The sequence below is a fragment of the uncultured Dialister sp. genome (assembly GCA_900314595.1).
GTDB lineage: Bacteria > Bacillota > Negativicutes > Veillonellales > Dialisteraceae > Dialister.
The window spans coordinates 1-45,223 of sequence record OMVW01000011.1; the positions used below are offsets into that span (position 1 = coordinate 1).

The 45,223-nt window shown below is 48.5% G+C and carries 34 protein-coding genes; 33 read left to right on the forward strand and 1 reads right to left on the reverse strand.

From position 1 onward, the window contains the following. The first annotated feature begins 409 nt into the window (after positions 1-409). The 22 genes from QZN42_RS04850 (at position 410) to secF (ending at position 27,778) form a co-directional block, all read left to right on the forward strand. A complete protein-coding gene (locus tag QZN42_RS04850; protein ID WP_296954788.1) occupies positions 410-1,621 on the forward strand; it encodes an efflux RND transporter periplasmic adaptor subunit in 1,212 nt (403 codons plus the stop codon). Positions 1,622-1,630: 9 nt separating this feature from the next. Continuing rightward, positions 1,631-4,813 (forward strand): efflux RND transporter permease subunit, encoded by a 3,183-nt coding sequence (locus QZN42_RS04855; protein WP_296954790.1) that lies wholly within the window; start codon positions 1,631-1,633, stop codon positions 4,811-4,813. Positions 4,814-5,467: 654 nt separating this feature from the next. Further along, on the forward strand, positions 5,468-6,490 hold the full coding sequence (gene trpD / locus QZN42_RS04860; protein ID WP_296954792.1) for an anthranilate phosphoribosyltransferase: 1,023 nt from the start codon (positions 5,468-5,470) through the stop codon (positions 6,488-6,490). A gap of 9 nt (positions 6,491-6,499) precedes the next feature. Beyond that, positions 6,500-7,285 (forward strand): indole-3-glycerol phosphate synthase TrpC, encoded by a 786-nt coding sequence (gene trpC, locus QZN42_RS04865; RefSeq protein ID WP_296954794.1) that lies wholly within the window; start codon positions 6,500-6,502, stop codon positions 7,283-7,285. 16 nt (positions 7,286-7,301) lie between these two features. Then, the gene (trpB, locus tag QZN42_RS04870; RefSeq protein WP_296954796.1) at positions 7,302-8,483 is read left to right on the forward strand and encodes a tryptophan synthase subunit beta; all 1,182 of its coding nucleotides are present in this window, start codon (positions 7,302-7,304) and stop codon (positions 8,481-8,483) included. Positions 8,484-8,496: 13 nt separating this feature from the next. After that, positions 8,497-9,270, forward strand: coding sequence for a tryptophan synthase subunit alpha (trpA, locus tag QZN42_RS04875; RefSeq protein WP_296954799.1), 774 nt, complete (start codon positions 8,497-8,499; stop codon positions 9,268-9,270). Positions 9,271-9,452: 182 nt separating this feature from the next. Next, complete coding sequence (locus QZN42_RS04880) at positions 9,453-12,875, forward strand: DNA polymerase III subunit alpha (RefSeq protein WP_296954800.1); 3,423 nt, start codon at positions 9,453-9,455, stop codon at positions 12,873-12,875. A 271-nt stretch (positions 12,876-13,146) separates the two neighbouring features. Further along, on the forward strand, positions 13,147-13,938 hold the full coding sequence (locus tag QZN42_RS04885) for an electron transfer flavoprotein subunit beta/FixA family protein (RefSeq protein WP_296954802.1): 792 nt from the start codon (positions 13,147-13,149) through the stop codon (positions 13,936-13,938). A gap of 12 nt (positions 13,939-13,950) precedes the next feature. Then, positions 13,951-14,964 (forward strand): electron transfer flavoprotein subunit alpha/FixB family protein, encoded by a 1,014-nt coding sequence (locus QZN42_RS04890; protein ID WP_296954804.1) that lies wholly within the window; start codon positions 13,951-13,953, stop codon positions 14,962-14,964. 90 nt (positions 14,965-15,054) lie between these two features. After that, a complete protein-coding gene (locus tag QZN42_RS04895; protein WP_296954806.1) occupies positions 15,055-15,933 on the forward strand; it encodes an aminotransferase class IV in 879 nt (292 codons plus the stop codon). A 258-nt stretch (positions 15,934-16,191) separates the two neighbouring features. After that, positions 16,192-17,418, forward strand: coding sequence for a sodium/glutamate symporter (locus tag QZN42_RS04900; RefSeq protein ID WP_296954808.1), 1,227 nt, complete (start codon positions 16,192-16,194; stop codon positions 17,416-17,418). A 947-nt stretch (positions 17,419-18,365) separates the two neighbouring features. Then, on the forward strand, positions 18,366-18,863 hold the full coding sequence (gene ruvC, locus QZN42_RS04905; RefSeq protein WP_296954845.1) for a crossover junction endodeoxyribonuclease RuvC: 498 nt from the start codon (positions 18,366-18,368) through the stop codon (positions 18,861-18,863). Then, positions 18,860-19,462: a Holliday junction branch migration protein RuvA gene (gene ruvA, locus QZN42_RS04910; protein ID WP_296954810.1), complete on the forward strand. Its 603-nt coding sequence runs from the start codon at positions 18,860-18,862 to the stop codon at positions 19,460-19,462. Before ruvC ends, ruvA begins: the two co-directional genes overlap by 4 nt. Before the next feature lie 9 nt (positions 19,463-19,471). Beyond that, the gene (gene ruvB, locus QZN42_RS04915; RefSeq protein ID WP_296954811.1) at positions 19,472-20,572 is read left to right on the forward strand and encodes a Holliday junction branch migration DNA helicase RuvB; all 1,101 of its coding nucleotides are present in this window, start codon (positions 19,472-19,474) and stop codon (positions 20,570-20,572) included. Continuing rightward, complete coding sequence (locus tag QZN42_RS04920; protein ID WP_296954813.1) at positions 20,553-20,771, forward strand: DUF2905 domain-containing protein; 219 nt, start codon at positions 20,553-20,555, stop codon at positions 20,769-20,771. The genes ruvB and QZN42_RS04920 overlap by 20 nt, the downstream gene beginning before the upstream one ends. A gap of 4 nt (positions 20,772-20,775) precedes the next feature. Continuing rightward, on the forward strand, positions 20,776-22,149 hold the full coding sequence (locus QZN42_RS04925; protein WP_296954815.1) for a SpoIID/LytB domain-containing protein: 1,374 nt from the start codon (positions 20,776-20,778) through the stop codon (positions 22,147-22,149). 134 nt (positions 22,150-22,283) lie between these two features. Further along, the gene (gene queA, locus QZN42_RS04930) at positions 22,284-23,303 is read left to right on the forward strand and encodes a tRNA preQ1(34) S-adenosylmethionine ribosyltransferase-isomerase QueA (RefSeq protein ID WP_296954817.1); all 1,020 of its coding nucleotides are present in this window, start codon (positions 22,284-22,286) and stop codon (positions 23,301-23,303) included. A 9-nt stretch (positions 23,304-23,312) separates the two neighbouring features. Then, positions 23,313-24,422 carry a tRNA guanosine(34) transglycosylase Tgt gene (gene tgt / locus QZN42_RS04935; RefSeq protein ID WP_296954819.1) on the forward strand — a complete coding sequence of 370 codons (1,110 nt, stop codon included), beginning with the start codon at positions 23,313-23,315 and terminating at the stop codon, positions 24,420-24,422. Between the two features lie 57 nt (positions 24,423-24,479). After that, positions 24,480-24,986, forward strand: coding sequence for a preprotein translocase subunit YajC (yajC, locus tag QZN42_RS04940; protein ID WP_296954820.1), 507 nt, complete (start codon positions 24,480-24,482; stop codon positions 24,984-24,986). After that, positions 24,983-25,600 carry a 5-formyltetrahydrofolate cyclo-ligase gene (locus tag QZN42_RS04945; protein ID WP_296954822.1) on the forward strand — a complete coding sequence of 206 codons (618 nt, stop codon included), beginning with the start codon at positions 24,983-24,985 and terminating at the stop codon, positions 25,598-25,600. Before yajC ends, QZN42_RS04945 begins: the two co-directional genes overlap by 4 nt. After that, the gene (secD, locus tag QZN42_RS04950) at positions 25,581-26,831 is read left to right on the forward strand and encodes a protein translocase subunit SecD (protein WP_296954823.1); all 1,251 of its coding nucleotides are present in this window, start codon (positions 25,581-25,583) and stop codon (positions 26,829-26,831) included. Before QZN42_RS04945 ends, secD begins: the two co-directional genes overlap by 20 nt. Beyond that, positions 26,831-27,778, forward strand: a complete 948-nt coding sequence (gene secF / locus QZN42_RS04955) for a protein translocase subunit SecF (RefSeq protein ID WP_296954826.1) — start codon at positions 26,831-26,833, stop codon at positions 27,776-27,778. Before secD ends, secF begins: the two co-directional genes overlap by 1 nt. Before the next feature lie 64 nt (positions 27,779-27,842). Here secF and QZN42_RS04960 read toward each other — a convergent pair whose 3' ends face one another. Further along, on the reverse strand, positions 27,843-28,802 hold the full coding sequence (locus QZN42_RS04960) for a LysR family transcriptional regulator (protein WP_296954827.1): 960 nt from the start codon (positions 28,800-28,802) through the stop codon (positions 27,843-27,845). A 458-nt stretch (positions 28,803-29,260) separates the two neighbouring features. On the opposite strand from QZN42_RS04960, the gene QZN42_RS04965 reads away from it, so the two are divergent. From QZN42_RS04965 to QZN42_RS05015, 11 genes are all read left to right on the forward strand, one after another. Beyond that, positions 29,261-30,790, forward strand: coding sequence for a succinate CoA transferase (locus QZN42_RS04965; RefSeq protein ID WP_296954829.1), 1,530 nt, complete (start codon positions 29,261-29,263; stop codon positions 30,788-30,790). Between the two features lie 38 nt (positions 30,791-30,828). Further along, positions 30,829-32,472 carry a methylmalonyl-CoA mutase gene (locus QZN42_RS04970; RefSeq protein WP_296954831.1) on the forward strand — a complete coding sequence of 548 codons (1,644 nt, stop codon included), beginning with the start codon at positions 30,829-30,831 and terminating at the stop codon, positions 32,470-32,472. A gap of 9 nt (positions 32,473-32,481) precedes the next feature. Further along, positions 32,482-33,858, forward strand: a complete 1,377-nt coding sequence (locus QZN42_RS04975) for an MmgE/PrpD family protein (protein ID WP_296954832.1) — start codon at positions 32,482-32,484, stop codon at positions 33,856-33,858. 192 nt (positions 33,859-34,050) lie between these two features. Further along, positions 34,051-35,391, forward strand: coding sequence for a tRNA (N(6)-L-threonylcarbamoyladenosine(37)-C(2))-methylthiotransferase MtaB (gene mtaB, locus QZN42_RS04980; RefSeq protein WP_296954834.1), 1,341 nt, complete (start codon positions 34,051-34,053; stop codon positions 35,389-35,391). Beyond that, the gene (locus QZN42_RS04985; protein ID WP_296954836.1) at positions 35,391-35,747 is read left to right on the forward strand and encodes a histidine triad nucleotide-binding protein; all 357 of its coding nucleotides are present in this window, start codon (positions 35,391-35,393) and stop codon (positions 35,745-35,747) included. Before mtaB ends, QZN42_RS04985 begins: the two co-directional genes overlap by 1 nt. Positions 35,748-35,904: 157 nt before the next feature. Then, the gene (gene rpsU / locus QZN42_RS04990) at positions 35,905-36,081 is read left to right on the forward strand and encodes a 30S ribosomal protein S21 (protein ID WP_008858603.1); all 177 of its coding nucleotides are present in this window, start codon (positions 35,905-35,907) and stop codon (positions 36,079-36,081) included. A 21-nt stretch (positions 36,082-36,102) separates the two neighbouring features. Continuing rightward, on the forward strand, positions 36,103-36,552 hold the full coding sequence (locus QZN42_RS04995; protein ID WP_296954838.1) for a GatB/YqeY domain-containing protein: 450 nt from the start codon (positions 36,103-36,105) through the stop codon (positions 36,550-36,552). Positions 36,553-36,721: 169 nt separating this feature from the next. Further along, positions 36,722-38,617, forward strand: a complete 1,896-nt coding sequence (locus tag QZN42_RS05000; RefSeq protein ID WP_296954840.1) for a glutamine synthetase — start codon at positions 36,722-36,724, stop codon at positions 38,615-38,617. Between the two features lie 211 nt (positions 38,618-38,828). Next, positions 38,829-40,718: a glutamine synthetase gene (locus tag QZN42_RS05005; RefSeq protein ID WP_296954841.1), complete on the forward strand. Its 1,890-nt coding sequence runs from the start codon at positions 38,829-38,831 to the stop codon at positions 40,716-40,718. Between the two features lie 255 nt (positions 40,719-40,973). Continuing rightward, positions 40,974-42,227 (forward strand): peptidase T, encoded by a 1,254-nt coding sequence (pepT, locus tag QZN42_RS05010; RefSeq protein ID WP_296954847.1) that lies wholly within the window; start codon positions 40,974-40,976, stop codon positions 42,225-42,227. Between the two features lie 241 nt (positions 42,228-42,468). After that, entirely contained in the window at positions 42,469-45,045 is a 2,577-nt protein-coding gene (locus QZN42_RS05015) for a tetratricopeptide repeat protein (RefSeq protein ID WP_296954843.1), read from the forward strand. Positions 45,046-45,223 lie beyond the last annotated feature (178 nt).

Below are 45,223 nucleotides of genomic sequence, written 5' to 3' on the forward strand. Positions count from 1 at the left end.
CTATCTGAGCTTAAGGAATAGATGTAACAATGTAGCGCCGTATACGAGGACCGTACGTACGGTGCAATGGGAGGGCTAATAACTCTACCCTATTGGGGAATTTGCACAGGCGGGGTAAAAAGATCTTTTTATAGAATTAGACCGTGCACTTCAGGATAGATTCCGTTTCGGTATTCATGCATTTGGACTCGCTGCAGGATGACTGGTAGGGTCTATTCTGAGATGCTGCATAGCCATTTGGGGATTTTTAACAGGTGAGTATGTTTTATTATGGTCGAAATAAAATAAATATTTACAAATTTACCAATAGTAAATATTTGAAACAGCTTGATTATATGATAAAATATGTACAAAATTTATTATTTTTTTCATAAAAACGTTTTCTGATAGTGGGAGAAAAGAAGGTCAGATGATGATAAAGCATAAAATGAAAAAATTGCTGATTTCTGCGGTCCTGCTTGGCTGTATGGGAGCGGCTGTCATTTCTACGGGCTGTGGCAGCACTGCCCAGCAGAGAAGCAGCGCTGTTTCTGTTAAAACTATGAAGGTGCTGCAGCAGGATACTATAGTGACCCATGATTATTCCGGGCAAGTGAAATCTATGGATGCTGTAATAATCAAGCCGAAGGTTTCCGGTTCTATTGTTGAGAAATATTTTAAAAGCGGGCAGTTTGTCCATGAAGGGGATCCGCTTTACAAGATTGATGACAGGCAGTATGATTCTGCCGTTCTTTCGGCACGGTCCAATGTAGACAAGGCAAGGATAAATCTGAATAATTCCATGATTGACCTGGGCCGTTATGAAAAACTTTTATCTTCCGGGGCTATTGCGGAGCAGACGGTGACTACCCAGCGGGCAACGGTGGCATCGAATCAGTCGAGCTACGATGATGCACAGGCTCTCCTTAAAAAGGCTCAGGAAAATCTGGATGATACGGTCATTCGTGCGCCTATTACCGGCAAGCTTTCAGTGGATGATGTGGCAGCCGGCACGTATGCAACAGCAGGAAATACGAGTCTTGTGTCCATCGGCTCCATCAATCCGATTTATGTTCAGTTTTCCATCAGTGAAAATGAATATCTTAATTTCCGCATGGCTATGGAGGATCAGAGAGTGGAAGGGGAAAGGCTCGCGCGCCCTACCCCACCAAAAGCGACACTTACTCTCAGCAATGGCAGGAAATATGATGAAATATCCACGAATTATATTGGAGATAGAGAACTTTCAGAAAGTACAGGTACCCTTACGTTGAAAGCAGTTTTCCAGAATGAACATGGCGTGCTGCTGCCTGGTATGTTTGCGAGAGTCACTGTAGAAGGATCTCCCAGAAAAGATGCTCTCCTTGTTCCCCAGCGGGCCGTGCAGCAGGTATTGGATAAATCCTTTGTTATTGTAGTTGGGGACGATAACAAGTCTGTCTCAAAGCTTGTTACTCTTGGTGACCAGGTAGGAAGCTACTATATCGTGGAGAGCGGACTGACGAAAGATGACAATGTGGTGGTGGAAGGACTGACAAATCTGAAAGAAGGCCAGTCTTTGAACGTTACTGAAACTACGGCGGAAGAGCTTGGCCTGTCACTCACTGCCACGGATTCTGCCGTCTCCGTGACCACGAAGTAAGGAGGGCCTATGTCTAAATTCTTTATACGGCGGCCTATCTTTGCCATCGTTATTTCCATCATCATCGTGATCTTGGGCACTTTATCACTGATATCACTCCCCATTGCCCAGTATCCCCAGATTTCGCCGCCCACCATCAGTTTGTCCGCGTCTTATACCGGGGCCAATGCGACCATTGTAAACCAGACAGTGGCTCAGGTCATTGAAGAAAAATTGAACGGCGTGGAGCATATGGACTACATGTCCTCTACGTCCAGTAATAATGGGGGCTACAGCCTTTCCATCGTTTTTGACTTGGACAGCGATGGCGATCAGGACTCCATCAATGTGCAGAATGTGGCAAATCTCGCCAAAAACAGCCTTCCTTCCGACGTGCAGACCACGGGACTCAATGTCCGCAAATCTTCGGGCGATATGGTGCTTATGGCCAATCTTTATTCGCCAAAGGGCACCTATGATCAGGCATTTCTGAAGAACTATGCAGATATCTATATCCTTGATAAACTTCAGCGCATCAGCGGTGTAGGCAATGTGAATACTTTCGGCGCCAGCTATGCCATGAGAGTCTGGGTGAACCCGGATAAACTGGCTGAAAGAAATCTGACGGTAGCTGATGTCATTTCTGCTATCAGAGAGCAGAACGTCTCTGCCCCCGCCGGCACGATTGGTGCCCAGCCGGCTCCAGAGCTGCAGGAAAAACAGTATGCTGCCAAGGTGGAAGGCCGCCTCACCACGCCTGCCCAGTTCGGAAATATCATCGTCAAATCCGAATCCAGCGGCAATTTCGTCTACCTGAAAGACGTGGCCAAGGTGGAAACGGGTACACAGAATGAAAGTTCCAACTCCAAGATTAATGGCCACAGCGGGATTGGTTTCGGAGTACAGCTGACCAACGATGCCAATGCCCTGGAAGCGGTGAGTCAGGTGAAAAAGGTTCTGGAAGAGGCAAAAGAGAATTTCCCGCCGGACCTGGACTACATCATCGTTATGGACAACACGAATTTCATCAATGCGTCCATTAATGAAGTGGTGGAGACCCTTGTAGAATCTTTGGTTCTCGTCGTCCTTGTGGTCTTCCTTTTCCTCCAGAAGTGGCGGACCACCCTTATCCCAGTGCTGGCTGTGCCGGTTTCCATTATCGGTACTTTTGCGACATTTATTATTCTTGATTTCACAATTAATACACTTACTCTTTTTGCCCTCGTCCTTGCTATCGGTATGGTCGTCGATGATGCGATTGTCGTCATCGAAAATGTGGAAGAGCATATGTCAAAAGATGGTCTTTCACCAAAAGAAGCGACGGAGAGGGCTATGGATGAAGTGCAGGGACCGGTCATCGCTACGACTGCCGTATTGGCATCGATTTTTATCCCTGTTGCCTTTATTGGCGGTGTCACCGGGGTGCTGTACAAACAGTTTGCCGTGACCATTACAGTTTCCGTAGTCATTTCTTCTTTTGTTGCTTTGACGCTGACGCCTGCCCTTTGCGGTGCGCTGCTGAAGAGTGATGATAAAGGCTTTGAGTCAGGTCCCATTGCGGCTTTCTTCCGCTGGTTCAACAGGACTTTTGAAATAGTCAGAGACAAGTATACCGGCAAAGTAGGCTGGATGATTCATCATCTGAAGCTGGCCGCTGTATTCCTCATTCTGGTGGTGGGCCTCATGGGGGTATTCTACAAGCTCATTCCATCCACTTTCGTACCCGATGAAGATCAGGGGATTTTCATCGCCAGCATTACCATGCCGGAAGGGACGTCTCTCAACCAGACCATCAAGACTGTGGATGAAGTAGCAGAGGAAACGAAAAAAATTCCCGGAGTTAAAGATATCATGACCCATGCGGGAGGCTCCAATTCCAATTCAGGAAATATGTATGTAGCCCTCGACAACTGGAGTGAGAGGACTACCTCGGACCTCAGTGTGGAATCGATTCTGGCTAAATTTTATGCTACTGTGGCGCCAAAACATCCGGAAGCCCGGGTGACTGCTTTCAATGCGCCTTCCCTTCCGGGCCTTGGTATGGAAGGCGGCTGGTCTATGCAGCTCCAGGACAATACGGGACTAACCGACACGGAACTGGGAGATGTGGCGGATAAAGTGGTGGCTGCCTGCAATCAGCGGCCTGAAATCACCGGTGCCCGCACCTCTTATGCGACAAATACACCGAGCGTGGAATTTACGGTAGACCGTGAGAAAGTCAAAAATCTGGGAATCAATCTTTCCGATGTATTTACAGCGCTCCAGGTCAATTTCGGCGGTTCCCAGGTCAATGATTTCAACCAGTTTGGCCGTGCCTATAAAGTCATGGTCCAGGCAGATACTAACTATCGTTCCCAGACGGATACGCTGAAATTCATTTCTGTTAAATCTTCATCCGGCAAAATGGTGCCTCTTGATACGATTCTCACCAGCTCCATGACTACCGGTCCTTCTTCTATTTCCCGCTTCAATGGTGTTCGCTCTGTAGCTATCAATGGCAGTGCCTCCACCGGATATTCTTCCGGCCAGGCTATGCAGGCGGCTGAAGAAGCGGCGAAATCAGTCATCCCTTCGGGCATGACCATTGAATGGTCCGGGCAGAGCCGTGAAGAAAGCTCTTCCTCCAGCTCTACCATGAAGGTCCTCATCATGGCTCTCGTCTTTGCATTCCTGTGCCTGGCAGCTCTTTATGAAAGCTGGTCCATGCCCTTTGCCGTACTTTTCACCGTACCTACGGGGATGTGCGGCGCCCTGGCTTCGGAATATGTGGTAAGAAAACTGGCCACTCTGATGGGCTCCGGCGCCAGCGGATTTATGAACAGCGTGTACATGCAGATCGGGATCATCATGATCATCGGTCTGGCAGCAAAGAATGCCATACTGATTGTTGAATTTGCAAAAGAAAGAGCGGATAAGGGCATTGATCCCATGGAAGCCGTTCTCACGGCATCGAAGCTCCGTCTTCGTCCGATTCTCATGACTGCTTTTACCACCATCATCGGCTGTATGCCTCTGGCTATTGCGACAGGGGCCGGAGCTGGCGCGCGCTGCGGAATGGGTGTCGCCGTAGTCGGCGGTATGACAGTAGCCACGGTCTGTGGTGTATTCCTGATTCCTGCTTTCTACCTCATTACGGAATATATGGCAAGATGGTTCCGGAAAGTCACCGGATTCAAAGGAATCAAATTCAAGTATCGTATGCTGAGGAGATAGTTTTGACAGTTGGCGATTAGTTATTAGTATTTCGTGACTCATAGTGCGCTTCGAAAGGGGCGCACTTTTTCTGTGGATACGAATTTCCTTACGCTTTAGCTCAGGATTTTTGGAAAGAAAATTTCTGCTTCGGCAGTAATAAGATAAAATCGCGATAATCATCGATTTTATCGAGAAAATATTACATACGAAGAGTAATCATATTTCCTGTTGTAAAGACTGATTTCCTCAAAAAGTGTATAAAAAGCGCTTGACAGGAAATAAAAGGCGTATTATGATAGTCACAACTTAAGAAACAAACCGTTGAAGCGGAGATAAAAATAATTGATGCACTCACAGGGAGTCGGGGTAATGAGAAGCCGGCAGGACGCAGATTATTAAATGGACCGCTGAGGGCGCGGTGAAAGGATTTCCAAGTAGCCTGCGACGTAGGGCATACGTCAGTTGCCGGAGATATGCTGGTATCTCGCAAAGAGCAGGGGTCAAACCCTGAAACAAGGTGGCACCGCGGAAATATCCGTCCTTGACAATTTTGTCAGGGACGTTTTTTAGTTCCCGGAAAGGAAAGCAAATGGATACGATCAGACGATGGCTGGGCATTAGATTCTGACAACATTTCGTTTTGTCTCAAAAATAAAAATGGAGGAACATAAAATGATTAAAGAAGCAATCCAGAAAATCGTAAGAAAAGGTGATCTCACCTATAAAGAAGCCTATGATGTAATGAATGAAATCATGAGCGGCAAAACGACTCCCACCCAGAACGCAGCTTTCCTGGCAGCCCTTTCCACCAAGAGCACCAAGGCGGAAACGATTGATGAAATTTCCGGCTGTGCCATTGCCATGAGGGAACATGCCACTCCGGTACCCCACCCGGGTCTGAAGGTCCTTGAAATCGTAGGCACCGGCGGCGACGGCTCCAACAGTTTCAATATTTCCACCACTTCTGCCTTTGTCATCGCGGCGGCAGGAGTCAAAGTGGCTAAACACGGCAACCGCGCTGCTTCCTCCAAATCCGGCACGGCAGACTGCCAGGAAGCCCTGGGGGCCAATATCCAGCAGGATCCGGCCAAAGCCCTGGACATGCTGGAGAAAGTCGGCATGTGCTTCCTCTTCGCCCAGAAATATCACTCCGCTATGAAATATGTGGGACCCATCAGAAAAGAACTGGGCTTCCGCACTGTATTCAATATTCTGGGACCCCTCACGAATCCTGCCAATCCGGACTACTTCCTCCTCGGTGTCTACGATGCTTACCTGGTAGAACCGATCGCGAAAGTTCTTGACAAGATGGGTGTCCATAATGCAGTGGTCGTCCACGGTATGGACTCGCTCGATGAAGTTTCTCCTTCCGACAAGACGCTGGTGTGCGAACTGAAAGACGGCTACTACAGAACTACCGAAATCGCACCGGAAGACTTTGGCCTCATCCGCGGGAAGAAAGAAGAACTCGTCGGCGGTACGCCTGAGGAAAATGCGGAAATCACCAAAGCCATTCTTTCCGGAAAGATTCAGGGCACAAAGAGGAATGCAGTCCTCCTGAATGCAGGACTTGCCCTCTATGCGGCAAAAGCCGTACCCACCATGAAGGCAGGCATTGAGAAAGCGGCAGAATTGATCGATACCGGAGCTGCTTATAAGAAGATGGAAGAATACGTCAAAGTTTCCAATGAATAAGAGGACATCATGATTCTGGATGATATTGCGGCAGAGACGAGAAAGCGCCTGGCCAGACTTAAAAATGAAGGCTACTACGGAAAGATTCATGAGGAAACAAAAAATTTCGTGCCTTCCAAAGAGCACCTTTTCTACAACAACCTGAAGAAACCGGGCCTCTCCTTCATCTGCGAACTGAAGAAAGCCTCTCCTTCCAAGGGGCTCATCAGCCCGGACTTCCCCTTCGAAGCCATAGCAAAAGAATATGAGGAGGCTGGGGCTTCCGCGATTTCCTGTCTTACCGAACCGAAGTGGTTCAGGGGAGACATCGAATACCTGAAACGGGTGGCAGGAGAAGTGAATATCCCGGTACTCCGGAAGGATTTCATCGTGGATGTCTGCCAGATCGAAGAAGCCGCTTTGGCCGGGGCTTCGGCCATTCTCCTCATTGCGGCAATTCTTAATGATGAAGAAATAAAAAGATTCATGAAACTGGCAGACAGCCTGGGTCTCGATGTACTTTGTGAAGCCCACGACGAGACCGAAATGAAAAGGCTCATCGCTGACGGCGCAAAAATCTGCGGAGTCAATAACCGGGACCTTCGGGATTTCACCATTCACATGGAAACTACCGAAAAACTGGCCAGACTGGTGCCGGAGGATACACTTCTCGTGTCTGAGAGCGGTATGACCGATAAAGCGGCAGTACACCGGATGAAAGAGGCCGGGGCAGATGCCGTACTCATCGGCGAAATGCTGATGAGGGCGGAAAATAGAAAAAATCTTCTGAATGAAATGATTCAGGAAAATTTATAAAAAGGATGGAAATCATATGAGAACAAGATTTGGCGAATATGGCGGACAGTATGTACCGGAAGTACTGATGAATGAAGTGAACCGGGTAGGGGAAGCCTTTGAAGCCTGCAAAAAAGACCGTGAATTCCAGGACGAACTCCATCGTCTTTTTGTACAATATACAGGTCGGCCTTCTATGCTCTATGAAGCCGAAAATATGGAAAAGGACCTGGGCGGACCAAGAATTTTTCTGAAACGAGAAGATTTGAACCATACCGGTGCCCACAAAATCAATAACTGCATCGGACAGGCTCTCCTCGCAAAGAAAATGGGCAAGACCAGAATCATTGCTGAAACCGGGGCCGGCCAGCATGGCGTAGCTGCGGCTACCATTGCAGCTCTCTTCGGTATGGAATGCGAAGTATTCATGGGTGAAATTGATACCCAGCGCCAGGCTTTGAACGTATATCGTATGAAACTTCTGGGTGCCAAGGTCAATGTGGTTAAGACCGGTTCCAGAGTTTTGAAAGACGCGGTCAATGCAGCCATGCAGGAATGGAGCCGCCGCTGCGATGATACTCATTATGTCATCGGATCTACCACAGGCCCGGCACCATTCCCGGAAATGGTCCGCTATTTCCAGAGCTGCATCGGCCGCGAAGCACGGGCTCAGGTCCTCGAACGGACAGGAAGACTCCCCACGAAAGTGTATGCCTGCGTAGGTGGCGGTTCCAATGCAGCCGGTACCTTCTATCCATTCGTGCAGGATGCGGGTGTTGAACTCATTGGCTGTGAAGCCGGCGGCAAGGGCATCGATACGCCATATCATGCGGCTACAGTCAATCGTGGGCGCCTCGGCGTATTTCATGGAATGAAATCCATTTTCTGTCAGGACGATGATGGAAATATTACTGAAGTGTATTCTATTTCCGCAGGCCTTGATTATCCGGGCGTATCCCCTGAACATGCCTACCTCAATGATATCGGCAGAGCCAGATACATCGCCATTACCGATGAAGAAGCGGTACAGGCGTTTGAATATCTGGCAAAAACGGAAGGCATCATCTGTGCCATCGAATCGGCTCATGCCGTTGCGGGCGTGCTGAAGGAAGCAAAGAACATGACAAAAGATGACGTTGTTGTGATTACCCTTTCCGGCCGCGGAGATAAAGACGTGGCTGCCATTGCCCGTTATCGCGGTGAAAACCTGACTGACTGAGGAGGAAATAGTTATGAGTCATATTAATGAAGCATTCAAAAATGGTAAAGCATTGATCGCGTTTCTGACAGTAGGTGTTCCTTCCCTGGAAGATACGGTAAAATATGTACTTGAAATGGAAAAGGCCGGAGTCAATCTCATCGAACTGGGGGTCCCGTTTTCTGATCCCATTGCTGATGGTCCTGTCATCATGGAAGCCGATGTGAAGGCACTGGCCAACCATGTACATCTTCCCCAGGTCATGGAAGTAGTAAAAGAAATCAGGAAACATTCTAATATTCCGCTCGTTCTTCTTACCTATTACAATCCTGTTTTCAGCTATCCGGCAGACAAATTCTTCCGTGATGCAGAAAAAATCGGTATCGATGGAATTATCGTACCGGATATGCCTCATGAAGAACAGATGGAAATCCGCCCTCTTGCTGATGAACATGGTGTAGACATCATCCAGATGGTAGCGCCCACTTCAGAGGCAAGAATCCGTGAAAATGTAAAGAATGCGACCGGCTTCGTCTATGTGGTTTCCTCCATGGGCGTCACCGGCATGCGCGGCGATATCAAGACCGATCTGAAAGATATCGTCAAAGTAGTAAGAGATACCACAGATACTCCCATTGCTATCGGCTTTGGCATCCATACCCCGGAGCAGGCTCACAATATGGCAGTTCTTGCAGATGGTGTCATAACCGGCAGCGGTGTGGTGGATATTATTAATAAAGAAGGCAGCAATGCTTCTGCTGACCTCACAGCTTATCTTACAGGGCTTCGTAAAGGAATGGATGAATAAAACCAGTGGCAAGTGAAGGTGGCGCGTGTCAAAATATGATGCGCGCTATTTTTATTGGGGAAACACAGGGTAACAGCTGATGTCGGATGGCTTTACAAACCCTTCTTCCGGTCTAAAACCTAAAGACCTGTCCGATATGGTACAATAGAAAATAATATTTCAAAGAAAGACGGGGAAATAGAATGGATCCTTTTGTTCATCTCCATGTGCATACGGAATATAGTCTTTTTGACGGCACCTGCCGGATTAAGGAGCTGGTGTCTCATGTGAAGGAAATGGGGCAGACTGCCATAGCCATTACGGATCACGGAGTCATGTACGGAGCAGTGTACCTGTACAAAGAATGCATGGCACAGGGTATTAAACCGATCATTGGCTGTGAAGTCTATGTGACCCGCGGCAGCCGGTTTGAGAAAGGGGCCGGAAAGGAAAAAGAAAAGCTGGCTCATCTGATTCTGCTGGCAGAAAATAATACAGGGTACCAGAATCTGATTAAAATATGCTCCAAGTCATGGACAGAAGGTTATTATTTCAAGCCTCGGGCAGATCATGAACTGCTTCAGAAATATCATGAAGGCCTTATTGCCATGTCTGCCTGCGTGGGGGGCGAGCTTCCGCAGGCCATCCTGAATCAGGATATGGTTGAGGCAAGGAAGGTCATTCAGTTTTATATTGATACCTTCGGGAAGGACAATTATTTCATCGAGCTTCAGAATCATAATCTGCCGGAAGAAGCGGCAGCGCGTCCTGTACTGGCAAAACTGGCTGATGAATATGGCCTTGGCCTGGTGGCAACTAACGATTTCCATTATACGAAAAAAGAGGATGCAGGGAGCCAGGAAATCAAGCTTTGCATTTCTACCGGAAAAACTCTGGATGATCCTTATCACTTCCATTTTGCCAATGAGGAATTCTACTGCAAGAGCGGAGAAGAAATGAAGGCCATTCTGGGGAATTTCCCGGGAGCCATTGAAAATACGAAGAAAATCGCAGACCGCTGTAATGTGACTATTACCTTCGGGGATCATAAGCTCCCCGCCTTTGATGTGCCTGAAGGGGAGACATCGAAATCTTATCTCAGGAAGCTCTGTGAAAAAGCTCTTCCTGAGCGTTATCCCCACCCCACTGGAGTGGAAAAGAAGCGTTTGGATTATGAGCTTGGAGTCATTGAGCATATGGGGTTTTCCGATTATTTCCTCATAGTCATGGATTTTATCCGCTATGCAAAAACACATGGTATCCCTATCGGCCCCGGAAGAGGATCAGCAGCGGGTTCCATTGTGGCATATCTCCTTCATATTACTGAAGTGGACCCACTTCGGTTTGATCTTCTTTTCGAACGCTTTTTAAATCCTGAACGCGTTTCCATGCCCGATATCGATACGGACCTCTGCTACCGGAGGCGTGGGGAAGTCATCGATTATCTGGCAAGAAAGTATGGCAAGGACCAGGTAGCCCAGATTATTACTTTTGGTACACTGGCAGCCAGGGCTGTTATCCGCGATGTAGGACGTGTGACAAATATGCCCCTCCGGGATGTGGACAAAATCGCCAAGATGGTGCCCGGTGGTCCCGGAGTGACTCTGAAGAAAACACTGGACGGATCCCGGGAATTTAAGGATTTATACGATTCTAATCCTCAGGTGAAAGGCCTCATTAACCACTGTCTTGACCTCGAAGGACTTTCCCGAAACTCCGGCACCCATGCGGCAGGTGTGGTTATCTGCTCTAAACCGGTTGATGAATATGTGCCCATCCAGCTTACACAGGACGGATTCATCCAGACCCAGTATGAAAAAGATCAGGTGGAACAGCTGGGGCTTCTTAAGATGGACCTGCTTGGTCTTCGAAATCTGACGGTCATTCACGACGCACTGGAAATGATCAAAGAAAACAGGGGAATAGACCTTGATATCAATGCCATTCCCAGCGTAGACAAAATGACAAGCGATATGCTCTGCAAAGGGGATACAATTGGAGTATTCCAGTCCGAATCGGCAGGATTTACATCCCTTCTCATGCAGCTCCATCCGGACCGGTTTGAAGATCTGATCCCGATGGTGGCTCTCTATCGTCCGGGACCTTTGGGAAGCGGTATGGCGGAAGATTTCATCAAGAGAAAACACGGGGAAATCCCGGTGGAGTATCCGCATCCCTCTTTGGAACCGATTCTTAAGGAAACGTACGGTGTCATTCTTTATCAGGAACAGGTCATGCAGATTGCCTCTGCTATGGGCGGCTTCAATCTGGGACAGGCTGATATGCTCAGACGCGCCATGGGCCATAAAGAACCGGAAATCCTTCAGAAGAACAGGGACACCTTCGTGGAAGGGGCTCTGAAAAACGGGGTAGATGAAAAGACAGCCAATTATGTATTCGACCTGATGGTTCACTTCGCCGGTTACGGCTTCAATAAATCTCATTCCGTCTGCTACGGACTTATCGCTTGGCAGACAGCTTACCTCAAGGCCCATTACCGTCCCGAATTCATGGCGGCCATGATGACCTGCTACAATGGAGACAGGGATAAAGTGTCCCGCTATATTTCTGATACAAGAAAAGCAGGCGTGGAAATTGCGGCACCCGACGTGAATCTTTCCGAGGCGTATTTCTCTGTAAAAGGAAATAAAATCCTTTTTGGGATGGATGGTATCCAGAATGTAGGAGAAAATGCGGTGGAAAATATCATTGCTGCCAGAAAGAGGGGTGGACATTTCTTAAGCCTTTCTGATTTTCTGGAGCGGGTAAGTGACCGCAGCTTGAACAGCAGGGCCTGCGAAAGCCTGATTCGATGCGGCGCCATGGATTCACTGGGAGCCAACCGACAGCAGCTTCTAGCAGTACTTCCCGAAGCTCTTTCCAGTGCGCAGTCTGCAAGGCTCGACCGGGAATCAGGGCAGATGTCGCTCTTTGGCGGCGAAGAGACTGCCAGTGCCATGGCATATCCGGATCTTCCGGATATGCCGCAAAATGAAAAAATTGACTGGGAAAGAAAACTCCTGGGCTTTTATGTGAGCGGACATCCGCTGGATGCTTTCAAAGCACAGATGAGCCGGTGTACGCCCATCTATCAGCTGCAGCAGGAGAGCATGAAGTGGGATGGGAAGCCGGTCACTGTCGGAGGCACCATTACCCGTGTAAAAAGTACGATGACGAAAAAAGGAGAGCCTATGGGCTACGTTTCTCTGGAAGATTATGACGGAGAACTGGAATCCGTGGTTTTTCCGAGAGCCTGGGAGAAGGCAAGGCCAATTCTTGTGGAAGATATGCCCGTGTGCCTCAGGGGCCGTGTGCAGGCTAATGAAAGAGAAGTCAAGATTCTGGCAGATGATATTGTGCCTCTTTCCAGTTTCCATCAGACACTCCGGCCTCCGGTTTCTTCTGTTCATCTTTATGTGGATGAACGCCATGAAAGCAGTGCCGTTTCCAATGGCCTTGCCAGGATACTGCAGAGGTACCATGGAGAAACTCCGGTGTTCCTTCACATCCAGAGCAGCCGCCAGGAAATACGGATGCTTCCACAGTTCTATCTGGATTTCTCTTCGGAGGCGGAAGAAGCGCTGAAAGGGCTCCTGGGAAATGCAAATGTAGAAGGACGAAAGTGATTTTTCTGTTTTAGATTCACTCAGGCGGAGAGAATCGGATAGACGTGTTTCTGTACGTCATTTTTCAAAATACGTAAAAGCGGCACATAGGGAAGGGCGACGTTTTTGCGTATTTTTCATATGGAGGAGCCGTCGAGTATTTTATTTCCCGGATTGAAAACCGGGGATATTCCTTTGAATAAAATCAAGCCCTGAAACCTGCGATATGGTATACTAAAAGTGATAGTGAACTGATGAATCTTACCGGTCATATAATGTAAAGGGGGTTATTATGAGGTTTTTAGTATGTGTGAAGCAGGTCGTGGATGCTTCGAAGATGGAAGTGGATCCGGCCACCGGGAGACTGAAACGAAATAATGCAAACAGCATCCTGAATCCTTTGGACAGAAACGCACTGGAAGCAGCTTTTGCTCTTCGGGAACAGGTGGGCGGTACGGTAACCGTTATTACCATGGGTCCGCCTCAGGCGGGAGCGGTGCTGAAGGAAGCGGTTTCTATGGGCGCTAATGAAGTATATCTCGCTACAGACCGCGCTTTTGGCGGGGCCGATACTCTTGCAACCAGCTATACTCTGGCAAAGGTTATTGAAAAACTGGGCAGCTTTGATCTTATTTTCTGCGGACAGGAATCCATCGACAGCAATACAGCCCAGATTGGTCCGGAAATTGCTGCAACTCTTGGAATTTCCGATGTCAGCGGAGCCACAGGCATTTCCTTTGAAAAGGAAGGATATGTCACCGTGCACAGGCCGCTCAAAGAAAATGTGGAAGTGCTGGATCTCAAACTTCCGGCTGTCATTACCTGTACCGGGGATCTTAATAAGCCGAGGTATCCCAGCCTTAAAGGCATCCTTCGGAAGAATGAAGTGGAAATCCACAATATTACGTCTGCCGATGTAGACGTGGATCCCGGGCGTATCGGCATGAAAGGTTCGCCTACCCAGGTACGCCAGGTACGTCCAATTGTTCCGCCAAAGAAGGAAAACCTTCGCATTGAAGATAAACCGGCAGCAGAAGCGGCAGAAAGTCTCTTTGAAGCCATGAAGAAACTGAATCTGATCTAAAGGAGGGCAGCCATGGATTTTTCTGATTATAAAGGAATATATGTAATTGGTGCTCTCGAGAATGGTAAGATTCAGAGAGTTACCGGTGAGCTTACCGGTGAAGCCAGAGTGCTGGCAGATCAGCTGGGTGAAAAAGTGGAAGTCATCCTTCTGGGGGGAGAACTTACCGATAAACCGGAAAGCCTTATCTCCCTTGGCGCTGATGATGTCTATGTCATGACCAGTCCGGTACTGGATCACTATGATGGTAAAGCTTACCAGAAGGCACTTGCCGGTTTTCTGAAAGATAAAAAACCGGACACCATTATTTTTGCGGCTACTGCCTACGGTCGTGACCTGGCGCCAAGAGTGGCGGCAGAGCTCGTCTGTGGTGTTACTGCCGATGTGACAGAGCTGGCGGCAGATAAGGATAAAGGTCTTGTCATATGGTCCCGTCCGGCCATGGATGGAAACATTATGGCTGATATTGTAAGTCCGCTTTTCCGCCCTCAGGTAGGCACGGTACGTCCGGGTATCTTCAAGTATCCGAAAGCCGATGAAATGAGAACCGGCAAAGTGATTGATGTACCGCTGAAGCTTACTGCTGACGATCTGGGGACTATCCTCAAAAAAGTTATTCAGGGTGAGAAAGAAGAAAACCCTGTAGAACTGGCCAAAATCGTTGTTGCAGGCGGCCGTGGCTTTCATAGTGAAGAAGAGTGGAGATGGGTGCATGAACTGGCAGATCTTCTGGGAGGAGCTGTCGGCTGCAGCCGTCCGATCTCTGAACTGGGCTGGGAGCCTCACAGCCGTCAGATCGGTCAGACCGGGAAAGGCATTTCCCCCAAAGTTTATATTGCTCTCGGTATTTCCGGCGCCATGCAGCATATGTGCGCAGTAAATGCGGATATCATTATCGCCGTCAATAAAGATCCGAAAGCGCCGATTATGGAACTTGCCGACTATGCCATCGTTGCTGACCTCAAAGAATTCATGCCTCTTCTTATAGAAAAAATAAAAAAAGCAAAGGCAGAAAAACGAGACTGAACAATGATATAATAAAAAGAGATTTATAATATTTATAACGAATCCGGGGCACTGGTCCTGATTCATTATCTATTTTCGGAGGTGAACGGTATGGCAGACTTTAAACCTACCATATACTACAATCACAATTTCTACTACGATTTCGGCCCCCTCATTACTGCAGACGACAGAGGCCTCCAGTTCGGTGATGGCGCTTATGAATGGATCCGTATTTTCCACGGACATCCTTTTGCACTGTCCTATCATACGGACCGTCTCTATCGTTCCATGAGACTCCTTGGTATCCGTCCGGTCACTGCTCCTGATGAATTTACTGAAATTGTGGAAACAGTTATCGACGAATCCGGCGTAGTGGATGGTTATGTGAAAATCATCGTGACCCGCGGCGCAGGTGATCATGATTTCACCATTCCTGCCAGAAATAAACTTCGTCCAAATGTCCTGGTTTATGCAAAGCCCATCGACCTCAAGGCCATTGAAGCGGTACAGGGCGGTGTGAAGTGCATTACCATGGAAGATGACCGCGGCCACCACAGCGATATTCTTTCCCTGAACCAGCTGGACAATATGATGGCCCGGGCCGAAGCGCAGAAGAAGGGCTGCTATGATGCCATTTTCCATCTGGGTGACCTCCTCACCGAAGCCAGCCATTCCAATGTGTGCATCGTCAAGGCAGGTGTCATCTGGACCCCGGCCAAGAATGAACACATGATTCCGGGCATTACCCGTTCCCTGGTTCTCACCCGCGTAGCTCCGACTGCCGGTGTCACCTCCATTGATGACGGTGATGATCCTGTCCGCATGAAGGATGTATTCAACGCAGAAGAAGTATTCCTCACCAATACTCTGGACGGCATCATCCCGGTACTCTCCATCGATGGAAAACCCATCGGCAATGGAGAAGTGGGCACCGTAACGAAGAAGATTCAGGAACATTACCATCACCTCATGACCGATGGTTTGCCGTAATAGATCAGTTTTGAAATCAAAATAAAAGCTCATTGACTCCGGCCAATGAGCTTTTTGATTGGAATGGGGCATTTTGGAAATATAGTCAGCCGTTAGCTGTCAGCCGTTAGCCGTCAGCCATTAGCCATTAGCCATAAGCCATCGGCTGTCAAAGCTGCTAACTGCTGACTTCTTAATTCCTGCGGTTATGAATTTTATATTTTTGTACCGCTCTTAACAGTCTATGGTTATAATAGAAAGAAATGAGGAGGTGAGGCTATGAATGTACAGCTTGATTTGTACCAGACCCTGGCTGCGGCGGGGGCGGTTTATATTGCGGGCCGTTTCCTGAAGCTTCACTTTTCCGTATTTGAAAAGTTCTGTATCCCTTCCGCCGTGGTGGGCGGGGTGCTTTTTGCTATCCTGAACTGCCTCCTGAGTGTTTCCCATGTATGGCGTTTCCATCTGGATGGCGACGTGCTGGAGTTGGGGCTCATCCTTTTCTTCTCCAGTATGGGCTACATGGTGAGCGGGAAAATGGTGAGGAAAGGGGGAAATGCCCTCTTTCAGGGGAGCCGGATGGTCATCAAAATGGCCCTGCTGGTGCTGGGGCTCATTCTCCTACAGAATTTCGTGGGCATCCTTTCCGCGAAAATCTTCGGACTTCCCTCCCTTTTCGGCCTCATATCCGGGTCCATTCCCCTGGTGGGAAGCTTTGGAACTGCCGGGGCCTTTGGTCCCGTACTGGAACGTCTGGGAGTACAAAATGCCGTTTCCATCGGATTTGAAGCGGCCACCTTCGGCATGATCGCCGGGTCCATCTTGGGCGGGCCCATCGGGGAAAACCTTATTTTCCGCCATCACCTTCTGCCTTCCATACCTGAAGGCGCTGCAGGGCAGGGCACACAGAAAGGAAAAAGTCCGGAGAAACCGCTCCCGGTCATCCACTTTCCCAATTTCATGTCCGGCTTCGTGCAGCTTCTGATAGCCATGGGCTTTGGCACCTTTGTGAGTCATTTGTTCGCAGTCTTTGACATCATCGTACCCGCTTACATCGGTGCCATGATTTCAGCCATTATCATCAGAAATACAGGGGAATATTCCCATCTCTATACCGTTTATCCCGATGAAATCCATGTGCTGGGGACCCTTTTCCTCAATATTTTCCTTTCCTGCGCCCTTATGCAGATGAATCTCTGGCAGCAGGCGTCCCTTTTCCTGCCCCTCATGGCGACCCTTCTGATCCAGACACTGCTGGTGGCCGGTTTTGCCTATTTCATTGTTTTTAAGGCTATGGGATCAGACTATGATGCGGCCATCATGGCCTCCGGAATCTGCGGCTTCACCATGGGCGCTCTCCCCAATGCGGTGGCCAATATGAACGCCCTCTGTGAACGCTTCGGTCCCGCCCCCACCGCCTACTTTGTCATACCCCTCATAGGAGCCTTCGTGGTCGACTTCTTTAATATGACCACCATTATGATACTTATTAATTTGCTCAAGTGATTTGGTTTCTGTGCTATCAGGCCGCCCTTGTCGGGCGGCCGCTTTTATTTTTGGGATAAGTGAAAAGTGATAAGTGAGGTCTTGGTCATGGAGTTTTACAAGCAATAGAATCTGATATTTCTCATAAGAGTGGGTTCGTGGTCTTGGAGGTAGTCAGACAATAGGATTGAAAATGATTCATAAGAGTGAACCCTTCAGCCTTCGGCCTGACGAAAGTGCCGCTGGGGATTGAACGACCTGTCAGTTATTACGTGACAGCTTTCCATGCCAGGAAAGCTGGTGAACGGAAGCATGAATTGGATTGGTGCCATTTGTGGGGATTTGGTTATGCCGGGTCTTTTTGTCTGCTGTCATTTGCGGCGCTGCGGTTGGAGCAGAAGAGGCCGCTGATGGCGGCCTGGAGTTTGAATGTATTCTCATCCGCATGCTTTGGTGAGTACGGACCCCTCAGCCTTCGGCAGCTCCCCGGGCGTCGGGGAGCCTGTTCGCATGCTTTGATTTTGCTTATGCCGCATGATTTGGTTTAGCTGGTTTCCATCGTCCTGCCGTCACTTGCGGTGCTGGGGGGGATTGACCTTTTCCCCCTCGCTGCGCTCGGGTACCTTTCCAGCAGCGGAAAGGGTGGAACGGTAGCATTCTTATCGGTATTGACGCTATTGAGATTATGTTTAAGCTGGGATTTTCTTTTCCGGAAGTACCAAAAGTCTGCGAGTACGGGAAATTTCCACAACGCAGCCACCATAGTCACGAAAGCCACGGATGGGAACCGGCGTCAGACAGAGCTAAGAGGCTGTTTCGACTGACCGGGACGAAGGCCTGGTGGGCCGTTTTGGCTAGGAAGGAGTCTGGTGGGGGCTCCCCCGGCCCCTGTTTCTTCCTCTAACCTCATATAAATTTTTATGTTATAATAACATAGTATGTCTATTATTAAGATAGGATGGTTCATGATGCGGGTATTGGGAATCGACCCGGGCACCGGGCGCTGCGGGTTCGGGGTGGTGGAGAAGAATGGCACGGCCATCACGCCGGTGAATTATGGGGTCATTGAGACTTACAAGGACCAGAGCGATCTGGAACGGCTGAATATCGTCTACGAAGGGATCTGCGAGCTCATTGCTGCCTACCGGCCCCAGTTCATGGGGGTGGAGACCCTCTATTTCAATACGAATATCACCACGGGCATCAAAGTGGCCCAGGCGAGGGGAGTCATCCTCCTGGCGGGGTATCGGCAGAATATCCCCATCGTCCCCGTGACGCCGCTTCAGGTGAAGCAGCAGCTCACAGGCTATGGCCGGGCGGACAAGAAGCAGGTCATAGAAATGGTGAAAAGGCTCATGCATATCAATAGGAAAATCGATCCCGATGACGCGGCGGATGCCCTGGCCATCGGGCTTACCGCAATTTATCATGTGGAACATGGTCAGTTATTTGAGGGAATGAAATGATTGGATACGTACGAGGCAGGGTAACAGCCCTTTTTAAAGATTCCTGTTTTCTGGAAGCAGGGGGCATAGGATATCGGATTTTTATTTCTGACAAGACGAGACAGCAGCTGCAGACCGGGGAAGAAGCAAAACTTCTCACGTACATGGCGGTTCGGGAAGATGCCATCCTGCTTTATGGATTCCTGGGGCAGGAGGAGCATGACTTATTTTTGATCCTTCTTTCTGTTTCAAAAATAGGTCCCAAAGTGGCCATGGGCATCCTTTCCTCCATGACACCATCAGCCTTTGTAGGCGCTGTAAAGACAGGAAATGTGACAGCCCTGACGAAGCTCCCCGGCATCGGCAAGAAAACTGCCGAGAGGCTCCTGGTGGAGCTGAAGGATAAAGTGGGTGCCTTTGTTTCCGAAGAGGAACCGGTGAATACGGAACCGGAAACTCCGGCAGATGACGGCATTACAGGGGGAGCCATCAAAGCGCTCATGGCTCTAGGCTATGAAACAGGGGAAATCATGCCGGTACTGAAAAAGCTTTCCGGCTCCTATGACAGCGTATCGAAACTGGTTTCCGCGGCACTTCGCGAATTTGCCCGGGGAGATTAAGGAGTAAGTATGAAAAATAAATATATAAAGAGCCTTGGCGGCCGGGATGAGGAAGAAGTGCTGGGTAGTACAGGTCGAATCGTTTCCACCGAGGAAATACCGAAAGATGAATGGCAGACATCGCTCCGTCCCCAGCAGCTGGATGATTACATCGGTCAGGAAGCGTTCAAGAAAAATCTGAAAGTCTATATCGCCGCGGCCAAATCCCGCAAGGAGGCACTGGATCATGTGCTCCTTTACGGACCGCCGGGCCTCGGAAAGACGACCATGGCAAAAATCATTGCCAATGAACTGGGAGCTCAGTTTAAGCAGACAAGCGGCCCGGCTATCGGAAGACCCGGTGAACTGGCGGCAATCTTGACTACCCTGCAGGATCATGATGTCCTTTTCATCGATGAAATTCACCGGCTGAACCGGAATGTGGAGGAAATACTGTATTCCGCCATGGAAGATTTTGCCCTTGATATCGTCATGGGGAAAGGCACCGGCGCTTCCTCCATCCGTATCGATCTCGCTCATTTTACATTGATTGGAGCGACTACCCGGGCGGGCTCCCTTTCCGCACCTCTCCGGGACCGTTTCCTCATCACGAACCATATGCAGTTCTATGAGCCTTCTGAATTGAAACTCATCATTACGAGGGCTGCCCATATCCTTGGAATCGATATCGATGATACGGGAGCAGAAGAAATCGCAAGACGTTCCCGGGGCACGCCCCGTATCGCAAACAGGCTTTTAAAGAGAATCCGCGATTTTGCCCAGGTCCTGGGAAGTGCCATTACGGCGGATATTGCTTCTGAAGCCCTGGCCGCTCTTCATGTGGATGGTATCGGTCTGGACGATCTGGATAATGAAATTTTAAAATCCATCATTTATAAATTTGGCGGCGGTCCTGTAGGCATTGATACCCTTTCTGCCGCAGTCAGCGAGGAAAGGGCTACTATTGAAGATGTTTGCGAACCCTATCTCATGCAGATCGGGTTTATTTCCAGGACCCCAAGAGGCAGAATTGCCACAAAGGCAGCCTATGACCACATAGGGGCTGTCTGGAATCCGAATGGAAACCAGCCACCGGAAAGGAGCCTGTTTGATGAAGATGGAAACAGGTAAGATTCTCATCCTCATCGGCATCCTTTTCATCCTGGCAGGCTGTTTCTTCTATTTTGGAGGGAAACTCAATTTTCTGGGCCATCTTCCGGGAGATATTCATTTCTCCAAAGGAAATACGGAATTCTATTTCCCCATCGTTTCCTCCATCCTGGTCAGCGTGATCGGGACCATTATTCTTAATCTGTTCTTCAGAAGGTAATCGAATGAATAAAAAATATGTTGCTGCCATGATTCTGTCATTGGCCATTCCTTTCGGAATGATGAGGACAGTCTCCGCAGAAAGTATCCCGGTGCAGCGGAAGGCCGTGGTCAATCACGCCACGAAGTCCGGCTCTGCGCCGGTTAAAGTGACGGTGAAAGCAGCCACGAAAGCTTCCGCTCCCAAGAAATCATCGGATAGGGATGAAAAGAAGAAAACTTCAAAAAGCACTTCCAAAACGAAAGCTTCCTCCAAAAATAAAAACTCTTCCGGAAATACATTGAAAATTTCAGCCCTCGGGCCGGAAGTGGAAGTGGGACTTCTATCAAATACCCGGTTCAGTATCACCGCCCTTGTGCCGCTCCAGGCTGTTTCCAATGGCAAAGTTATCGGGAAGTACAATAATGGCGTCTCTATTTCCATTACAAGAAGTGGAAATACGATTCTTGTGAATGGCAAGAAGGCGGGAGAAAAAGTGTATCTTTCCGGCGGAAAAGGAGCGCCTGCCTTTGCGGTGAAGGGCAATCAGTACAGGGGGGCCATGAAACTTGTCCCTTCCCCCTGGAACAGCAATGTGACCCTGGTCAATGTGGTCCCCATGGAAACTTACCTCCAGGGCGTGGTTCCCAGTGAGATCGTGCCTTCCTGGCATGCTGATGCCATCCGTGCACAGGCTGTGGCAGCCCGGACCTATGCTTATTTCCATAAAAATAGCTATCGCTCTTCGGGCTATGATGTGACGGATGATACCCGTTCCCAGGTCTATCGCGGATCATCCGTAGAAACGACGGCGACCAATAATGCAATCAAAGATACGGCAGGAGAAATCATCACTTACGGAGGAAAAGCCATTGATGCGGTTTTCCACTCTTCCGGCGGCGGTTATACGGAAAACAGTGAAAACGTGTGGGGCACCCAGGTGCCATACCTCCGGGGAGTGAAAGAATTCTATACAGGAAATCCCTGGACGAAGACCGTTTCCCTTTCTACCTTCATCAAGAGCATGGCCAATATGGGGTACAACGTGGGTGCTGTGAAAAATATCAAATTATCCCATCTCCGCATAGGGCAGGCGCATAAAGCAAATGACCGGGGTATTTCAGGCCGCGTAAAGAGTATCACACTCATCGGGAAGAAAGGGACAAGGACAGTACCCGGTGAGAAGATTGAAATCCTATATGGTCTGGACAGTGCCCTCTATGATTTTTCTATCAAGGGGAAAAATCTTGTCATTACCGGTTATGGCTATGGACACGGACTTGGGCTTTCTCAGTGGGGAGCCGAGGAAATGGCGGAAAAATATGCCCGGGGCAAGGATTACTACAAAACAATTCTGACTCATTATTTCACGGGGACCAAAATTGAAAAATTGTATTAACCTTTCCTTGACGGCTTATATAATAAGTAATAAAGTAATAAAGCTGACTGCATATAAGCAGCCGGTAGTTATTGGTTAGTGACTGGCGGCGGAAATTGAAAGCCGCGGCTATGATTGTCAGGAGCTATAGCGAAATGAAACTTGAAGAATTTAATTATGATCTTCCAAAGGATCTCATTGCACAGGAACCGGCAGAACCTCGCGATTCCTGCCGGCTTATGATGCTGGACAAAAAGACGGGCGAATGGTCTCATCACCATTTCAGGGATATCCTGGATGAAATCCGGGAAGGAGATATTTTCGTATTCAATAATACGAAGGTCATTCCGGCCCGTCTGTACGGGAAGAAGAAGGAAACCGGGGGCAAGGTGGAAATGCTCCTTCTGACGCCGAAGGGAAATGACCAGTGGGAAGTCCTCGTCAACCCGGGAAGAAAAGCACTGCCGGGAACGGAAATTGAATTTTCTGATTCCTGCTATTGCAAAGTGCTGGACAAGACGGAGTTTGGCGGACGGCTGGTGGAATTCCACTATGAAGGCAATTTTGACAGCCTTCTGGATCAGCTGGGAGAGATGCCGACGCCTCCCTATATACATAAGAAACTGGAAAATAACGATGAATACCAGACAGTTTATGCCAAGTACAAAGGCTCCGCAGCTGCGCCTACGGCAGGCCTTCACTTCACACCGGAACTCATGGAGGAAATGAAGAAGAAAGGGGCAGAGCTTCTTTTCGTCACTCTTCATGTGGGCATCGGCACGTTCCGTCCTGTTTCCGAAGCAAATATTGAAGATCATGAAATGCACAAAGAATGGTATACGGTGAATCAGGATGTGGCAGACAAAATCAATCAGGCCAGGACAGAAGGCCGCCGTATCATTGCCGTAGGGACGACTTCTGTCCGCACCCTCGAATCAGCAGGCCAGAGCGGGACTCTTCAGAGCGGCAGCGGCTGGACTCAGCTTTATATTTACCCCGGATATCAGTGGCACATGGTAGATGCCATCGTCACCAATTTCCATCTTCCCGAATCCACACTCGTCATGATGATGGCTTCTTTTGCGGGAAGGGAACATATCCTTGCCGCCTATGAAGAGGCAGTCCGTCAGAAGTACAGATTTTTCTCCTTCGGCGATGCCATGTTTATCAGATAAGGAAAAAGTATGGTTATCAATTACGAACTGGTGGCAGAAGACAAGATAACCGGTGCCCGCGCCGGACTTCTCCACACACCCCACGGAACTTTCAAGACTCCCATGTTCATGCCTGTCGGCACACAGGCTACTGTAAAAACGGTAACCCCTGAAGAACTGGAGGCAGCAGGGGCCCAGATCATCCTGTCTAATACATACCACCTTTTCCTTCGCCCTGGAACGGAACTTATCCGTGAGGCCGGGGGCCTTCATGATTTCATGAACTGGCATAAGGGAATTCTCACTGACAGCGGCGGATTCCAGGTCTTTTCCCTGGGGGCCATGAGAAAAATCACGGAGGAAGGGGTTCATTTCCGTTCCTTCCTGGACGGCTCGAAACAGTTTCTTTCTCCTGAAGTTTCCATTCATGCCCAGGAGGACCTGGGAAGCGATATCGCCATGGCTTTTGACGAATGCATTCCCTATCCGGCCGATTACAAGTATGCCGACCAGTCCACGGCCCGCACCACCCGCTGGGCAGAGCGCTGCATCAAAGCCCATACGAGGACGGACAGGGGGATGTTCGGTATCGTCCAGGGCGGCATGTATAAAGATTTAAGACGAAGATCCTGTGAGGAAATATCAGCCATGCCTTTTGACGGAATGGCAATCGGAGGACTTTCCGTGGGTGAACCTCATGACCTCATGTATGAAATCCTTGAATATACGACTCAATTCCTGCCGGTGAATAAAGCCCGCTATCTCATGGGCGTAGGGACTCCGGACTGCCTCGTCGAAGGCGTGGCAAGAGGGGTGGATATGTTTGACTGCGTATTCCCCACGAGAGTGGCCAGAAACGGCATGGCGATGGTCCACACGGGCCGGCTCAATATGAAGAACAAGCAGTATGAAAGGGACTGGGGACCTCTCGAAGAAGGCTGCCAGTGCTATACCTGTCAGCATTACAGCCGGGCCTATATCCGTCATCTGTATAAGTCCGAAGAACTTCTAGCCTTCCGCCTCGTGACCATTCACAATCTCTATTTCCTTCTCCAGTTTATGAGGGATATGAGGCAGGCTATTATTGACGGAAACTTTACGGAGTTTAGAGAAAGTTTCATGGCAAATTACAAAAGATAAAGACAGAACAGAGAGACTTGTGGTAAAATAAACGATATATTGTTGGAGGTGAATCAAATGGAAGAGAAAGTATTGAATTTTATCAGCCTGGCATGGCCTTTCCTGATCCTGGTGGCAGTCATGTATTTCTTCATGTACCGTCCTACCCAGAAGATGAAAGTGGAGAGAGGCCGTTTCCTGCTGTCCCTGAAAAAGGGAGATGAAGTGGTGACTGCCGGCGGCGTACACGGAGTCATTAAAGTTCTTCGCGACAAGTATGTGGAACTGGAAATTGCTTCAAAAGTGATCATCAAAGTTGAAAAGACCGCGATTCAGCACAGGGCAGGAGAAGAGATGCCCGGTGAAGGCGCTGAAGAACCGAAGAACGGAAAGAAAACATCCCGGGATGACTCCAAAGCCAAAAAGAGTAAGGACGTCAAAGAAGCTGAACCTGAAGTGGTAGAAGAAATCGTGGAAGTGGATGATCCGAAAGATGCCGGCACGGAAGTCGTTGAAGAAGTGGTAGAAGTGGAAGACGAAGCTGCCAAACCGGAAAAAGCTGATAAAAAAGAGGATAAAAAATGAGGAATGCGGGGATTCCTGATTCGGAAAAGAAGAAGGAAATCCGCCGGAAGATGCTCGCTAGAAGGCGGGCTCTTTCTGATGATGAGGTAAAAGCGAAAAGTCTTTCCCTTATGAAGGAAATCCTTTCCCTTCCCGAATATCAGAAGGCAGGGACCATTATGGCATTTCTGGCCATGAAAGGGGAGTCCAATCTGGACCTGTTCATCGAAAAGGCTCTTTCCGACGGGAAGAAAGTCTATGTGCCCGTATGCCTTCCACAGCGTCAGATGGAAGCCGGAAGGCTGCTCGATATGGACCATTTCGTCAAAGGCCCCCTGGGACTTCGGGATCTTCCCAAAGGCTATGAGACTATCGAACCGGAAAAGCTGGATCTGGTCCTGATCCCGGCAGCCGCCGTGGACAGAATGGGAAACAGAATCGGCATGGGAGCCGGCTATTATGACCGGTTCCTCACCCGTATTTCCTTTGAAAAAAGAGTGGCTGCTCTCTGGGATTTTCAGGTGGTGGACGAAGTTCCATCAGAACCTTTTGACCGGAAAATGGCAAAAATCGTTACCGACAAGGGTATGATTGAAGTGAAAAGAGGTTTAAGTTTTGGAAAAGAAAAGGACTAGAAGCTCTCTCCGTACGGGAGCTCTCATCCGTTTTTGGGTAGTGATCCTGGTCATCATCGGAGTTTTCGTGGGAACCGTAGGACTTCTCGCAGGAAATATCCGGCAGGGCCTGGACCTGCAGGGCGGTACCCATATCGTCATGCAGGCAGAAGATACGGCCCAGAACAAAGTGACCAGTGAGTCTATCACCCAGGTCATCAATATCATGCAGAAGCGTGTCAATGAAATGGGCCTCACCGAACCGATTATCCAGCGGGAAGGTGCGAACAGAATCATTATCGAGCTTCCCGGTGAAAGGGATCCCCAGAAAGCCATCGAAACCATTGGCAAGACGGCAGTCCTGGAATTCAAGGATGATGAAGGGAATGTCCAGCTCACTGGCGAAGATCTGAAAAACGCGAAGGAACAGATGGGACAGAACAAGCAGCCCCTCGTGGCTCTTGAATTCACCGATGAAGGGGGACAGAAATTCGCCTCCCTCACTGCTGCCAATGTGGGCCGTCATATCGGTATTTTCCTCGATGGTGAAATGCTGACAAATCCTGTTGTCAATGAAGCTATCACGGGAGGCTCTGCCGTGATTACGGGACAGCGTACTCTGGAAGAAGCCAAGAATCTCGCCATCCTTCTCCGTTCCGGGGCCCTTCCGGTCAAGGTTTCCGTATTGGAAGTCAGGACCGTTGGTCCGTCCCTGGGACAGGATTCCAAGGATAAGTCCGTGGTAGCCTTTACGATCGGCCTTTCCCTGGTCGTCCTCTTCATGATGGCTGTCTACCGGATGAGTGGATTTGTAGCTGATACGGCACTTCTCGTGTATGTGCTGATTCTTCTGGGCGTATTGAATCTGCTCCATGCGACTCTGACACTGCCTTCCATTGCGGGTGTTATTCTGTCCATTGGTATGGCAGTGGATGCAAATGTCCTCATCTTTGAACGATTCAAGGAAGAAATCGCGGCAGGCAAGATTCTCCGCCTCGCTGTACAGGCAGGTTTCAAACGTGCCTTTGTCACCATTTTTGATGCCAATATGACCGTCATCATTACTTCGGCCATCCTTTTCTTCCTGGGATCTGCCACAGTCAAAGGCTTTGCCTTTACCCTGGGGCTTGGTGTTGCGGTATCCATGTTCACAGCCATTACCGTAAGCCGTACCCTCCTCATGCTCCTGATTGATGCCAACTGGATTCATAATCCCTGGTGGTTTGGCGGGAAAAGGGGGTATGACAACTGATGTTTAGCAAATTTGATTTCCTGGCACATAGAAAAATCTGGTTTACCTTCTCCGGCGTTATGGTCCTGATTGCGATCATTTCCGTCATTATGTTCCGTTTCAACTGGGGCATTGATTTCACCGGCGGTACCATTCTGGAACTGGGCTTTGACAAGGATGTGACGGTCGAAGAAGTCCGCAACGGACTTCGTGAAGACGGTCTCCAGACGGCCACCATCCAGCTTTCCGGTGATTATGCGGGGGAAGCGGGCAATGACGTCATCATCCGTACGAGAAACCTCTCCTCTGATGAAGCACAGACCGTAGTCAGCCATGTGAATGAAAAAGTAGGGCAGGCTGATGTGAAACGTATCGAAACCGTGGGCGCCGTCATTGGTTCTGAAGTGACAAAGAGCACCCTCATGAACGTCATCCTGTCCTTCGGCGCCATGATCCTGTACATGTCCATCCGTTTCGAACACAGGATTGCCATTTCCGCCATTGCGGCCATCGTCCATGATATCCTAATGGTTCTCGGTGCCTTTGCCTTCTTCCATCTCGAAGTGGATGCGTCTTTCCTGGCAGCCATCCTGACCGTTCTGGGCTACTCCATGAACGAATCGGTCGTTATCTTTGACCGAATCCGCGAAAACCTTCATACCCACCGGAGAATGGACAGCTATGCCACCCTAGCTAATGATTCCATTCACCAGACCATCCGCCGCTCCATGTATACCCTGGTGACTACCCTCTTCTGCGTGGCCTCCCTGTACTTCTTCGGCGGCGATACGACGAAGAACTTTGCCCTTGTCATGCTGATCGGCTTTATTTCCGGCGCTTATTCCTCCATCTGCGTAGCCTCCGGCCTCTGGGTCACCTGGCACGAACATATCCATGGCGGAAGAAATGTGACTGCTGCACCGAAGAAAGCGAAGAAACATGTAAAACCGGCCGGCGGAGAAATTTAACTTCATAGAAATCAAAAGAGTCTGCAGGATTTCTGCGGACTCTTTTTTGCTTTCAGGCAAAATTTTAAATCGGACTTTCTACAGGCTCTATCTCTCCATCAACCTGGTCTGCCGGTTCCAGGATAAAGTCAAGGAAATGTTTTGCCAGCTCGGAGAGAGGCGCACCTTTAACAGTATAAAGTGTACGGAAATTGGAAACATGGCTTGCCGGAAGAAGAAATGCAATGAGATTTTCCGGAATCATTTGTCCCGCAGTTATGGGAGCCATAACTCCAGCCCTGTCTTCTTTTGCCCATTGCAGCGCGGCTGTGACAGTAGTACTGACACAAAGGGGATGGGGAGAGATTCCCATTTCCGCGCAGAACTGCATATCTGCCTGGTGGCATCCCTGAGTGGTGCATAAAGGAAGACTTTCAAGTATTCTATAAATGAGGGAAATTGGAGCAGTCACCGCGCGGGGACTGCCGGATAGAAGCCGGATTCCTTTCAGAACCGGGCTTTTTTTATTGACATAAAGAGCCATGTGATCTTCCAGGGTGAGATGAATCTGAAAAAGTTCCGGCTGCACGATAGGCGCATTGGCGATACCGATTTCTGAAATGCCGTTAAGAAGATTCTGGGCCTGTTCTTCTGTAGAAGCTTCCAAAAGTTCAAAGGTAATGCCCGGATTTTCATTGCTGAATTCTGCCAGGCTGTGAGCGATGAGCTGAAAAGCTACGGAAGGGGATGTGGTGAGCCGCAGAGTTCCAGTAATCCCGGCATTGGAAGCACTGATGTCTCTTGCAATCTGGTCTTCCAAGGAGACCAGGTACTTCGCTTTATGATACAGGATTCTCCCCGCCGGGGTCACTTCCACGTGGCGCTGGCCTTTTCCTGTTTTAAGCAGGGGAGAATGGAATTCTTTTTCCAGTAATTTTACATGCCTCGTCAGGGCGGGCTGGGCGATATGAAGGAATTCGGCTGCCTGAGTGAGATTTCCGCTTTCCACGATGGCGATAAAACTGCGGTACAGGGATATATCCATGGTTGCTCCTTGGTAAAAATAAATAATCAGATATAGTAATTCTATATTATTATATAACAAATTGTGATAATTTATGTAAACGAAATATCACAAGCGTTGTGAAAATAAATCATAATTGAATTCATATAGAATAGAGGAGTTATAAATTTCAGTGATTGAAAATTCAGCGTAATTGCGAGAATAAAGGAGATATTCCTGCAGTGTTTTATTTCTGTTAAAATACTGCCAATCCTTCAGACACAATGCGTCCGTGCTCAAAATTATAATAAATATGAATAAATATAAACATAAATATTATTATATTTTATTTTTCGAAGAAAGTATACTGGATTTGAAAATAAATGAACAGGAAATTTCAAAGAATACGTATTCGTTCATTCCTTTTCAAAATGGGAAGTGTCAAAGCTGCGGCTCACGGCCATCCCTGCTGCTGAGCCGAACTGAAGGAGGAAAGAACCATGCTTGATGAAAGAAGAATTAGAAATAAAGCGCTGTTTTCAAAAATCGTCAGTCCCGATTCGGCTGCCAGCCTTATTCAGGATCATGACAATGTGGGATTCAGTGGTTTTACGCCGTCAGGATATCCGAAGAAAACATCCCTTGCCCTGGCGGAGCAGATTAAAACCGGAAGAAAATGCCGCATCAATATCTGGACCGGCGCATCGGTAGGACCGGAAGTAGAAGAGGCCCTGGCTTCAGTGGATGGTGTAGAAAGCCGTGTGCCTTACTATGCGGCAAGCAATAAAAGCATGAAGGAAGGAATCAACTCGGGGCGAATCCGGTACATGGATCTCCATCTTTCAGAATTTGCCCAACAGGTAAGTGAAGGATTTTTCGGAGATGTGGATGTGGCGGTTGTAGAAGCGCTGGGAATCACTGAAAAAGGAGACCTTATCCTGGGGACCGGTGTAGGAAATACACCTACTTTCGTGCGGAAAGCAAAGAAAATCATCGTCGAAGTGAATACATGGATTCCTCTGGAACTGGAAGGGATTCATGACATTTACGAAGTCCCTGTACCGCCGGCAAGAAGGGAGATTTCCATTTACCGCCCGGGAGACCGCATCGGGACTACGGTTGTGCCTTGCGGCACAGACAGGATTACGGCTATTGTGGAATCCGATATTCCTGATCATGTCCGTGAACTGGGCCATCCCGATGAGACTACAAAGAAGATAGCAGGGAACCTCATCAATTTCCTGGAACTGGAGCAGAAGAAAGGGCGCATGCCTTCTCCGCTTCTTCCGCTGCAGTCTGGAGTGGGTAAAATTGCCAATGCGGTACTGGAAGGTCTGAATGATTCCGCATTCAGGCACATTTCCCTTTATTCTGAAATCCTGCAGGATGCAGTATTTGATCTCATTAAAAACGGCAAGGTGGATATGGCCTCCGGATGCGCTTTCACTCCATCTCAAGGAGTCATGGCCATGTATAGAGAAAATCCGCAGCTCTTCAATGAACATCTCGTCTTAAGACCGCTTGAAATTTCCAATAATCCCGGCGTAATCAGGAGGCTGGGGGTCATTTCCCTCAATGTGCCGGTGGAATTCGATATTTATGGACAAGCAAACAGCACTCATGTGATGGGAAGAAATATGGTGAATGGCATCGGCGGCAGTGGAGACTATATGCGGAACGGCTATCTGACAGTCTTTACTGCTACTTCTACTACGAGAAAGGGAAATATTTCCAGAGTGGTTCCCATGTGTTCCCACGTGGATCATACAGAACACGATACGATGATTTTCATTACGGAAAATGGTGTAGCCGATCTTAGAAATAAAGACCCAAGGCAGCGGGCACTTGAAATCATTAATAACTGCGCTCACCCGGATTACCGCGAACTGCTCCGGTATTACTTTGAAAAAGCGGAAATCCATGGCGGCCATATGCCGGTAGATTTGCAGCATGCATTCTTCATGGACCTGCATCTGGAGAAGACGGGAACCATGAAAGAAACTATTTCAGCAAAGAGAGCCGGAATATAAATTTGTCAGGCCGGACTATTGAAAAAGGAGGATATATCATGACAGCCCTGAAAGAAGCATTAAACGACTATGAAGTCAAAGTAGAAAAAGCTACCGCCCGTTTTCCCGAACGGAAGAATATCAATGAACCCCGTCTCTGCACGCCGGAAGATCTGAAAAACTGGAATTATATGAAGAAACTGGGCACTCCCGGGAGTTACCCTTTTACCCGCGGCATCCAGCCTACCATGTACCGCGGACGCTACTGGACCATGTGCCAGTATTCCGGTATGGCTACTTCGGAAGAAACAAATAAACTTTACAAATACCTCCTCTCCCAGGGGACGACGGGACTTTCCGTGGCCATGGATCTTCCAACCCAGATCGGCCTTGATTCCGATGACCCGAGAGCAGCCGGCGAAGTAGGCAAAGTTGGCGTTGCTATTGACAGTCTGGCGGACATGGAAGCTATTTTTGACGGAATTCCGCTGGATAAAGTTTCCACTTCCATGACCATCAATGCACCGGCAGCAGTCCTCCTTGCCATGTATGTGGCTGCAGCCGAAAAGAAGGGCATTCCAGCAGATAAACTGAAAGGTACTATCCAGAATGATATCCTGAAAGAATACATTGCCCGGGGCACCTATATTTTCCCGCCCCGCCCATCCATGCGTCTTGTGACGAATACTTTTGAATATTGTTCAAAATATATTCCCAAATGGAACACCATATCTGTAGGCGCTTATCACATTCGCGAAGCCGGTGCATCCATGACTCAGGAAATCGCCTTTGCCTTCTCCAATGCCATCGCTTATATTGAGGCAGCTATCAAATCGGGACAGAAAGTGGATGACTTTGCGCCTCATATTTCCTGGATTTTCACGGCAGGACTTGATTTCTTTGAAGAAATTGCCAAATTCCGCGCAGCCAGAAGACTTTGGGCAAGGATTATGAAAGAACGTTTCCATGTGACCAATGAAAAGGCCATGATGCTCCGTTTCCATGTCCATACGGCAGGTTCAGTCCTCACGGCCCAGCAGGTGGATAACAATATAGTCCGCATTACCTGGCAGGCACTGGAAGCCATTCTGGGCGGCACCCAGTCCCTGGCTACCTGTGCAAAAAATGAAGCTCTGGCGCTGCCAACGAAAGATGCGGCTACCCTGGCTCTTCGTACCCAGCAGCTTTTGGCCTATGAAAGTGGTGTAGCCGATACCATTGATCCTCTGGCGGGCTCCTATTATGTAGAATCACTGACCGACAAAATTGAAGCAGAAGCGACAGCCTACATCAAAAGGATTGATGAAATGGGCGGGGCCGTAGGTGCTATCGAACAGGGCTATATGCAGAGTGAAATGGCGGATCATGCGTATCAGTATGAAAAGGCTATTGAAACAGGACGGCGTACGGTAGTGGGAGTCAACAAATTTGTTACTGAAGAAGCACCGTCAAACCAGGATATCCTGAAAGTGGATTCTAAAGTAGGCGAAAGACAGATTGCAAGACTTCATGCCATGAAAGAAAAGAGAAATCAGGCGGAAGTGGATGCGGCACTGGATGAACTGAGAAAAGTCTGTACATCCGATGAAAACGTGATGCCCTGTTTGATTAAGGCAGTGAAGACTTATGCAACTCTTGGCGAAATCTGCGATGTCATGAGGGAAGTCTTTGGTGAGTATCAGCCTGAAAGAGAAGTCATTTGAGGAGGAATCATGAACGGGACAAAAATACTGGCCTCTTATCTCTCTCAATTGAAATATGAAGACTTGCCGGAAGATGCCATTATCCAGATTAAAAAGGCATTCCTGGACTGGGTGGGACTTACCATCAGCGGATCACGGGAATTTCCACCCGCAGTTTTAAGGAAAGTCCTCCTTGCTGATGACTGGGGCCATGAGGCTACCATACTTTGTGAAAATGAAAAAGGCCCCTGTACCTTGCGCAAGAGTGCTCTTAATGCGGCTTTTGTGAATGGAGCAGCCTGCCATGCCCAGGATTTCGATGATCTTCATAATGCATCCATTATTCATCTGGAATGCGTGGTTGTTCCACCGGCCTTTGCCCTGGCCGAAGAAAAGAAAGTTTCCGGCAGAGAATTGATGACAGCCATTGCGGCAGGCTATGAGCTGGGCGGAAGAGTGGGAGAATCGATACAGCCGGACTCCTATTATTTCTGGCACACCACAGGTACTGTGGGAACTCTGGCAGCCGCAGCCAGTGCGGCACGGATTCTGCAGCTTGACGAGAATCAGTATCTGCATGCTTTAGGCAGTGCCGGTACTCAGGCGGCCGGTCTCTGGGATTTTGTCCGCCAGGGAGCGATGAGCAAGCCCCTTCATATAGGGAAAGCCTGCTATGGCGGAGTCCTTTCTTCACTGATTGCGAAAGATGGCTATACCGGTTCCACGACCATCCTTGAAGGGGAAAAAGGCTTCTGTCGGGCTATGATGAAAGAGCCAAAATGGGAAAAGCTGACAGAAAACCTGGGGAAAGATTTCAAAATCATCCATAATTCCATCAAGCCCTGGCCCTGCTGTAAACATTCTCATTCTGCCATTTATGGTATTTCCGAGCTCATGAGGAAAAATCATCTGAAGCCGGAAGAAATCAGAAAGATTACTCTTCATGTGAACGATATTACTGATTCACTCATCAATAATGAAAAACCTGCAACTCCCTATGGATGTAAATTTTCCATCCAGTACTGTGTATCCTGTATGGCGGCTAAAGGAAAGGTAACCATTGATGATTTCCGTGAGGAATCCATTCACGATTCTTCCATTCAGAAGATCATGGAAAAAGTCAATGTGGCAAGAGACGGTAAAATGACGGCTATTTACAATGATCATCCTGACCGGCTGGCATCTAGGGTGGATGTGGAGTGGGGAGAGGGGAGGAAAGATTTTCTCTTTGTCCCCTATCCCAAGGGGGATCCGGAAAATCCAATGACTTTTGAAGAAATTGCAGAAAAAGGTCATAACCTCGTTGATTCCATGATCGGGAAAGAAACTTATGACAGGGTGGTGGATCTGGCAGCCCATTTGGAAGACGTAAAAAATATGGATGATGAATTTGGCATGATTTTCTAAACGGCATGTGCGGCACTTATCCTTCCTGAAAGGTACAGGGATTCCGGTCAGATTGGAAAAGAAGCTGCTCATCATACGAAATACCGGGGACTTCCCCCGGTATTTTCGTTATCTATAATAGAATATATAAAAGAGGTGCTTCATCCCGGTCCGCGTATTTCATGATTATTTTATCCGTGTTATAATAGGCACATGGAAAATCATACTTTACACTCGGAAAAGAAGGTATCCTTCATCACTCTTGGCTGCAAGGTCAATCAGTATGACAGTGATGCCATGCGTACCCTTTTCGTAAAGAACGGGTATCGGCAGGCAGGGGAGGACGAAAATGCGGATGTTTATGTCGTCAATACCTGCTCCGTCACCAGTATCGGTGACAGAAAATCAAGACAGATGGTCCGCCGCATCCGCCGCTCTCACCCGGAGGCCATTATAGCCGTGGCAGGCTGTTATGCCCAGCTGGCGCCGGAAGTCTTCGAAAAAATGGGGGATGTGGATGTCATCGTAGGCGTTCACAACCGCAGTCATATTGTGGAATATGTGGAAGAAGCCAAAAAGCGGACCGACAGGAAGCCCCTTAATGAGACCGTGGACATTATGAAGGTGAAAACTTTCGAAAATATGTCTGTTGACGTCTCGGGAGAAGTGAAGACGAGGGCTTTCGTGAAGGTCCAGGAAGGCTGCGACAATTACTGTACTTTCTGCATCATTCCCTATGCCAGGGGGAAATTGAAATCCCGCCTTCAGAAGGATGCGGTAGAGGAAATCAGGAAACTTGTTTCCCAAGGATACCGGGAAGTGGTACTGACGGGAATTCATCTCGGTAATTACGGGAAGGATCTTCATGATGGGACAAGCCTTGCCACACTGGTGGCGGAACTGGTGAAAATCCCGGATCTCCTCCGGATTCGCCTGGGTTCCGTGGAGTCAGTGGAACTTTCAGATGAACTGATTTCCATCATTAAAAATGAGCCGAAGGTCTGCCGCCATCTCCACCTGCCCATCCAGTCCGGCTCCGATGCCGTGCTGAAAGGCATGAACCGCCATTACCGGCTGTCCCAGTTCAAAGCGCTCATTGCCGTACTTCGGGAAAAGGTGCCCGGTATCGCTCTCACCACGGATCTCATCGTCGGTTTCCCGGGGGAGACGGAAGAGAATTTTCTGGAAACCCTGGATACATTAAAAGAACTGAAATTTTCAGGCATTCACGTATTTCCCTATTCCCGCCGCACCGGTACGCCGGCAGCGACATACCCCAATCAGGTGAGTAGTGAGGTGAAGAAAGAAAGGGTTCACCGGGTACAGGAGCTGGAAAAGGAAATTGCCTGTGCATACCGGAGTCAGTTCATGGGGAAAGTGGTCCATGTGCTGGCTGAGGAAATAAAGAATGGATACTTTGAAGGGCTCACGGGGGAATACATCCGTGTTTCCATCAAAGATTCACATATAGAAAGAGGTCATATGTATCCTGTCCGGATTGATACGGTTACGGCTGACGGTCTGGCAGGCACTGTAGCAGAGGAGGAATTATAATGTCTGACTGCATTTTCTGCAAAATCGCAAATGGTGAAATTCCAAGCACCAAAGTTTATGAAGATGAAAATTGGTTCGCATTCCGGGATATAGAACCGGCCGCTCCGGTTCACGTCCTGCTGATTCCAAAGAAACATGTGGATAATATCCTTGCTTTCGATGAAGAATACAACAAAAACTTTGCTGATTTCTTCCTGGTGGTGAAGAAGATTGCCGAACAGGAAGGCCTGAAGGAGTCGGGCTTCCGTCTCGTCATGAATACCGGCGAAAAAGCAGGGCAGTCGGTCTTCCATTTCCATGCCCACATCATCGGCGGCAAAGCTATGGGCTGGCCCCCATTCCCGGAAGATAAATAATTTTCAAAAAACAGGAGGCCCGGATGACCGGGCTTTCTTTCCGTCCTGTTTCCGCTATGGAAATATAAAAGGGAATTGACAGAAAGAACATTGTATTTTATAATTTATAAGTGTGCAATAGCACCCCATCAGTCTTTATTGGGAGGGAGGGATATAGATGTCTGAGATCAAAGTTCAAAAGGGCGAATCTCTTGATAGTGCTCTTCGCAGATTTAAACGTTCCTGCCAAAAAGCCGGGGTTCTTTCTGAAGTAAGAAAACGTGAACATTATGAAAAGCCCAGCGTTAGACGTAAACTGAAATCTGAAGCCGCTAGAAAACGCAAGTATAAGTAATAGGTTGTAAGGTGATTGGTTTTGTCAATTAAAGAACAGCTTATGGCTGACATGAAAACAGCCATGAAGGCAAAAGAAGAAGGAAAGCTTGCATTGAACACGATCCGCATGGCTCGTGCTCATATCAGACAGGCCGAAATCGACGACGGACACGCGGACTTCAATGATGATCAGGTTCTTGCCGTTCTCCGGAAAGAAGTGAAACAGCGGAAGGAAACTCTCGCTGAAATCAAAGATTCCGGAAGAGAAGACCTGGTTGAACAGACCAAAGCGGAAATCAAAGTACTGGAAAAGTACCTGCCGGCAGAAATGTCTGCCGATGATGTAGAGAAGGTCGTGAAGGCGACCATCGACGCTATGGATCCTGGGCAGAGAAATATGGGTTCTGTGATGAAAGCTGTCATGGCAAAGCTGAAAGGCAAAGCAGACGGAAAGCTGATTAACCAGATTGTCCGTAAGCTCCTCGCCTGAGCTTTAAAGCTTGACAATGCAAGATGCGTGGTGTATCCTTAGTACATAAGTTAATATGCTGCGTCAAAGATGGCTCATTCCATTTGGAATGAGTCATTTTCTTTTGATTCAGATAGAAAAGCTTATATAAAAATGGGTTGTTAAGTCAAAAGTCTATAGGAGGACTCACATGACCGACGAATTGCTGTACTGCATCCCTGCAGGCCAATATGGGAAAGAAGGGGTACTTTCTCTCTTGGCACAGCACCCGGAAATCCGGTTTGTGTCGCTGGTAGGGATTGATCTGGCAGGCAATGACACGGATGAAAGAATTCCGATAGAGCTTTTCATGAAGGATTATGGGGACTTCTTCTCGGGAAAAGCTGTGCAGACCGATGGATCTTCAGTAGTTTTCATGAATATCGCCACCCTGAATGATGCCAGGGTGGATATGGTAGCCGACAGTTCCGTGAACTGGTATGTGGACTACAATGATGAAAATATCATGGCAAAGAACGGACTCCCTGTCGGGACGCTCCGCATTCCCTGCTTCCTGATTCATAATGGAGAATTTATTGATTCCCGTTCCATTCTGAAAAATTCCTGTGAATACGTGGCTTCGGAGCTGAAGAAACTGCTCATCGGGGCCCAGGTGAAGGGTATGGAAAATTTCCCTTTCTCTGAAATCCAGGATATCGTGTTTACTACAGGTACTGAACTGGAATTCTGGGTGAAAACCCCCAGTGAAAAAGAAACGGTGCAGCACCTTTCAAGTTCCCAGCGCCTTCAGGAACAGTACTGGCAGCGGATGCGCGGCAACGTACGAACTGCCATGGAACAGGCCATTGAAGAGCTGGACGCCCGGGGCATCCATGTGGAAATGGGCCACAAGGAAGTGGGCGGTATCAAACCGAAAATTGACGATGAGGGGCATATTTTTGATGTCTGTGAACAGCTTGAGCTGGACTGGCTTTTTTCTACCAATCCTCTGCAGGCTGCAGATAATGAACTGGAAGTCCGCATCGTGGTGAGAGAAGTGTTCCGCAGGAACGGCCTTGACGTATCTTTCAAGGCAAAACCGATCATGGGAGTAGCCGGCAACGGTGAACATACGCATGTGGGCATTGCAGCACTCCTGAAAAACGGCCGGACCATCAATCTGCTGGCACCGGAGCATATGGAGGAAGATTACCTTTCCACCATCGGCTACGGTCTCATCATGGGCATCCTGAAAAATTATGAAGCCATCAATCCCTTCGTCTCTTCTACCACCGATGCATTCAACCGGCTGAAACCGGGTTTTGAAGCGCCCGTATGTATCGTGACTTCCCTGGGCCACTCCCCGGAAGTCCCCTCGCGGAATCGGTCCATCCTGATGGGCCTCATTCGGGACATCGGAAATACGAAAGTGACGAGATTCGAGCTCCGTTCCCCGAATCCTTTTACCAATACCTATCTCTGTGTATCCTGTCTGTACCTTGCCGCCCTTGACGGTATCTTCTATGCAGTGAACTCCGGAAAAGAACCGGAAGAGCTTCTGGCTGAACTTTCCAAGAAAGCGGGAGACAGGGCAGATTACCTGGAAGAAGACAGGGCCTATCGCTGCGAAGGAAATATGTTTGAAGACTTTACCGATGAGGAAAGAGCGGCAGCATTCGGCAGGCCGCCCGCAACGGTGTGGGAAAACGTAAAAATCATGAAAGAAAATCCGGAAAAAGTGGCCGCCCTGACAAGAGGAGGAACGTTGAATGACCGGATTGTGGATTCCTTCCTGGCCTCCATCATTTACCGGTGGAAAAACGAGCTCATTGACCGGATCATTCCGGGAATCGAAGTATCGGTCAGGAAATATAAAAAACTGAATCATTGTGGTGGACTTGATGAACGCCGATGGAAATCCATCGAAGCAAAGCGCATCGAACTGGCCAAGGATATGGATGAAAATCCTTCCATCTGCAGCCGGCTGAAAGCGGCGCTGGAAAGCGAAGATTACGATACCGCATCGGACCTGCAGCTGGAACTGATTTCCAAAGCCCAGGCTCTGGAGAATGAATATCGGATTTATGCGCTGAATATCCTCGACTGATCAACTTCACAGAGGCCAAAGATGGCCCATTCTTAGTACTCAAGGATGGGCCATTTTGCATAATATTATATAGTTACCTATTTAATTGTTGGAAATATGGAAAACCTGCTGCCGCTGGCTTGCCGGTAAGGAGAGGCAGGGGGGACAAGCGGGATTTCCGTTAAATATTTCAAAATTCAGAAAAGTCAAAAGGAATTAGGAGGAATTCGCAATGAACAAAGACTTACTGTACTACATCCCAACCGGTGAATTTGGCAAAGAAGGCGTGCTCTCCCTTCTGAAAACCCATCCGGAAATCCGTTTCGTTTCTCTGGTAGGCATTGACCTTGCCGGCAACGATACTGATGAAAAAGTACCGATTGAACTGTTCCTGAAGAATTATGATGATTTCTTCGCAGGTACCGCTGTTCAGACCGATGGCTCTTCTGTAGTTCTGATGAATATCGCAACCCTGAACGATGCCCGGGTCGATATGGTTGCTGATCCCACTGTAAACTGGTACATCGATTACAATGAACACAATATTTATGAAAACGGCCGTCCTGTAGGCACTCTTCGTATCCCCTGCTTCCTGCAGCATAATGGCAAATTCATTGATTCCCGTTCTATCCTCAAAGAATCCTGTGCATATGTTGGCGCAGAACTGAAGAAACTCCTGGCAGAAGGCAAAGTCAACGGCATGGAAGGTATCCTGCAGGAAGATGTGGAAGACATCGGATTCACCATCGGCACAGAACTCGAATTCTGGGTAAAGACTCCGAGCGAAACCGAAACGGTTCAGCACCTTTCCATTTCCCAGAGACTGCAGGAACAGTACTGGCAGAGAATGCGCGGCAAAGTCCGTACCGCTATGGAAGAAGCCATTGAAGAACTGGATGCCCGCGGCATGAGCGTTGAAATGGGTCATAAAGAAGTCGGCGGTATCAAACCGAAACTGGATGACCAGGGCCGTACCGTAGACGTATGCGAACAGCTCGAACTGGACTGGAGATTCTCCATGAACCCGCTGCAGGCTGCCGATAATGAACTGGAAGCAAGAATCATCATTCGTGAAGTATTCCGCAAACACGGTCTTGAAGTTTCCTTCCAGGCTAAACCGATCATCGGTGTAGCAGGTTCCGGCGAACATACCCATGTAGGTATCTGCGCAACCCTTAAGAATGGTAAATCCATCAATCTCCTGGCTCCGGCAGATATGAAATCTGATTTCCTCTCTACCATCGGCTATGGCTTTATCATGGGTATCCTGAAGAACTACGAAGCTACCAACCCATTCGTATCCTCCACCACCGATGCATTCAACCGTCTGAAACCAGGCTTCGAAGCTCCGGTCTGCATCGTTACCTCCCTGGGCCACAATCCGGAAGTTCCGTCCCGTAACAGAACCATCCTTATCGGCCTTGTCAGAGATATCGAAAACCCCAAAGCTACCCGCTTCGAACTCCGTGCACCGAACCCATTCACCAATACTTATCTCGCCGCTTCCTGCCTCTTCCTGACCGCACTGGACGGCATCAAATATGCTATCACATCCGGCAAGTCCCCGGCAGAACTCCTGGCAGAACTCTCTAAGAAGCCGGGCGAAGAAGCCGACTACCTGGAAGCAGCAAGAGCTTATCGCTGCGAAGATAACGTATTCGAAGACTTCAGCGATGAAGAACGGGATGCCAACTTCGGTAAACCGCCGGCAACTGTATGGGAAAACGTACAGACCATGAAAGCAAACCCGGACAAAGTGGCAGTCATCGAAAAAGGCGCCCTCACCCCGGTTATCGTAGATTCCTTCCTGGCTTCCATCCTCTATCGCTGGGAAAACGAACTGATTGACCGCATCATCCCGAATACTGAAGCACTGGTCAAGAGCTTCAAGGAACTCCCGGCTGAAGACGGCATCGACAGCGAACGGTGGGCTGAAATCAAAGTCAAGAAATATGAACTGATCAAGGACACCAAGGCATCCAAGTGCCTCTGCACCAGACTGAAAGAAGCTCTGGCAGCAGCTGACTATGATACTGCATCTGATCTCCAGATCGAGCTCTCCAAGAAGGCTGAAGCACTGGAAAAAGAATACAACGCTTACGCACTGAACATTGTAGGTTGATTTCCATCTAAAGAAATAAAATCCCTCGTCCCCGGACGGGGGATTTTGTTATGCATGATAGTGATAAGCGGCGGTGGTGCGCTGAAGAATTTAAAAGCGAGCCATCTATGTATTGGGATATTTATACTAAGATACGCCTTTAGCTCTGATGCACATTACCTTCACTTACCACTTATCACTTCGCACTTTTCACTATCTTTTCTGATGGTATAATACAGTTATTAGCAAAAATGCTGAAAAATCCCAATGAAAGAGGTGTTTCTTTTGGAATTAGACAGAAATAAATTGATTGCCCGTTTCACCGATTATATTTCCTACAATACCCAGTCCAATGAAGAGAATGACCAGGTATGTCCCAGCACGCCTTCGCAGCTGGTCCTGGCCCGCCATCTGGAAAAGGAACTGAAAAATCTTGGCCTTGAAGAAATCACGCTGGACAAGAACGGTTACATCATGGCCACCCTTCCCTCCAACGGGGGAGAAGGGCCGGTGATCGGCTTTATTTCCCATATGGACACGAGCCCCGATGCTCCCGGAGGACCCATCCATCCCAGAATCGTGGAAAATTACGACGGAAAGGATATCCTTCTCAATAAAGAAAAAAATATCGTTTTTTCCACAAAAGATTTTCCGGAAATCCTGAAATACAAGGATCAGGACATCATGGTCACCGACGGGACTACCCTTCTTGGCTCTGATGACAAAGCCGGAGTGACGGCTATTGTCAGTGCCATGGAATATCTGCTCAGCCATCCGGAAATCAAACATGGAAAAATCAGGATCGGCTTTACGCCGGATGAAGAAACGGGCAGGAGCCCTCTTAAATTTGATGTCAAAGCCTTTGGCGCCGATTTCGGTTATACCGTAGACGGCGGCGAACTGGGAGGCCTGGAATACGAAAATTTCAATGCCGCTAATCCTACCGTCACCATTTACGGGAGAAGCGTCCATACAGGCGATGCCAAAGGGAAAATGGTCAATGCTATCACTATCGCCTCCGAATGGCAGTCTATGCTTCCCGAGGGATTGACTCCGGAATGCACGGAAGGGCGGGAAGGATTCTTCCATATTTACAAAATCGAGGGAACCGTGGAGAAATGCACCTTATCCATGCTGATCCGCGACCATGACCATGCACTTTTTGAAAAGAAAAAAGCTTTCCTTCACTACATGGCCGATTTCCTCAATCAGAAATACGGGGAAGGCACTGTAGTCCTCACGCCTCATGACGTCTATTACAATATGCTGGACATCATTCAGGACGGTCATATGGATATCATCGAACTTGCCCGGAAGGCCATGAGAAATGTGGGTGTGACACCCATTGAAAACCCCATCCGCGGTGGAACCGACGGAGCCCAATTGTCTTTCAAGGGTCTTCCCTGTCCGGACCTTTTCACGGGAGGAGCCAATTTCCACAGCCGCTTCGAATACCTTCCCATTGATTCCATGATAAAGGCCTGTGAAACGGTGATTGAAATCATCCGTCTTGCGGGGAAAGGGAAATAAAAATAATTTGGATTGAAACGCACTGAACCACTTATGGCTCAATGCGTTTTTTCTTGAAAGGAATAACACCTTCTATCAAAAGCAGCATTGATTGCTATATACGATCTACTTGATAAGTAACTGCTCGCTATTTCAAAAAATATTTATTACGATGACGCTCTATGTCCCATGCCTTTTGTATAATATAAATGAAGAAAGATGGGGCACTGCCTCGGGGTGCATTCACGGAGGAGGAATCAGGATGGATGAAGAAGACAGAATGAGGAAAGCAGAAATGCTGCACCTTTCAGGAAAAACGAGAGAAGCATTTCCTCTATTTGAAAAAGAAGCGCACGAAGGGAATGGCAGGGCTCTATATTTCCTGGCAGAGTATTATAAATGGGGCATGGGCGGCAGGGAAATAGACTGGGAAACAGCAGAAGAACTGGACCGGGATGGTGCCAGATGTGGTGAACCTCTGGCGCAGCTTAATATGATTTATTATCCTGACGCCTTGCCAAAAGAACGGGACTATATTTTAAAGAAAATCGTACCGAAAGTAGCAGCCCTTTCTGCAGACGGGGACTGGGCGGCCCGGGACGAACTGGCAGATTTATACCTGAATGGCACGGGCGTTGAAAAAGATGTGGAAAAGGCTCTTTACTGGGCGGAAAAGTCCGCAGAAGCCGGTTATTTTCGGGCCCTGACGAAAATAGCCAATATTTACCACGATCAGGGGAAATTGAAAGAGGCCATGAAATATTATGAGCTGGCCGGTAAAGCAGGTAGCGACTGGGGATGGCACAATCTGGGAGAGATGTATCTGGACAGTACTTCGCATGAAAGGGATGAGAGGAAAGCAGAATCATCTTTTCAAAAGGCCATAGCTCTTGACGGACCCGCACTTCCGGCAGCAGCCTGCAGTCTGGGTGCCTTGTATTATCAACAGGGCAATTTTAAGAAGGCGGCAGCACTATATCGCAAATCGGCAGGACGTGGCAATGACTGGGCCATGTTTAATCTGGGTGATTTATATCGTGATGGCAGCGGAGTCAGAAAAAATTTAAAGATTGCCATGAAATGGTACAAAAAGGCATATGAAGCAGATGATGAAGCCAGACCGGAAGCGGCAAACCGGATTGGTCTTGTATACTCGGATGAAGGAGATAAAGAAACTGCCCTTCTCTGGTATGAAAGATCGGGGGCCGAAGGATGCGACTGGGGCTGGTACAACCTGGGGCTTTATTATCAGGATCAGGAGGCTTATGATGCAGCACTTTCCTGCTTCCGGAAAGCCTATGAACTGAACGGGGATGCAGCCGGTGATGCAGCTAATCGTGCAGGCCTTATTTACAATGGACTTGATGTGGACGATAAAGCATCGGAATGGTATCAGAAAGCAGGAGAGGCAGGAAACAGCTGGGGCTGGTACAATCTGGGAGCTATCCTGAAAACAGCAGGAAAAGCAGAAGAGGCACTGACATGTTTCCGAAAAGCCTATGATGTCCCCGATGGGCCAAAAGGAGATGCAGCCAACCGCATCGCTCTCATTTACGAAGACCTGGGCAGAGAGGAGGAAACGGAAAAGTGGTACCGCATCTCCGGAAAAGCCGGTTACGACTGGGGCTGGTACAATCTGGGGCTTACATATCTGGTAAAAGAGAAAAAGAAAGAAGCACTTTCCTGCTTTGACAAGGCCTGCAGCCTGAAAGGTGAATGCGAAGCGGAAGCAGCCAATAAAGCAGGAATTGTCTGCTTTAGTCTGGGTGATATGGACAAAGCCATGGACTGGGCAATGAAGTCGGCCTCAGAGGGAAGCGAGTGGGGCCTCATCAGCCTCGGTACCCTGTACAGAAGCATGAAGAAATATGACAAAGCTGTTTACTGGTATGAGAAAGCCTATAAGAACCATGGAGAGGCCGGAGGCGATGCAGCTTTAAGACTGGCGGAAATTTATGATGAACTTTCCCAAAAGGAAAAGGCTCTATTCTGGTACAGAAAGGCGGGCATGGCGGGAAATGATGAAGGCTGGTACCGGCTGGCAGAGGCCATCTTTCATCAAACCTTTTCAGAAGAGACGATGCGGAAAGCTGCTTTCTATTATGAACTGGCCTATGAAAAAGGCGGCCCTGCCACGGGCTCTGCTGCTGCTTATCGCGGTTTATGCTCGGACCGGCTTGAACATTACGAAGAGGCAGATTACTGGTTTGAAAAAGCAATTGGTGCAGGAAACAGCATGGGCCTTTACCTCCTTGCCTGGAACGCGTGGCGCGGCCGCGGAATGAAAAAGAATGTGGAAAAGGCAGAAACTTATTTTCAAAAAGTACTGGAGTCCGATCTGGACCGGAATTTCAAGGGCGATGCGGCATGCATGCTGGGTAAAATTGAACAGGAAAAAGGAAATGAGAAACCGGCTTTTATCTGGTATAAAAAGGCTACCGGCTATAATCATGATGAAGGCTGGTACCGGCTTGGCCTCTCTTATGCCAATGGAGTGGGGACGGGAATCGATGCGGAAAAAGCACTGGAATCCTACCTTAAAGGCTGGAAACTGGACCATGATTATAAAGGGCCCATCGCCACAGCTATTGGCCTTCTGTATAACGGGAAGGAAGACTTTAAAGAAGCCCACGAATGGTTTGACAAGGCGGCTTCCTGTGGTGATGATGAAGGCGCCTTCAATCTGGCTGCCGAATTCCGCTACGGTATAGGTACGGAAAAGGACCTCACTGCGGCTGAAAACCTGTACGGACAGCTGGCAGCCCATGCGTCGGAAAACATTGCGCAAAAAGCGGCAGAAGCTCTATCCGAAATGAAGAAAGATAAAAACTCCGGCTGATTATGAATTGAGCTTTAATTAAAAAAGGGGAATCCATTCTTTGGATTCCCGGCCCCTTGGGGTGTGAAATGACTGTATAAAATATTGTTTGACAAAATTTTATATCTCCTGTAATATATATTGTGTTCATTCTGTGCCAGCATAGCTCAGTTGGTAGAGCAACGCATTCGTAATGCGT

Bases quoted from the DNA above. Each gene is read 5' to 3' on its own strand.
- mtaB (WP_296954834.1), top strand. From the start codon at position 34,051: ATGGAAAATCATACTTTACACTCGGAAAAGAAGGTATCCTTCATCACT.
- trpB (WP_296954796.1), top strand. From the start codon at position 7,302: ATGAGAACAAGATTTGGCGAATATGGCGGACAGTATGTACCGGAAGTA.
- QZN42_RS04960 (WP_296954827.1), bottom strand. From the start codon at position 28,802: ATGGATATATCCCTGTACCGCAGTTTTATCGCCATCGTGGAAAGCGGA.
- rpsU (WP_008858603.1), top strand. From the start codon at position 35,905: ATGTCTGAGATCAAAGTTCAAAAGGGCGAATCTCTTGATAGTGCTCTT.
- queA (WP_296954817.1), top strand. From the start codon at position 22,284: ATGAAACTTGAAGAATTTAATTATGATCTTCCAAAGGATCTCATTGCA.
- QZN42_RS04900 (WP_296954808.1), top strand. From the start codon at position 16,192: ATGAATGTACAGCTTGATTTGTACCAGACCCTGGCTGCGGCGGGGGCG.
- QZN42_RS05000 (WP_296954840.1), top strand. From the start codon at position 36,722: ATGACCGACGAATTGCTGTACTGCATCCCTGCAGGCCAATATGGGAAA.
- ruvA (WP_296954810.1), top strand. From the start codon at position 18,860: ATGATTGGATACGTACGAGGCAGGGTAACAGCCCTTTTTAAAGATTCC.
- QZN42_RS04920 (WP_296954813.1), top strand. From the start codon at position 20,553: ATGAAGATGGAAACAGGTAAGATTCTCATCCTCATCGGCATCCTTTTC.
- QZN42_RS04975 (WP_296954832.1), top strand. From the start codon at position 32,482: ATGAACGGGACAAAAATACTGGCCTCTTATCTCTCTCAATTGAAATAT.
- QZN42_RS04965 (WP_296954829.1), top strand. From the start codon at position 29,261: ATGCTTGATGAAAGAAGAATTAGAAATAAAGCGCTGTTTTCAAAAATC.
- QZN42_RS04880 (WP_296954800.1), top strand. From the start codon at position 9,453: ATGGATCCTTTTGTTCATCTCCATGTGCATACGGAATATAGTCTTTTT.
- yajC (WP_296954820.1), top strand. From the start codon at position 24,480: ATGGAAGAGAAAGTATTGAATTTTATCAGCCTGGCATGGCCTTTCCTG.
- QZN42_RS04890 (WP_296954804.1), top strand. From the start codon at position 13,951: ATGGATTTTTCTGATTATAAAGGAATATATGTAATTGGTGCTCTCGAG.
- QZN42_RS04885 (WP_296954802.1), top strand. From the start codon at position 13,147: ATGAGGTTTTTAGTATGTGTGAAGCAGGTCGTGGATGCTTCGAAGATG.
- ruvC (WP_296954845.1), top strand. From the start codon at position 18,366: ATGCGGGTATTGGGAATCGACCCGGGCACCGGGCGCTGCGGGTTCGGG.
- QZN42_RS04895 (WP_296954806.1), top strand. From the start codon at position 15,055: ATGGCAGACTTTAAACCTACCATATACTACAATCACAATTTCTACTAC.
- QZN42_RS04850 (WP_296954788.1), top strand. From the start codon at position 410: ATGATGATAAAGCATAAAATGAAAAAATTGCTGATTTCTGCGGTCCTG.
- ruvB (WP_296954811.1), top strand. From the start codon at position 19,472: ATGAAAAATAAATATATAAAGAGCCTTGGCGGCCGGGATGAGGAAGAA.
- trpC (WP_296954794.1), top strand. From the start codon at position 6,500: ATGATTCTGGATGATATTGCGGCAGAGACGAGAAAGCGCCTGGCCAGA.
- QZN42_RS05005 (WP_296954841.1), top strand. From the start codon at position 38,829: ATGAACAAAGACTTACTGTACTACATCCCAACCGGTGAATTTGGCAAA.
- trpD (WP_296954792.1), top strand. From the start codon at position 5,468: ATGATTAAAGAAGCAATCCAGAAAATCGTAAGAAAAGGTGATCTCACC.
- QZN42_RS04925 (WP_296954815.1), top strand. From the start codon at position 20,776: ATGAATAAAAAATATGTTGCTGCCATGATTCTGTCATTGGCCATTCCT.
- QZN42_RS04855 (WP_296954790.1), top strand. From the start codon at position 1,631: ATGTCTAAATTCTTTATACGGCGGCCTATCTTTGCCATCGTTATTTCC.
- QZN42_RS04945 (WP_296954822.1), top strand. From the start codon at position 24,983: ATGAGGAATGCGGGGATTCCTGATTCGGAAAAGAAGAAGGAAATCCGC.
- QZN42_RS05015 (WP_296954843.1), top strand. From the start codon at position 42,469: ATGGATGAAGAAGACAGAATGAGGAAAGCAGAAATGCTGCACCTTTCA.
- secF (WP_296954826.1), top strand. From the start codon at position 26,831: ATGTTTAGCAAATTTGATTTCCTGGCACATAGAAAAATCTGGTTTACC.
- QZN42_RS04985 (WP_296954836.1), top strand. From the start codon at position 35,391: ATGTCTGACTGCATTTTCTGCAAAATCGCAAATGGTGAAATTCCAAGC.
- trpA (WP_296954799.1), top strand. From the start codon at position 8,497: ATGAGTCATATTAATGAAGCATTCAAAAATGGTAAAGCATTGATCGCG.
- QZN42_RS04970 (WP_296954831.1), top strand. From the start codon at position 30,829: ATGACAGCCCTGAAAGAAGCATTAAACGACTATGAAGTCAAAGTAGAA.
- tgt (WP_296954819.1), top strand. From the start codon at position 23,313: ATGGTTATCAATTACGAACTGGTGGCAGAAGACAAGATAACCGGTGCC.